Annotated in this window: 68 protein-coding genes and 3 tRNA genes (1 of these 71 cut by a window edge); 31 read left to right on the top strand and 40 right to left on the bottom strand. The window is 68.3% G+C overall.

Going from position 1 to position 51,460, the window contains the following annotated elements:
* Nucleotides 1-79: the end of an Htur_1727 family rSAM-partnered candidate RiPP gene (locus tag APQ99_RS08310; protein WP_010902855.1), read on the top strand. Its footprint begins 173 nt before the window's first position; the window shows 79 of its 252 coding nt (coding positions 174-252); its start codon lies beyond the left edge, outside the window; it ends in the stop codon at nucleotides 77-79.
* Entirely contained in the window at nucleotides 76-1,281 is a 1,206-nt protein-coding gene (locus APQ99_RS08305) for a TIGR04347 family pseudo-SAM/SPASM protein (protein WP_010902854.1), read from the top strand. Before APQ99_RS08310 ends, APQ99_RS08305 begins: the two co-directional genes overlap by 4 nt.
* 33 nt (nucleotides 1,282-1,314) lie before the next feature.
* Here the strand turns inward: APQ99_RS08305 and APQ99_RS08300 are convergent, their stop codons facing one another.
* From APQ99_RS08300 to msrA, 3 genes are all read right to left on the bottom strand, one after another.
* Entirely contained in the window at nucleotides 1,315-1,803 is a 489-nt protein-coding gene (locus APQ99_RS08300) for a pyridoxamine 5'-phosphate oxidase family protein (RefSeq protein WP_136361415.1), read from the bottom strand.
* Between the two features lie 76 nt (nucleotides 1,804-1,879).
* A complete protein-coding gene (locus APQ99_RS08295) occupies nucleotides 1,880-2,503 on the bottom strand; it encodes an archaellin/type IV pilin N-terminal domain-containing protein (RefSeq protein WP_136361414.1) in 624 nt (207 codons plus the stop codon).
* A gap of 43 nt (nucleotides 2,504-2,546) precedes the next feature.
* Nucleotides 2,547-3,080 carry a peptide-methionine (S)-S-oxide reductase MsrA gene (gene msrA, locus APQ99_RS08290; protein ID WP_136361413.1) on the bottom strand — a complete coding sequence of 178 codons (534 nt, stop codon included), beginning with the start codon at nucleotides 3,078-3,080 and terminating at the stop codon, nucleotides 2,547-2,549.
* Nucleotides 3,081-3,198: 118 nt separating this feature from the next.
* Between msrA and APQ99_RS08285 the strand changes: the two genes are divergently transcribed.
* Both APQ99_RS08285 and APQ99_RS08280 read left to right on the top strand, forming a co-directional pair.
* Nucleotides 3,199-3,789, top strand: coding sequence for an AsnC family transcriptional regulator (locus APQ99_RS08285; protein ID WP_136361412.1), 591 nt, complete (start codon nucleotides 3,199-3,201; stop codon nucleotides 3,787-3,789).
* Nucleotides 3,789-4,019: a hypothetical protein gene (locus APQ99_RS08280; protein WP_136361411.1), complete on the top strand. Its 231-nt coding sequence runs from the start codon at nucleotides 3,789-3,791 to the stop codon at nucleotides 4,017-4,019. The genes APQ99_RS08285 and APQ99_RS08280 overlap by 1 nt, the downstream gene beginning before the upstream one ends.
* A 13-nt stretch (nucleotides 4,020-4,032) precedes the next feature.
* Here the strand turns inward: APQ99_RS08280 and APQ99_RS08275 are convergent, their stop codons facing one another.
* Both APQ99_RS08275 and APQ99_RS08270 read right to left on the bottom strand, forming a co-directional pair.
* Nucleotides 4,033-4,665, bottom strand: a complete 633-nt coding sequence (locus tag APQ99_RS08275) for a fibrillarin-like rRNA/tRNA 2'-O-methyltransferase (protein WP_136361410.1) — start codon at nucleotides 4,663-4,665, stop codon at nucleotides 4,033-4,035.
* Nucleotides 4,662-5,495: an NOP5/NOP56 family protein gene (locus APQ99_RS08270; RefSeq protein ID WP_136361409.1), complete on the bottom strand. Its 834-nt coding sequence runs from the start codon at nucleotides 5,493-5,495 to the stop codon at nucleotides 4,662-4,664. The genes APQ99_RS08275 and APQ99_RS08270 overlap by 4 nt, the downstream gene beginning before the upstream one ends.
* 117 nt (nucleotides 5,496-5,612) lie before the next feature.
* Between APQ99_RS08270 and APQ99_RS08265 the strand changes: the two genes are divergently transcribed.
* From APQ99_RS08265 to APQ99_RS08255, 3 genes are all read left to right on the top strand, one after another.
* Nucleotides 5,613-7,439 (top strand): GAF domain-containing sensor histidine kinase, encoded by a 1,827-nt coding sequence (locus APQ99_RS08265; RefSeq protein ID WP_249040713.1) that lies wholly within the window; start codon nucleotides 5,613-5,615, stop codon nucleotides 7,437-7,439.
* A gap of 78 nt (nucleotides 7,440-7,517) precedes the next feature.
* Nucleotides 7,518-7,691, top strand: coding sequence for an HVO_2753 family zinc finger protein (locus tag APQ99_RS08260; RefSeq protein ID WP_010902845.1), 174 nt, complete (start codon nucleotides 7,518-7,520; stop codon nucleotides 7,689-7,691).
* 2 nt (nucleotides 7,692-7,693) lie between these two features.
* On the top strand, nucleotides 7,694-7,960 hold the full coding sequence (locus APQ99_RS08255) for an elongation factor 1-beta (protein WP_012289285.1): 267 nt from the start codon (nucleotides 7,694-7,696) through the stop codon (nucleotides 7,958-7,960).
* 69 nt (nucleotides 7,961-8,029) lie between these two features.
* Here the strand turns inward: APQ99_RS08255 and APQ99_RS08250 are convergent, their stop codons facing one another.
* The gene (locus APQ99_RS08250; RefSeq protein WP_136361408.1) at nucleotides 8,030-9,211 is read right to left on the bottom strand and encodes a cystathionine gamma-synthase; all 1,182 of its coding nucleotides are present in this window, start codon (nucleotides 9,209-9,211) and stop codon (nucleotides 8,030-8,032) included.
* 109 nt (nucleotides 9,212-9,320) lie between these two features.
* Here APQ99_RS08250 and APQ99_RS08245 point away from each other — a divergent pair, with 109 nt between their 5' ends.
* From APQ99_RS08245 to APQ99_RS08210, 8 genes are all read left to right on the top strand, one after another.
* Nucleotides 9,321-9,473, top strand: coding sequence for a hypothetical protein (locus tag APQ99_RS08245; protein WP_012289284.1), 153 nt, complete (start codon nucleotides 9,321-9,323; stop codon nucleotides 9,471-9,473).
* 130 nt (nucleotides 9,474-9,603) lie between these two features.
* The gene (locus tag APQ99_RS08240; protein ID WP_010902842.1) at nucleotides 9,604-9,903 is read left to right on the top strand and encodes a 50S ribosomal protein L21e; all 300 of its coding nucleotides are present in this window, start codon (nucleotides 9,604-9,606) and stop codon (nucleotides 9,901-9,903) included.
* Nucleotides 9,903-10,262 (top strand): RNA polymerase Rpb4 family protein, encoded by a 360-nt coding sequence (locus APQ99_RS08235; protein ID WP_010902841.1) that lies wholly within the window; start codon nucleotides 9,903-9,905, stop codon nucleotides 10,260-10,262. The genes APQ99_RS08240 and APQ99_RS08235 overlap by 1 nt, the downstream gene beginning before the upstream one ends.
* A gap of 41 nt (nucleotides 10,263-10,303) precedes the next feature.
* Nucleotides 10,304-10,897, top strand: coding sequence for a DUF655 domain-containing protein (locus APQ99_RS08230; RefSeq protein WP_136361407.1), 594 nt, complete (start codon nucleotides 10,304-10,306; stop codon nucleotides 10,895-10,897).
* Nucleotides 10,898-10,934: 37 nt separating this feature from the next.
* Entirely contained in the window at nucleotides 10,935-11,783 is an 849-nt protein-coding gene (locus APQ99_RS08225) for a 16S ribosomal RNA methyltransferase A (protein WP_136361406.1), read from the top strand.
* A complete protein-coding gene (locus APQ99_RS08220) occupies nucleotides 11,780-12,856 on the top strand; it encodes a mechanosensitive ion channel family protein (RefSeq protein WP_244288987.1) in 1,077 nt (358 codons plus the stop codon). The genes APQ99_RS08225 and APQ99_RS08220 overlap by 4 nt, the downstream gene beginning before the upstream one ends.
* Nucleotides 12,849-13,424, top strand: coding sequence for a HemK2/MTQ2 family protein methyltransferase (locus tag APQ99_RS08215; protein ID WP_010902837.1), 576 nt, complete (start codon nucleotides 12,849-12,851; stop codon nucleotides 13,422-13,424). Before APQ99_RS08220 ends, APQ99_RS08215 begins: the two co-directional genes overlap by 8 nt.
* A 56-nt stretch (nucleotides 13,425-13,480) precedes the next feature.
* Nucleotides 13,481-14,428, top strand: a complete 948-nt coding sequence (locus tag APQ99_RS08210; RefSeq protein WP_136361405.1) for a 5-methyltetrahydropteroyltriglutamate--homocysteine methyltransferase — start codon at nucleotides 13,481-13,483, stop codon at nucleotides 14,426-14,428.
* A gap of 48 nt (nucleotides 14,429-14,476) precedes the next feature.
* Here APQ99_RS08210 and ndk read toward each other — a convergent pair whose 3' ends face one another.
* From ndk to rpl7ae, 4 genes are read right to left on the bottom strand one after another with little or no spacing between them, the layout of a single operon-like run.
* On the bottom strand, nucleotides 14,477-14,962 hold the full coding sequence (ndk, locus tag APQ99_RS08205) for a nucleoside-diphosphate kinase (RefSeq protein WP_010902835.1): 486 nt from the start codon (nucleotides 14,960-14,962) through the stop codon (nucleotides 14,477-14,479).
* Nucleotides 14,959-15,147, bottom strand: a complete 189-nt coding sequence (locus APQ99_RS08200; RefSeq protein WP_010902834.1) for a 50S ribosomal protein L24e — start codon at nucleotides 15,145-15,147, stop codon at nucleotides 14,959-14,961. The genes ndk and APQ99_RS08200 overlap by 4 nt, the downstream gene beginning before the upstream one ends.
* Nucleotides 15,147-15,371, bottom strand: a complete 225-nt coding sequence (locus APQ99_RS08195; RefSeq protein ID WP_010902833.1) for a 30S ribosomal protein S28e — start codon at nucleotides 15,369-15,371, stop codon at nucleotides 15,147-15,149. Before APQ99_RS08195 ends, APQ99_RS08200 begins: the two co-directional genes overlap by 1 nt.
* A 6-nt stretch (nucleotides 15,372-15,377) precedes the next feature.
* On the bottom strand, nucleotides 15,378-15,740 hold the full coding sequence (gene rpl7ae, locus APQ99_RS08190; protein WP_010902832.1) for a 50S ribosomal protein L7Ae: 363 nt from the start codon (nucleotides 15,738-15,740) through the stop codon (nucleotides 15,378-15,380).
* 202 nt (nucleotides 15,741-15,942) lie between these two features.
* On the opposite strand from rpl7ae, the gene tmcA reads away from it, so the two are divergent.
* Entirely contained in the window at nucleotides 15,943-18,174 is a 2,232-nt protein-coding gene (gene tmcA, locus APQ99_RS08185) for a tRNA(Met) cytidine acetyltransferase TmcA (protein WP_148889170.1), read from the top strand.
* A 25-nt stretch (nucleotides 18,175-18,199) separates the two neighbouring features.
* Entirely contained in the window at nucleotides 18,200-18,673 is a 474-nt protein-coding gene (locus tag APQ99_RS08180) for a DUF456 domain-containing protein (protein WP_010902830.1), read from the top strand.
* A 13-nt stretch (nucleotides 18,674-18,686) separates the two neighbouring features.
* Here APQ99_RS08180 and APQ99_RS08175 read toward each other — a convergent pair whose 3' ends face one another.
* From APQ99_RS08175 to mvk, 6 genes are all read right to left on the bottom strand, one after another.
* Nucleotides 18,687-20,447, bottom strand: coding sequence for a glutamate--tRNA ligase (locus APQ99_RS08175; protein WP_136361404.1), 1,761 nt, complete (start codon nucleotides 20,445-20,447; stop codon nucleotides 18,687-18,689).
* Nucleotides 20,448-20,562: 115 nt separating this feature from the next.
* The gene (locus tag APQ99_RS08170; RefSeq protein ID WP_136361403.1) at nucleotides 20,563-20,784 is read right to left on the bottom strand and encodes a hypothetical protein; all 222 of its coding nucleotides are present in this window, start codon (nucleotides 20,782-20,784) and stop codon (nucleotides 20,563-20,565) included.
* A gap of 78 nt (nucleotides 20,785-20,862) precedes the next feature.
* A complete protein-coding gene (gene idsA3 / locus APQ99_RS08165) occupies nucleotides 20,863-21,906 on the bottom strand; it encodes a geranylfarnesyl diphosphate synthase (protein WP_010902827.1) in 1,044 nt (347 codons plus the stop codon).
* Nucleotides 21,906-23,252, bottom strand: coding sequence for a ribonuclease J (locus APQ99_RS08160; RefSeq protein ID WP_010902826.1), 1,347 nt, complete (start codon nucleotides 23,250-23,252; stop codon nucleotides 21,906-21,908). Before APQ99_RS08160 ends, idsA3 begins: the two co-directional genes overlap by 1 nt.
* Before the next feature lie 218 nt (nucleotides 23,253-23,470).
* The gene (locus APQ99_RS08155; protein WP_136361402.1) at nucleotides 23,471-24,208 is read right to left on the bottom strand and encodes an isopentenyl phosphate kinase; all 738 of its coding nucleotides are present in this window, start codon (nucleotides 24,206-24,208) and stop codon (nucleotides 23,471-23,473) included.
* Nucleotides 24,205-25,197 (bottom strand): mevalonate kinase, encoded by a 993-nt coding sequence (gene mvk, locus APQ99_RS08150; RefSeq protein ID WP_010902824.1) that lies wholly within the window; start codon nucleotides 25,195-25,197, stop codon nucleotides 24,205-24,207. The genes APQ99_RS08155 and mvk overlap by 4 nt, the downstream gene beginning before the upstream one ends.
* 112 nt (nucleotides 25,198-25,309) lie before the next feature.
* On the opposite strand from mvk, the gene APQ99_RS08145 reads away from it, so the two are divergent.
* The gene (locus APQ99_RS08145) at nucleotides 25,310-26,125 is read left to right on the top strand and encodes a VOC family protein (RefSeq protein WP_227970933.1); all 816 of its coding nucleotides are present in this window, start codon (nucleotides 25,310-25,312) and stop codon (nucleotides 26,123-26,125) included.
* Nucleotides 26,126-26,191: 66 nt separating this feature from the next.
* Here the strand turns inward: APQ99_RS08145 and rpsB are convergent, their stop codons facing one another.
* From rpsB to APQ99_RS08080, 13 genes are all read right to left on the bottom strand, one after another.
* Nucleotides 26,192-26,941 carry a 30S ribosomal protein S2 gene (rpsB, locus tag APQ99_RS08140; protein ID WP_010902822.1) on the bottom strand — a complete coding sequence of 250 codons (750 nt, stop codon included), beginning with the start codon at nucleotides 26,939-26,941 and terminating at the stop codon, nucleotides 26,192-26,194.
* Complete coding sequence (eno, locus tag APQ99_RS08135; RefSeq protein ID WP_010902821.1) at nucleotides 26,938-28,134, bottom strand: phosphopyruvate hydratase; 1,197 nt, start codon at nucleotides 28,132-28,134, stop codon at nucleotides 26,938-26,940. The genes rpsB and eno overlap by 4 nt, the downstream gene beginning before the upstream one ends.
* Nucleotide 28,135: 1 nt before the next feature.
* Nucleotides 28,136-28,318 carry a DNA-directed RNA polymerase subunit K gene (locus APQ99_RS08130; RefSeq protein ID WP_010902820.1) on the bottom strand — a complete coding sequence of 61 codons (183 nt, stop codon included), beginning with the start codon at nucleotides 28,316-28,318 and terminating at the stop codon, nucleotides 28,136-28,138.
* Between the two features lie 2 nt (nucleotides 28,319-28,320).
* Nucleotides 28,321-28,521, bottom strand: coding sequence for a DNA-directed RNA polymerase subunit N (locus APQ99_RS08125; protein ID WP_010902819.1), 201 nt, complete (start codon nucleotides 28,519-28,521; stop codon nucleotides 28,321-28,323).
* A 12-nt stretch (nucleotides 28,522-28,533) separates the two neighbouring features.
* Entirely contained in the window at nucleotides 28,534-28,932 is a 399-nt protein-coding gene (locus APQ99_RS08120; RefSeq protein ID WP_010902818.1) for a 30S ribosomal protein S9, read from the bottom strand.
* Nucleotides 28,926-29,363, bottom strand: coding sequence for a 50S ribosomal protein L13 (locus APQ99_RS08115; protein WP_010902817.1), 438 nt, complete (start codon nucleotides 29,361-29,363; stop codon nucleotides 28,926-28,928). Before APQ99_RS08115 ends, APQ99_RS08120 begins: the two co-directional genes overlap by 7 nt.
* Complete coding sequence (locus tag APQ99_RS08110) at nucleotides 29,360-29,713, bottom strand: 50S ribosomal protein L18e (protein ID WP_010902816.1); 354 nt, start codon at nucleotides 29,711-29,713, stop codon at nucleotides 29,360-29,362. The genes APQ99_RS08115 and APQ99_RS08110 overlap by 4 nt, the downstream gene beginning before the upstream one ends.
* A 36-nt stretch (nucleotides 29,714-29,749) precedes the next feature.
* Nucleotides 29,750-29,834, bottom strand: a tRNA-Leu gene (locus tag APQ99_RS08105).
* Between the two features lie 130 nt (nucleotides 29,835-29,964).
* Nucleotides 29,965-30,711, bottom strand: coding sequence for a DNA-directed RNA polymerase subunit D (locus APQ99_RS08100; protein ID WP_010902815.1), 747 nt, complete (start codon nucleotides 30,709-30,711; stop codon nucleotides 29,965-29,967).
* 3 nt (nucleotides 30,712-30,714) lie between these two features.
* Entirely contained in the window at nucleotides 30,715-31,098 is a 384-nt protein-coding gene (locus tag APQ99_RS08095; protein WP_010902814.1) for a 30S ribosomal protein S11, read from the bottom strand.
* 6 nt (nucleotides 31,099-31,104) lie between these two features.
* Nucleotides 31,105-31,617: a 30S ribosomal protein S4 gene (locus APQ99_RS08090; RefSeq protein WP_010902813.1), complete on the bottom strand. Its 513-nt coding sequence runs from the start codon at nucleotides 31,615-31,617 to the stop codon at nucleotides 31,105-31,107.
* Nucleotides 31,617-32,132 carry a 30S ribosomal protein S13 gene (locus tag APQ99_RS08085; protein ID WP_010902812.1) on the bottom strand — a complete coding sequence of 172 codons (516 nt, stop codon included), beginning with the start codon at nucleotides 32,130-32,132 and terminating at the stop codon, nucleotides 31,617-31,619. Before APQ99_RS08085 ends, APQ99_RS08090 begins: the two co-directional genes overlap by 1 nt.
* A 21-nt stretch (nucleotides 32,133-32,153) precedes the next feature.
* A tRNA-Ser gene (locus tag APQ99_RS08080) sits at nucleotides 32,154-32,236 on the bottom strand.
* A 231-nt stretch (nucleotides 32,237-32,467) separates the two neighbouring features.
* Here APQ99_RS08080 and APQ99_RS08075 point away from each other — a divergent pair.
* From APQ99_RS08075 to lrpA1, 5 genes are all read left to right on the top strand, one after another.
* The gene (locus APQ99_RS08075; protein ID WP_010902811.1) at nucleotides 32,468-33,499 is read left to right on the top strand and encodes an Mrp/NBP35 family ATP-binding protein; all 1,032 of its coding nucleotides are present in this window, start codon (nucleotides 32,468-32,470) and stop codon (nucleotides 33,497-33,499) included.
* Nucleotides 33,496-33,720, top strand: coding sequence for a hypothetical protein (locus APQ99_RS08070; protein ID WP_010902810.1), 225 nt, complete (start codon nucleotides 33,496-33,498; stop codon nucleotides 33,718-33,720). The genes APQ99_RS08075 and APQ99_RS08070 overlap by 4 nt, the downstream gene beginning before the upstream one ends.
* Before the next feature lie 140 nt (nucleotides 33,721-33,860).
* Nucleotides 33,861-35,747, top strand: coding sequence for a 2-oxoacid:acceptor oxidoreductase subunit alpha (locus APQ99_RS08065; RefSeq protein WP_012289282.1), 1,887 nt, complete (start codon nucleotides 33,861-33,863; stop codon nucleotides 35,745-35,747).
* 2 nt (nucleotides 35,748-35,749) lie between these two features.
* Complete coding sequence (locus tag APQ99_RS08060) at nucleotides 35,750-36,688, top strand: thiamine pyrophosphate-dependent enzyme (protein ID WP_010902808.1); 939 nt, start codon at nucleotides 35,750-35,752, stop codon at nucleotides 36,686-36,688.
* Nucleotides 36,689-36,824: 136 nt separating this feature from the next.
* Entirely contained in the window at nucleotides 36,825-37,253 is a 429-nt protein-coding gene (gene lrpA1 / locus APQ99_RS08055) for an HTH-type transcriptional regulator LrpA1 (protein WP_010902807.1), read from the top strand.
* Here lrpA1 and APQ99_RS08050 read toward each other — a convergent pair.
* Entirely contained in the window at nucleotides 37,246-38,394 is a 1,149-nt protein-coding gene (locus APQ99_RS08050) for a pyridoxal phosphate-dependent aminotransferase (protein ID WP_227970932.1), read from the bottom strand. The two genes, lrpA1 and APQ99_RS08050, sit on opposite strands and share 8 nt — an antisense overlap.
* 118 nt (nucleotides 38,395-38,512) lie before the next feature.
* Here APQ99_RS08050 and APQ99_RS08045 point away from each other — a divergent pair, with 118 nt between their 5' ends.
* Complete coding sequence (locus APQ99_RS08045) at nucleotides 38,513-38,989, top strand: SRPBCC family protein (protein WP_136361401.1); 477 nt, start codon at nucleotides 38,513-38,515, stop codon at nucleotides 38,987-38,989.
* A gap of 52 nt (nucleotides 38,990-39,041) precedes the next feature.
* On the opposite strand, the gene APQ99_RS08040 is transcribed toward APQ99_RS08045, so the two are convergent.
* The 3 genes from APQ99_RS08040 to APQ99_RS08030 form a co-directional block, all read right to left on the bottom strand.
* Nucleotides 39,042-39,266: a DUF7542 family protein gene (locus tag APQ99_RS08040; RefSeq protein ID WP_244288986.1), complete on the bottom strand. Its 225-nt coding sequence runs from the start codon at nucleotides 39,264-39,266 to the stop codon at nucleotides 39,042-39,044.
* 112 nt (nucleotides 39,267-39,378) lie between these two features.
* Nucleotides 39,379-39,450, bottom strand: a tRNA-Thr gene (locus APQ99_RS08035).
* Nucleotides 39,451-39,527: 77 nt separating this feature from the next.
* On the bottom strand, nucleotides 39,528-40,511 hold the full coding sequence (locus APQ99_RS08030) for a class I SAM-dependent methyltransferase (RefSeq protein ID WP_136361399.1): 984 nt from the start codon (nucleotides 40,509-40,511) through the stop codon (nucleotides 39,528-39,530).
* Nucleotides 40,512-40,598: 87 nt separating this feature from the next.
* Between APQ99_RS08030 and dph5 the strand changes: the two genes are divergently transcribed.
* Nucleotides 40,599-41,381 carry a diphthine synthase gene (gene dph5 / locus APQ99_RS08025; protein ID WP_136361398.1) on the top strand — a complete coding sequence of 261 codons (783 nt, stop codon included), beginning with the start codon at nucleotides 40,599-40,601 and terminating at the stop codon, nucleotides 41,379-41,381.
* A 1-nt stretch (nucleotide 41,382) separates the two neighbouring features.
* Here the strand turns inward: dph5 and APQ99_RS08020 are convergent, their stop codons facing one another.
* The 4 genes from APQ99_RS08020 to APQ99_RS08005 form a co-directional block, all read right to left on the bottom strand.
* Nucleotides 41,383-41,757 carry a TrmO family methyltransferase domain-containing protein gene (locus APQ99_RS08020; RefSeq protein WP_010902801.1) on the bottom strand — a complete coding sequence of 125 codons (375 nt, stop codon included), beginning with the start codon at nucleotides 41,755-41,757 and terminating at the stop codon, nucleotides 41,383-41,385.
* A gap of 115 nt (nucleotides 41,758-41,872) precedes the next feature.
* The gene (locus APQ99_RS08015; RefSeq protein WP_010902800.1) at nucleotides 41,873-42,658 is read right to left on the bottom strand and encodes a VOC family protein; all 786 of its coding nucleotides are present in this window, start codon (nucleotides 42,656-42,658) and stop codon (nucleotides 41,873-41,875) included.
* Between the two features lie 49 nt (nucleotides 42,659-42,707).
* Entirely contained in the window at nucleotides 42,708-42,860 is a 153-nt protein-coding gene (locus APQ99_RS12840; protein ID WP_249040712.1) for a hypothetical protein, read from the bottom strand.
* Nucleotides 42,861-43,092: 232 nt separating this feature from the next.
* Complete coding sequence (locus tag APQ99_RS08005; RefSeq protein WP_010902798.1) at nucleotides 43,093-44,205, bottom strand: OBG GTPase family GTP-binding protein; 1,113 nt, start codon at nucleotides 44,203-44,205, stop codon at nucleotides 43,093-43,095.
* Nucleotides 44,206-44,305: 100 nt separating this feature from the next.
* Between APQ99_RS08005 and APQ99_RS08000 the strand changes: the two genes are divergently transcribed.
* The 6 genes from APQ99_RS08000 to APQ99_RS07975 all read left to right on the top strand — a co-directional run bounded on the left by APQ99_RS08000 (nucleotide 44,306) and on the right by APQ99_RS07975 (nucleotide 48,685).
* On the top strand, nucleotides 44,306-44,512 hold the full coding sequence (locus tag APQ99_RS08000) for a VNG_1110C family protein (RefSeq protein WP_136361397.1): 207 nt from the start codon (nucleotides 44,306-44,308) through the stop codon (nucleotides 44,510-44,512).
* A gap of 70 nt (nucleotides 44,513-44,582) precedes the next feature.
* Nucleotides 44,583-45,074, top strand: a complete 492-nt coding sequence (locus tag APQ99_RS07995; RefSeq protein WP_010902796.1) for a 50S ribosomal protein L11 — start codon at nucleotides 44,583-44,585, stop codon at nucleotides 45,072-45,074.
* A gap of 200 nt (nucleotides 45,075-45,274) precedes the next feature.
* Nucleotides 45,275-45,913 carry a 50S ribosomal protein L1 gene (locus APQ99_RS07990; protein ID WP_010902795.1) on the top strand — a complete coding sequence of 213 codons (639 nt, stop codon included), beginning with the start codon at nucleotides 45,275-45,277 and terminating at the stop codon, nucleotides 45,911-45,913.
* Between the two features lies 1 nt (nucleotide 45,914).
* On the top strand, nucleotides 45,915-46,970 hold the full coding sequence (locus APQ99_RS07985) for a 50S ribosomal protein L10 (RefSeq protein ID WP_136361396.1): 1,056 nt from the start codon (nucleotides 45,915-45,917) through the stop codon (nucleotides 46,968-46,970).
* A gap of 5 nt (nucleotides 46,971-46,975) precedes the next feature.
* Nucleotides 46,976-47,320, top strand: a complete 345-nt coding sequence (gene rpl12p / locus APQ99_RS07980) for a 50S ribosomal protein P1 (RefSeq protein WP_010902793.1) — start codon at nucleotides 46,976-46,978, stop codon at nucleotides 47,318-47,320.
* Between the two features lie 120 nt (nucleotides 47,321-47,440).
* Nucleotides 47,441-48,685, top strand: coding sequence for a tripartite tricarboxylate transporter permease (locus tag APQ99_RS07975; RefSeq protein ID WP_136361395.1), 1,245 nt, complete (start codon nucleotides 47,441-47,443; stop codon nucleotides 48,683-48,685).
* A 9-nt stretch (nucleotides 48,686-48,694) separates the two neighbouring features.
* Here APQ99_RS07975 and APQ99_RS07970 read toward each other — a convergent pair whose 3' ends face one another.
* The 3 genes from APQ99_RS07970 to APQ99_RS07960 form a co-directional block, all read right to left on the bottom strand.
* On the bottom strand, nucleotides 48,695-49,249 hold the full coding sequence (locus tag APQ99_RS07970) for a cysteine hydrolase family protein (protein WP_136361394.1): 555 nt from the start codon (nucleotides 49,247-49,249) through the stop codon (nucleotides 48,695-48,697).
* Nucleotides 49,242-50,078, bottom strand: coding sequence for a YqcI/YcgG family protein (locus APQ99_RS07965; RefSeq protein ID WP_136361393.1), 837 nt, complete (start codon nucleotides 50,076-50,078; stop codon nucleotides 49,242-49,244). The genes APQ99_RS07970 and APQ99_RS07965 overlap by 8 nt, the downstream gene beginning before the upstream one ends.
* Nucleotides 50,079-50,125: 47 nt before the next feature.
* The coding region (locus tag APQ99_RS07960; RefSeq protein WP_148889168.1) for an IS66-like element ISH10B family transposase at nucleotides 50,126-51,460 on the bottom strand (1,335 nt) is incomplete at its 5' end.

Below are 51,460 nucleotides of genomic sequence, written 5' to 3'. Positions count from 1 at the left end.
GCGATCCATCTGGGTGTGTCCGGCCGACGAAACCCAGCGCTACACGACCGGCGGCGTCGATGGGGGGCGATCAGCGTGATCTCCGTCAGCAAGCTGCTCTGTGACCTGGACGCCGAAAGCGACGGGCTGCGGTACGACGCTGCCGCGGAGTCCTCCGAGGAACAGATCACCGAGGACAAACAGCAACGGCCGGTCGTCGTCTGGAACCTCACCAAGCAGTGCAACCTCTACTGCTCGCACTGCTACGCCGCCGCGGACACCGAGACAGCGCCGGGGGAACTCTCCACGGCCGAGGGCAAAGCGCTGTTGGACGACCTCGCTGACTTCGGTATCCCGGTCGTCCTGTTCTCCGGGGGCGAGCCGATGGTCCGCGACGACCTCGAAGAACTCATCGCGTACGCCGACGACAACGGCATTCGGCCCGTGCTCTCGACGAACGGCACGCTCATTACCGCGGAGCGGGCGGCGGCGATGAAAGACGCCGGCCTGAAATACGCCGGCATCTCCGTGGACGGCCTCCCCGAGCGCAACGACGAGTTCCGCGGCGAGGAGGGCGCGTTCGACGCCGCGGTTCGGGGCATCGAGAACAGCCTCGACGCCGGCCTGAAAACCGGGCTGCGCTACACGATCACCGAGGCCAACGCGCCCGACCTCCCGGAGGTCGTCGACCTCCTGCACGACGTGGGCCTGGACCGGTTCTGTTTCTACCATCTCGACTACGGCGGCCGCGGCGCGGACATCTCGAACCTGGATCTGTCCCCGGCGGACACCCGGACGGCGGTCCGGACGGTGTGTGACCTCACGCGCGAATACCACGCCCAGGGCAAGGAAATCGAGACGCTGCTGGTCGGGAACTACGCCGACGCGGGGTTCCTCGTGGAGTACGCCCGCGAGGAGCTCGGCGACCAGCAGGCCGACCACATCTACCGCTACCTCGAAGCCAACGGCGGCGACCCGACCGGCGAACGCATCGCCGACGTGGACTACCAGGGCAACGTCCACATGACGCAGTTCTGGCAGGGGTACAGCCTCGGGAACGTCCGCGATCGGTCGTTCGGCGACATCTGGAGCGACGACACCAACCCCCTGCTGGCCGGGTTGCGCGACCGCGACGACCGACTCACGGGGCGGTGTGCGTCCTGCCAGTACCGGTCGATCTGTCGGGGCGGCTCGCGGCTGCGCGCGCTCTCCGCCGGCGGCCCCTTCGACCCCGACCCGAAATGCTATCTCACCGAAGCCGAGCGCGAGCCGGAGCGCACCGGCGACGCCTCGGCGGACTGACCGCGGCGGCCGCCCACCGGTGTCGCTGCGGTGCTACCCGTTGCCGTCGGTGGTCGGGGGCGTCCAGTGGCCGCCGGCGCGTCCGCTCATTGAATCCGGCGTGAGTTCGTACCACTGCACGGACAGCTCGGCGGCGGCCTCCTCGAAGACGTTCATGCTGACCGTGTCGGCGTGCTCGGCGAACGCCGCCTGCCGTTCGGCGTCGTGCTCGACGGCTGCCATCTCCCCGGTCACCACGACGCTGGCCCAGTCGTCGGGGCTCGCCCGGTCGTAACACACCAGTGACGCACTGTCGGTCTCACTGAGCCGCGTGGCCTTCTCGCTGTCCGGACCGAACAGACACTGGAAGACGAGGCGCGGGCCGTCAGTGACGCCAAACGACATCGGCACCGACAGCGGTGGGGCACCCGCCAGCGAGAGCACGCCGTCCCCAGCCCGCCGGAGGTACGCCACCACCTGCGTGGTCGTCATTCTGACACCCGCGTCCGCGGGCGGCTGGTCGTCGGGCGCATCTGAGCTCATTGCGTGTGGTACTCACGGACCCCGGCACTCTTGAAGCGTGGGCGTCGTTCCAGCGTGCTGGGACGGCCACCCGGGGTTACACGCTGACCGCCGACGCCCCGGTCACCGACTCGGGAACCGAAACCCAGTACGTCGTCGAAGCGCCGTACTGGGTGGTGATGACGAGCTCCGCCCGTTCGCCCGCGTACAGCCCGTGGTTGTCGTTGCTGGTGCCCGAGAAGCTATCCTGGTTCTCCTCGACCGCGGTGGCGTTGATCACGATCTCGATGCGGTCCTCGGCGTCGGCAAGCACTGTGGCCGAGCTGCCGGTCGTCTTGCGGGTCGTGAACCGGCTGCTGTTGGCGGTCCCATCGGTCCACGACAGCGTGGTGGCCTGCCGCGGCCCGACCCAATCGACGGTCACGTCAGAGACGTTCACGTTGCCCGAGCCAGCCGACTGGCCCACGACGATCTCGATGTCCGACACTGTCCCGTCGGTGAATGGGTCGTCGGTAGCGTTGGTTATCGTCCCGAAGGCCCCCGTGACCGACACGCCGTTGGTGACCTGTCCGACCGCCTCCTCGCCGGTGGCGTCACCGCGAGACTGCAACATGCCGCCGATGTCGACCAGCGTGCTTGCAGCCATCGCAGCCACCAGGATCATCGCCATGAACACCACCAGGGTTCCGATCCCGACTTGTCCGCGACGCATCGACTCCATGTACTAGCGTTTGAGGTGTAACGGAATAAACCTGGGTCGATTCTTACTCGGTGCGAGCGCTGAACTGCTCGCGGACCTTCGAGACCTTCGGCGCGACGTTCACCGTGCAGTACGCCGCGTCCGGGTTCTTCTCGAAGTAGTTCTGGTGTTTCTCCGCGGCGGGATAGAACGTCTCCAGGGGCTCGATCTCGGTGACGATCGAGCCGTCGAAGGCGTCCGCGGCGGCGAGCTCATCGACGAACGCCGTGGCGCGCTCGTGTTGCTGGTCGTCGTGGGGGAGCACGATCGACCGATACTGGCTGCCAACGTCGGGCCCCTCGCGGTCCACCGTGGTCGGATCGTGGACCGTGAAAAAGACCTCCAGGACGTCCTCGTACGCGAGCTCCGCGGTGTCGTACTCCACCTGCACGACTTCCGCGTGGCCGGTCGTCCCCGAACACACGTCTCGATAGGACGGGTCGGCGGTGTCCCCGCCAGCGTACCCCGAGGTCACGTCCGTCACCCCGGCGAGTTCCTCCATCGCCGCTTCCGTGCACCAAAAGCATCCGCCGCCGAGTGTCGCCGTCTCAGTGCCCATGGCTGTGCTGTTGGCCTGTACGCGGTTAACACCAGCGGGGGCGGCGGATGTCGCCGCCCCACGCCGCCGGGCAGTCGGCTGCGGCACGGCTTTGGGGCTCCGGCCGCGACCCACACGCATGTCGGATCTCGACGACACCGACCGCCGCATCCTCGCGTTGCTCGCGGCGGACGCGCGACGACCGTACAGCGACATCGCGGACGCGGTCGGGCTGTCCGCGCCAGCCGTCTCCGACCGGATCACGAAGCTCCAGGACGCCGGTGTGTTGCGGCGGTTCACGATCGACCTCGACCGCAGCCGGCTTCGGGACGGCACCCACGTGCTCGTGTCGTTCGCCGTTCACCCCGGCCGCCAGGACGACGTGCGGGCGGCGGTCGCCGCCGCGGACGCCGTCGAACACGTCTTCGTCACCGCAGCCGGCGATGTCACGTGTTCGGCGCGGCTGCCGGTCGCGGACGTCTCGGACTGGGTGGCAGACACCGTCGATTTCGAGGCCATCACTGACTACGAGGTGACCGCGCTCGCGGCGGCGAGCTGGGAGCCCACCGCCGGCAGCGCGGACCTCGCGTTGGCCTGCGACGAGTGTGGAAACACCGTCACCAGCGAGGGCACGACCGCCACCATCGACGGGGACCGCCACCACTTCTGTTGTCAGTCCTGCGAGCGCCAGTTCCGCCAGCGATACGAGCGCCTGGACGCCGACGCCTGATGCAGCGCCACCGCTTCGTCACGCTGTCGCTGCTCGCGTTCGGGCTGGTGCTCGTGGGGTTCGTCACGCTGGGGTTCAGCCGCATCGTGTTGCCGTACCACGTCGCGCGGCTGCTGGCCGCGCCCGCGATCCTCGGGGCGGCCGCGCTCATCTGCTGGCTCGCCGTGCAGGCCGCGCTCATCGTGGCCGGCGTGCGCACCCTGGAGCCAGACGGCGAGCCCCGCGACTGATCCGGGCGGCGCGCTACCGTGGCGTCGCCACGACCGCCAAGTGGTCCTCGTGGAACGGCTCCATGCGCGCGGTCGCACGCACCTCGTACCCGTCACTGAGTCTCCCGAGGAGGTCCTCGAAGACAGCCGCCGGGTCGGCGGTCACGTCCTCGCTGCGGGCCTTCAGGGCCGCCACGAGTCGCCCATCGTCGGCGAGGAACTGCCGGTTCGACAGCGCCACATCCGCCTGCCCGCGGGTCGCCACGTCCTGCACGATGGCGTCCACGCCCGATTCGACCACGTGGGCGTACGTCTCGGGCGCTCGCGCGTCCTTCAACAGCGGGAACAGCCGCTCCCGGGAGTCGGCCACCGCCAGCAGATCCGTGACTGGTCGGGGCGCGAACTCCACGGCGTACGTCGGCCCCGCGAAATCCGCCACGTGGCTCACTGTGGTGCCGTTCGCCGCCCCCAAATACAGCACTGCGTCCCCGCCCGACAGCCCGGTGTCGAGACCGAGCTCGAACGTCGCGCCGAGCTTCGACCGGTGGGCGTCCCAGCGCCGCCACCCGTCGACGACCGGCTCGCCGTACGCGGGCTCGCCCCGAGTCGCCAGCACGCCGTCCTCGTCGCCGAACGACCGCCGCTGGACGCCTGCGGGGAGGCTCATTCGGTCTCACGAGCGCGAATGCGCTCCATGCGGGCGTCCAGTTCGGCTTCGAGATCCGGCCGGCGGTCCCCCGAGTAGTGGTCGACGCGCGCGGCGATGGTGAGCTTCCCGGCGAGCGCTCGGGCCGCCGACCCCCGCTGGTCGGGGTGGGTGCCGCGGACGTACTCGTGGGTGTAGATGACGCCGTGTTTCGGGGAGGGCGCGTGCCCCCGGAGGTGCGCGAACAGGGCGTCCTCGGCACCCAGCACCTGTACCGTGCCGGACGGCAGCTTCGCCAGGTCGTCGAGGCCGCCCGCGAGCGCGATGAGCCGCGCCGCCAGCACCGGCCCGGCCAGCATCGAGAGGTTCGGCGCGACTGTCGGGGCGTGGGTCTCGACGAACCCCTGCGCGCGGTCGCGCTCGTCGGCGAGACCGGTCGCGCGCTCGCACAGCGCGATCGCGCGCTCCTCGGTGGGACTGTTCGCGCTCCGGCCGGCGACGTCGCGCGCGCCAGCGATCCCGTCGTCGACGCCGTCGAACAGCGTGCGCGCCCACTCGACGGCGCGCTCGGCGACCTCGTTGGCGGCGTCCGAGAGGTCGGCGATCGTCCGCACTGCGTGGACGAGCTGCTGGTCGTCGGCGCGCTCGCGCTCCCTGACGGCCGCCCGCGTGGCGGCTCGGGTCGCGTCCCGCAAGCGGTCGTAATACTCGTCGGCGTCGTCCACAACGCCGTCTTCGACGGCGGCCGCCGGCCAGTTCTCGGGGGCGTCCGCGTGGCCGTTCCGAACGGCGTCGGCGGCCGCGTCGGCGTCCCGAACAGCCGTGTCCGCGAACCATCCGTGCGTGGTCATGGCGCGAGGTTCCGGCTGCGTGCGGTTAAACGTACGCTCACCAGCCACAACCGATCAACTCGACTACGTGTTTCGGCGGTGTTAAGCCCGCCACCATCATACGTGATAACACGGATCATGAACAGCGATCGCGCGCACACCACCACCAGCGATCCGCAGCCGGTGTCTCTCGTCTGCGACCGCGACGGCACGATCCACAACTGGAACGCCGCCGTGGCTGCCGCCGCACCCGGCGATCACCCCACTGACGGCACGCACCTCGCGGACGTGCTGTCCATCGACGACCCGCAGTCGCTGATCGAAGCCGCCCAAACGCACGGCACAGCGACCGCCGAGGGCGGGTTCGCGCACGCACCCACGACCCAGTACGACTTCCACGCCAGCCGCCTCGTCGACGGCACGATCACCATCCACGGCACCGCCACAACGCCCCCGGACATCCGCCAGGCCTCCTGGGTCGACCGCGTCACCGACGCCTTCGTCGCCGTCGACAACGACGCCCGGATCACGTACGTCAACGCCGAGGCCGAGTCGCTGCTCTCGGCGGCAGAGTCGGCCACGCCCGACACGCTGTTGGGCTGCCCCCTCTGGGAGGTGCTCCCCGCCTCCGTCGGCCCGCGCTTCCGGGACGCCTACCGAACGGCGGTCGACAGCCAGGACGCCGTCTCGTTCACCGGTCACTACGACCCTGCCGACGCCGTCATCGAAGCCCGGCTGTTCCCCTCCTCGTCGGGCGTGTCGGTCTACCTCCAGGACATCACGGAACGCCACACCCACCTCGAAACGATCGAGAAACGCGAGCGCGTCCTTCGGCGCCTCTACGAGGAGACCGCGGAGACCAACCGCCAGCCGGCCGCCCGCGCCGACACCATGCTGGCCATCGGCTGTGACTTCCTCGGGGTGGCCTACGGCACGCTCTCGGAGGTCTCGGACGACACCTACGAGTTCAAGCACGTGCGCGCGCCGCCCCACGCCGACGTGAGCGAGGGCACGGTCGTCCCGCTCTCGGAGACGTGTTGCGAGCGCGTCGTCACCACCGAGCAGACCGTCGTCTTCTCCGACGTCGAGGACGCCACCACCCCGCCGGAGTTCGTTGTGCCCGGCCCCCCGGAGGGCGTGTCTGTCGGCTCGTACATCGGCGCGCCGCTGTTCGCCGACGGCGACCTGTACGGGACGCTTTGCTTCTACGATCCGGAGCCACAGCCCGAACCGTTCAGCGACTGGGCGGTGACGATCGTGGATCTGATGGCGCAGTGGCTGACCGCCGAGCTCACCGACCGCCACATCCGAACCCAGCTTGAGGAGCGCAACGAACGCCTGGAGGACTTCGCGTCGATCGTCTCCCACGACATCCGCAACCCGCTGAACGTGGCCAGTGGCTCCCTCGAACTCGCCGCCGACTCCGGCGCGCCCGAGCACTTCGACCGGTGTCGCCGCGCCATCGAACGCATGAACGCGCTCGTCGACGACCTGCTGGTGTTGGCCCGCACCGGCTGCTCGGCGGCCGAACGGGAGTCGGTCGACCTGGCCGCGGTCGCCGACGACGCCTGGAGCACCGTCGACACCGACGCCGCCACACTGACCGTCACCGCCACCACCCGGGTGTCGGCCGACCGCAGCCGCCTCCAGGAACTCCTCGCGAACCTCTTCCGGAACGCCGTCGAGCACGGCAGCCAGCCCGCCGCCGACGAACCGGTGACGGTGACCGTCGGCGACGCCCCGGGCGGTTTCTACGTCGCCGACGACGGCCGGGGGATCCCCGAGTCGGACCGTGACACGGTCTTCGACCACGGGTTCACGACGAGCGCGGACGGCACCGGGTTCGGCCTGAGCATCGTCCGCGATGTCGCCGACGCCCACGACTGGACCGTCTCGGTCACCACAAGCGACGACGGCGGTGCACGGCTCACGATCACCGGCACCGACGCGCCCACCCACGAGTGAGTCGTGGTCACATGATCTCGCGCCGGCCCGCGGTGCCGAAAGACAATGGTTAAAACGCGTCCGGGCGATACCAGTTGTATGAGCGAAGCCTCGCAGGCGCGCAAGTGCGTCTCCTGTGGCATCAACATCTCCGGTACCACCGCTGCCTCGTTCAAGTGCCCGGACTGCGGCCAGCAGATTTACCGCTGTGCAAAGTGCCGCAAGCAGAGCAACCTCTACGAATGCCCCGACTGCGGGTTCCGGGGGCCATAACGATGAGCAAGGTCGCTGCCGTGCTCAAGGTCATGCCGGACAGCCCCGACATCGACCTCGACGGCCTCGAAGCCGATCTCTCGGAGTCACTGCCCGACGGCGCCGAGATCAACGGGACGGACACCGAGGAGGTCGCGTTCGGGCTGACCGCGCTGCTCACAACGGTCATCGTTCCGGACGACTCCGGCGGGACCGAAGCCGTCGAGGACGCCTTCGGCGCCGTCGACGACGTCGAATCCGTCAGCGTCGAGGAAGTCGGCCGCCTGTAATCACCACCCGTTTTCAGCCGTTCTCACCGCACACAGCGCCGCCAGAACCCACGCCGTGGGTCTACTACACTACTGCAGGGCGGCCTCGATGGCCTGCTGGAGGTCCGCCTTGAGGTCGTCGACGTGCTCGACGCCGATGCTCGCCCGGATCAGCCCGTCGGTGAGCCCCGCGGCCTCCCGTTCGGCCTTCGGGATGGCGGCGTGAGTCATCGCCGCGGGCTGCTCGATCAGTGACTCCACGCCGCCCAGTGACTCCGCGAGCGTGAACACGTCGGTCTCCTCGACGAACGCGCTGGCCGCTTCGAGGGTGGCGTCCAACTCGAAGGAGACCATGCCGCCGAAGCCGTCCATCTGCGCGGCGGCCAGCTCGTGGTCGGGGTGGCTCTCCAGGCCCGGGTAGTGGACCTGGCTGACGTGCTCGTGATCCGCAAGCCACGCCGCAAGCTCCATGGCCGTCTCACAGTGGCGGTCCATGCGCACGCCCAGGGTTTTCGTGCCGCGCAACACCAGGAAGCAGTCGAACGGACTGGGCGTCGCGCCGACGGAGTTCTGGTAGAACCCGAACTGCTCGTCGAGGTCGTCGTCGTCGGTGATCAGCGCGCCCGCAACGAGATCGCTGTGCCCGCCGAGGTACTTCGTGAGGCTGTGCGAGACGATGTCGGCACCGAACTCCAGGGGGCGCTGGAGGTACGGCGTCGCGAACGTGTTGTCCACCGCACACAGCGCGTCGTGCTCGTGGGCGATGTCCGCGAGCGCGCCGATGTCGTTGACGTTCAACAACGGGTTCGTCGGGGTCTCCACCCAGAGGAGTTCCGTCGCCTCCCCCATGGCCTCCCGGACGGCGTCGTGGTCGGTGGTGTCGACGAAGTCGAAGTCGAGGTCGTAGTCCTCGTAGACCTGCGTGAAGATGCGGTGGGTGCCGCCGTACACGTCGTCGCCCGCCACCACGTGGTCGCCGGCCTCCAGGAGGTTCAACACGGTGTTGATCGCGGCCATTCCGGAGGCGAACGCGCGCCCGTGCTCGCCGCCTTCCAGGCTCGCGAGGTTGGCTTCCAGATCCGTGCGCGTCGGGTTGCCCGTCCGGGAGTACTCGTAGCCGCGGTGATCGCCGGGGCCGTCCTGGACGTACGTCGAGTTCGCGAAGATCGGCGTCATCAGCGCGCCCGTCTCCGAGTCCGGCGCTTGGCCCGCGTGGATCGCGCGTGTCTGGAACCGGTCGGCTGCGTCATCGGCGTCGTCGTTGCCGCTCATACGAGCATGTTGCCGGCCCGCGAGTTAGGCTTGTTCGTTCCGGACGCCACCACCCACACGATTCGAAATCGAACCCATCATTAAGTAGCTGGTCGTGTAATCGACATCCGTGGTACTGAACCGTCTCCGAGCGCTCGTCGACACCCAGCCCGGACTCGTGCGCGAATGCCGGGACTGCGGGACAACCCTGGGTGAGGACAGCGACGACGCGACAGTGTGTCCGACCTGTGGCTCCAGCGAGATCGCGACCTACGACCTCTGACCCCGCGGTGTGGTGTCGCCGCTGTGGGGCGTGGCGCGTGCTCGCGTGGAAACGCCGCCGTAGCGTCGTGGCCGCTGCCTCGGAACGGTTCTTTTTTACCTGCGACGGAAATAGAGTGGAGCATACGACCATGCCGAACTCCAATGGACCTCTCAGCAACAGTGGTGGGAAGCTGCAAAACGACCCGCGAGATCGCGGCACGTCGCCGCCCCAGCGCGCCATCGCTGACTACGACGACGGCGAATCCGTCCACCTCACGCTCGACCCGAGCGTTCAGGACGGACGGTTCCACCCGCGATTCAGCGGCCTGACCGGCACTGTTGTCGGCACACAGGGCGACGCGTTCAAAGTCGAAGTCAACGACGGCGGCATGGACAAGACGCTCATCGTGGGGGCGGCCCACCTGCGAACGCAGCGCCAGGAGGAGTAATGACGATCTTCAAGGAGACAGTCGAGACGGAGCCGCTCACGGTCTCGGAAGCGAAAGCGCTGCTCTCCGAGGTCGAGACCGAGCGCGCCCTCGACGAGGACCGTGAGCTTCGCTTCGAGCTGTCCCGCGCCATCGAGCACGCCAATCGGTTCGCGTTGCTGGAGCCGGCGGAGTCCCGGGAGTTCGTCGACGAACTGCTCGCGCTCGACGTGCTTGACGACGAGGCCGTGGCGTACAAGATCGTGGACCTGCTTCCACGCACGCGAACGGAGCTGCGGTCGGTGTTCGCCAACGAACGCTACGCGATGTCCGGCGACGAGCTGGACGAGATTCTCGACGTCGTCGCGAAGTACGTCTGAGCGGCCAACCGTTTAAGTGTTGGCTGGGCGTACGTCTCCGTATGAGTGATACGTCTACGACGGACGCCAACAGTGACAGCGGTGCCGACGGCGACTCCGAGTCGGCTGTTGTCCTTGATTTCCTCGCACACGGGCGGTCCGACGGGCGGAGCTACGGCGACGGCGCAGTCGGGTATGCGGTCTCAACCATCGACTTCACGCTCTACGAGCTCAGTCTCTCTTCGGACGCCGACATCGGGATCCTCGACCGCGTGCAGGTGCGCCCGGAGTTCGAGACCGGCATCGAGCGCGGCCGCGAGGTCGAATACGACGACCTCTCGGACGGCGCGCGCTCGGAGCTCGACTACGTCGTCGAGGACGTCGTCGACGCCAACGAACGGCGCTTTGTCGACTTCTACAACGACGCCCAGCCGATCTCGCTGCGCCTGCACCAACTGAACCTCCTGCCGGGCATCGGGGAGAAGCTCCGCGACAACATCCTCGAGGAACGCAAGCGCCGCGGTCCCTTCGAGAGCTTCGCGGACGTCAGCGAGCGCGTCGACGGCCTCCACACGCCACAGGAAGTCATCGTCGAGCGCATCCTCGATGAGATCCGCGACCCCGACCTGAAGTACTACAACTTCGCCGCCTCGTAGCGGGGGGTTTAGGGAAGCGCACGCAGTAGCTCCGACAATGACTGCGCCACGCGACCCCGACGCGCTGATCCGGCGCGCGGGCCGCCCCGACCCCGACTTCGACCAGCATTTCCTCATCGACGACCGCGTGCTCGATCGCATCCCGACGTACGCCGACGGCTTCGACCGGGGGCACGTCCTCGAGATCGGCGCGGGCACGGGCGCGCTCACGGACCGACTGCTGTCGGTCGCGGACCGCGTGACCGCCGTCGAGCGCGACGAATCGTACGCCTCGTTCCTCCGCGAGGAGTTCGCCGACGCGATCGCGGCGGGCGACCTCGATGTGGTGGCCGGGGACGCCCTGGCTGTCGACCTCCCGGCGTTCACGTGCGCGGTCTCGAACCTCCCCTATGGGGTCGCAAGCGAGGTGACCTTCCGGCTGCTGCCGGCGGGCAAGCCGATGGTGTTGATGTACCAACTCGAGTTCGCCGAGCGGATGGCCGCCGATCCGGGCACGAGCGAGTACGGCCGGCTCTCGGTGGCGACACAGCATTACGCCGACGTTTCGATCGTTGAAACGGTCCCGGCGGCCGCGTTCGACCCGCAGCCCCGCGTCGAGAGCGCGGTCGTCCGCGTCACCCCACGCGACCCCGACTACGTGGTGGCCGACGAGGCGTTCTTCCTGTCGTTCGTGAAAGCGCTGTTCACCCAGCGCCGGAAGACAACGCGAAACGCCATCCGGAACACGGCCCACATCTCGGGGCTGGACGACCCCGACGCGGTGGTTGCAGCCGTCGACGACGACGTGCTGGGAACGCGGCCGGGGTCGCTTTCGCCGGCCACGTTCGCGGCGCTCGCGAACGTCGCGTGGGGTGTTGAAACCGCACCCGGACCCGATCCACAGTGAGCGTGCCGTGGGCGCTCGGTGGCGGCGCACGGCTCACCGCCACCGCGGCCATCGTCGCCGTGGTGGCCGCCACGGTGTGGCTCGGGTGTCGGCTGTGGCGGCGACAGTCGGCCCGCAGTCGCCACGTCCTGATCGGGGTCGGCGTCGCCGCCGTGGTCGGCCTCGGCGGAATGACTGTGGTTGTTCTCTGGGGCGTCGAGGACGCAGTGCTTCGGGAGCTGAGCCGCGCCCAGGTGCGCGCCAGAGTGCTCGTCCGGGTGGCAATCACGATGGGGTTCGTTGCCGTCGTGTACGTCGGCACGGGCGTCTTGGACGACGCCCTCGACCGCTTCACTGACGGCCACGACGGCATCACCGACCACCAGACGGAGGTCATGTTCCGCATCCTCCAGATCACGCTCTACGTCGGCGCGCTGATCGTGATCCTGGGGTTCTGGAACCTCGATCTCTCGGGGTTGCTGATCGGCGCGGGGTTCGCCGGGATCGTGCTCGGGATGGCCGCCCGCCAGACCCTGGGGTCGGTCATTGCCGGGCTGGTGTTGATGTTCTCGCGGCCGTTCGAGATCGGCGACTGGGTGCAGGTCGGCGACAAGCAAGGCATCGTCACCGACATCACGATCGTCAACACTCGCCTCCAGACGTTCGACGGCGAGTACGTGATGTTGCCCAACGACGTCGTCGGGTCGAGTGAGATCGTAAACCGCTCACGGAAGGGCCGCCTCCGGGTGCACGTGTCCGTTGGAGTCGACTACGAGACCGACGTTGAGCACGCGATGGACGTCGCCAAGGACGCGGTCAGCGACCTCGACGACGTGTTGTCGGTGCCCCGGCCCCAGGTCGTGTTGTCGTCGTTCGGCGACTCCGCGATCGTCATGGACGTTCGGGTGTGGATCGACAAGCCGAGTTCGCGGCGACACTGGCGCGCACAGACCGCCGTGATCCAGTCGGTGAAAACCGCCTTCGATGACGCCGGCATCAAGATCCCGTTCCCCCAGCGCGAGATCGCGGGGCGCGCCGAAACCGGGGGGTTCCGGGTTCACGAACCCGGGGCCGACGGTGAGACCGATGACTGACCTCGCCGACCGCCGCGGTGCCGGCGCGGACGTCTACCAGCCCGCCGAAGACACCCACTTGCTGGCGACAGCGGCCGTCGGGGAACTCGACGACCCGTACGCGCGCGTGCTGGACGTCGGCACCGGCTCGGGGTACGTCGCGGCGACGGTTCGGGACGAAACCGGCGCTGACGTGGTGGGGACTGATCTCAACCCGTTTGCGGTCCGGCAGGCCGCCGACCGTGGCGTGCCGGTGGTTCGCGGCGACCTGGTCGCGCCGTTTCGCGACGACGCCTTCGACGCGGTGGTGTTCAATCCGCCGTACCTGCCCCGCGAGGACGACACCCGCGACGACTGGATGGACGTCGCGCTGTCCGGCGGGGACACCGGGCGCCGCGTCATCGAATCGTTTTTCGACGCAGTGGGGCGCGTGCTGGCTCCTGACGGCGTGGTGATCATGCTCGTGAGCACGCTCACGGGCGTCGACGAGGTCGCCGCGTACGCCGGCGACCGCGGGTTCTCCGCGGCCGCGATCAGCGAGGAGTCGTTCCCCTTCGAGACGCTGACGGTGCTCAAGTTCCGGCGGTAGCCCGGCGGCGTCCCGATCCAGGAACGTATAACGGCGGCGGGCCACAACCGGAGCCCATGTCTCGGATCGCCACCACGCCAGGACTGCTCCCGAGTCCGGTCGCTCCAGACGACGGGGCTGGTGGACCTACGCCCGTTGTTGCCGCCGACAGCGCCGTCCGCGACGCGCACCTCGCGGCCCAACGCGACGCCGACCTGGACCGGGTCGTCGAGGGGCAGGCGGGCTGGTGGGACGGCATCGTGCACCCGCTCGTCGCCCACGACAACGTCGCTCGCGGGCCGCTGGCGCACTCGACGGCGGTTGCTCGCGGTGTCTATCGCCGCCCCGTGGTCGCCGGGCCGCTCACCTTCGACGGCGGCCTCGGGGCTGACCTGGCGGCTGTGGCCGACCGTACTGCCAGCCTCCAGGCCGTCGTGCCCGGCCCGTACACGCTGTCGACGCTCGCCACCGACGACCACTACGGCGACCCCGCCGAGTTCCAGGCGGCCATCGCTGCGTTCCTCGCGGACGAACTCGCTGCCCTCCCCGACGCCGTCGCGACCGTCTTCGTCCTGGAGCCGTCCCTGATTGCGGCCCCGCCCGGCGACGGCGCAGACGAGCGCGCCAGCGACGCCATCGACACCGTCGCGGCCGCCGTCACCGACGCCGACGTGGTGGTGCACACGTACGGCGGGGCGCTCGACGAGAAAGTCCACGCGCACCTGCTTGACGCCGCCATCGACGCGGTGGGCTACGACCTGATCGCCGACCACGAGGACGCCGCCTACCTCGTCGGCGAGTACGGCACCGCCGACAGCATCGCGCTCGGCGTCGCCAACCCCCGAACCCCGGCCGTCGATGCGCCGGCGACGCTGCGCGAGCGCGTCGACTGGTTCGACGACCGCACCCCCAACGACTTCGCGACCGTCTACACCACCACTGACTCGGTGTTGGCAACGCTCCCCCAGTCACGACTCGTGGCACAACTGCGCGCGCTCGGCGCGGCCACCACGCCACAGTCGTGACTGCGCGCGCCTGAGCACTCAGCAAGAAAACGCCGGACCAGCGCCGCGTCAGTCGTGGTCTGCGAGGTCCTCGTAGACCCACGCCGACGCATCGCGGTCCCAGTCCACGAGCTCGTCGTCGTCGAAGAACAACGCGATCTCGCGCTCGTTTGCGCCCTCGTCCTCGTGGTCGCTGCCGTGGATGAGGTTGTGCCCGAGGTCGTTGCCGTAGTCGCCGCGGATCGTGCCCGGCGCGGCGTCCTGGGCGTCCGTGGCTCCCATCAGCTGGCGGACCTGGCGGGTGGCGTCAGCGCCCTCCCACACCATCGCGAACACGGGCCCGGACGTGATGAACGACACCAGGCCGTCGAAGAACGGCTTGTCCTCGTGCTCGGCGTAATGCTCGTGGGCGAGCTCCTCGTCGATCCGCATGAACTTCCCGCCCACCATCTTCAGCCCCTTCGTTTCCAGTCGGGTGACGATGTCGCCGATGAGCCCGCGCTGGACGCCGTCGGGCTTGACCATCACGAACGTGCGCTCGTCGTGATCGGTCATTGCGTCTCCTCGACTTCCTCCTCGTCGGTCCACTCGACGTCGCGTGGCTCCCGGCCGAGGTCGGCGTTCTTCTCGCACTTCGCCGAACAGAAGTGCACGGTGCTACCGTCGTTGTGGACGAACATCGTTCCCGTCCCGGGTTCGATGTCGTCGCCACAGTAGTCACAGCTTCGAGTCTGGACCATTACTGACCACCGATGGAGTCCGCTTCGCGGGCCGTTTCCTTGAGCTGGATGACGTCACCAACTCGGACGGGGCCCAGGACGTTCCGCGTGATGATGCGGCCCTGGTTGCCACCCTCCTGGATGCGACACTTCACCTGCATCGCCTCGCCGTGCATCCCGGTCTTTCCGACGACCTCGATGACCTCGGCGGGCGTGGCGCCCTCTTCGGATTCCTCTGCGCTCATGGCTGGTTATTGGAGGTCCTCGACTTTCGTCGAGATGTCCTCGATTTCGTCTTCGGCGTCGCCGGCGGCGACGACGGCGGCGGCCGCGGAGCCAACTTCGAGGCCGGCGGCGTTCCCGAGTTCGTCCTGTGTCTCCACGAAGACGACCTCGATGCCTTTCTCTGCGGCGAGCTCCGGGAGGTGCATGACGATCTCCTCGGGGGAGACGTCCTCGGCGACGAACACGATGTCGGCGTTGCCGCGCTCGATCGCTTTCGTCGTCTCGTTGGTACCTTTCTTCACGCTGCCGGTGTCGCGAGCGACCTCAAGGGATTCGAGGGCTCGCTCCTGGAGGTCTGCTGGAACGTCGTAGTCTACGTATACTGGCATTTGTGTTCACCTATCCCGCGGACGGGCTTGCGCTCTTGGCCGAGTAAAGACCTTGCGGCCGCAAGCATCATCGACCCCCGCAGGCTGTATCCCAACAGTGGGTCGCCCGCCCGTAAAAGCGCTTTCAATGCCGGGCGGCCGTGCCACGGCTGCACAGCCGCGGACGAAACGCCCTTTGGCGTGGTCGCCCAACCGCCGGCGCATGCACCTCTCGTCCGCGCGCGCCCTGCTGGCGGAAGCCGAGCGTGCCAACGAACGCCGCATGCTCGTGCTCGCCGGCGACCGTGCCGCGGGCGTTCGGACCGCCGACACGCTCCTCGACGGCCTCCCCATCCCGCTGTCCGAAACCACGCTCGTCGCCACCCAGGACGCGCTCGCCTGCGAGCACGTGCCCACGCGGAACGCCGACCGCCTGCTTGGCACCACCCAGCGCGCCGTCGTCGTCGATCTCCACGAGGACTGCCGGCCGAACGCGCTCGGGCGCGTCGTCGGTGCTGTCGACGGCGGCGGCCTGCTGGTTGTGCTCGCGCCCCCGCTGGCCGAGTGGCCGACCCGCGACGGCGCGTTCGCCGCGGGATTGGCCGTCCCGCCGTTCGACGCCGCCGACGTCACCGGCCGGTTCCGCCGCCGGCTCGCCGACACGATGCGCGCACACCCCGGGATCGCGATCTACGACGTGGACACCGACACCCTCAGCGACGACGGCCGCACTCGGCCCGCCCCCCGGCTCCCGGACCCCGACCCGGACCCACAACCGACGGCGGACGTTCCGGCGGCCGCCATCGACGCCTGCGTGACCCCCGACCAGGCCGCCGCACTCGCGTCGTTCGCCGCGCTCCGCGACCCCGGCCACGCCGTCGTCGCGGACGCCGACCGCGGCCGCGGCAAATCGAGCGTGGCCGGCCTCGCTGCGGCGTGTCTCGCCGCCGAGGGCCACGACGTGCTCGTGACAGCGCCCCGCCGCCGGAACACCACCGAGCTGTTCGCTCGCGCCGGCGCGCTGCTTGCCGACCTCGGCGCGCTCGCCAGCGACGGCGACACCGTCGAAACCGCCGCCGGCGGCCGCATCCGGTTCTCGAAGCCGCCGGCGGCCGCCGACCTCCCGGGCGACCCGGACGCCGTCTTCGCCGACGAGGCCGCCGCCATCCCCGTGCGCCTGCTGGAATCGCTGCTGGACTGCCAGCGGCTGGCGTTCACCACCACCGTCCACGGCTACGAGGGTGCGGGCCGCGGCTTCGACGTGCGGTTCCGGGACCGCCTCGCGGACGCCACGCAGACGGTCCACGAAACGTCGCTGACCGACCCCATCCGGTACGCCGGCACTGACCCCATCGAACCGTGGGCGTTCCGCGCGCTCCTGCTCGGCGCGCGGCCCGCTGTCGAGCCACTGGTCGCGGACGCCACGCCCGACACCGCCGCGTACGTCGCGCTCTCGGGGGCCGACCTCGCTGCCGACGAGCACCTGCTCCGGGAGGCCTTCGGGCTGCTCGTCTCCGCGCACTACCGGACCGAACCCAACGACCTGGCGCGCCTGCTGGACGCCCCGAACCTCACGATGCGCGCGCTGGTCGCGGACGGGCACGTCGCGTCGGTGGCGCTGCTCGCCCGCGAGGGCGGCCTCGCCGACGACCGCCGGGCCGCCATGTACGACGGGCAGCGCGTGAAGGGAAACATGATCCCGGACGTGCTCACCAGCCAACTCCGCGACGAAGCGGCCGCCACCACGGTCGGCTACCGCGTGCTGCGCATCGCAACCCACCCCGCAGTGCGCTCCCGGGGTCTCGGATCGCGGCTGCTTGGCGAACTCCGGGCGGAGTTCGACGGCCACGCCGACTGGCTCGGCGTCGGCTACGGCGCGACGCCGGCGTTGCTGTCGTTCTGGGCGGCCAACGGCTACAGCACGGTCCACCTCTCCACGACGCGCAACGACACCAGCGGCGAGTACTCCGCGATCATGCTCGACGCGCTCTCCGACGCCGGCCGCGCGCTCCACGACCGCCACGCCGGCTGGTTCGCCGACCGCATCGGCGGCGTGCTCTCGGACGCGCTTCGCGACCTCGACGCGGACGTTGCCCGCGGCGCGCTGCGGGCCTGTGCCACCACCCCTAGCCTCGCCCTCAGCGAGCGCGACTGGCGCACCGTCGCCGGTGCCGCCCACGGTCCCGGGATGTACAGCGTCGACCCCCGGCCGTTCCGCCGGCTCGCAGTCCACCACCTCGTCGCCGGCGACGCCGACCTGCTTTCGCCCGACGAGCAGCGCCTCCTCGTCGGCGCGCTCCTGCAAGCCCGGCCGTGGGACGGCCTCGCCGACGACCTCGGCTATCACTCCGCGAGCCAGGCGATGCGCGCGCTGGGCGACGCGCTCCAAGCGCTCGTGGCGGCCCACGGCACCGCGGCCGCCCGCGCGGAAGTCGCGCGGTTCACCGAAGACTGAAGCCGACAGCCGCCCCCACGGGCGTATGGACGCGCTCGTCGCCGCAGCGTTCGCCGCGCTCGTGCTCGGAGTCGCCGGCAGCCTGGTGCCGCTGCTCCCCAGCGGGCTGCTGTCGCTCGTCGGGGTGGGACTGTACTGGACGCAGACCGGGCGACCGAGTGTGCTCGTGGTGGGTGCCCTCGCCGGCCTGGCGACGCTTGCGATGCTCGTTGACTGGCTGGCGGGCGTCATCGGCGCGCGCGCCAGCGGCGTCGACACCCGGACCGCGGTGTTGGCGGGCGGCGTCGGATTCGCCGCGATGCTCGTCTCCGGGCCGGTGGGGCTGCTAGCCGGCGTGGCCGGCGTCGTGTTCGTCGTCGACGTCCGGGACAGCATGGACATCGCGGCGAGCGCGCGGCGCGCCGGCTACGCGACCGTCGGTGTCATCGGGTCGGCCGCCATGCAGGTGGTGTTGACGGTGGTCGTGCTGGTCGCCGTCGCGTGGGTGCAGTTCGCCTGACAGCCGCGGACGGTCAGGGATGCGTGAAGTACGCGACCGACGCCCCGCCGTCGCGGTGGGCGTCGACGCGCGCGAACCCGACGCGCACGAACTGCACGATCTCGTCGGCGTCTCGATCCGCGAACCCGGGCTCGGCGTACCCCGTCACGTCGCCGTCCATGGTCCGCAGCCGGACGTCGACGTTGTGCTCGGCGGGCACCCACTGCACCACGTCGACGCCCTCCTCGCGCACGATGTCGATGTCGGCGTCGAGGAACGCGAAGCGCTCGCCGTCGTATCGCACCGGCCCGTAGCCCTTCAGCCAGACGCGGTCGCCGGCCGCGGGCAGATCGGTGGCCTCCACGAGCACGCGCTCCCCGACGGGGATCTCGCGGTCACCCCGGTCGGGGTGCTCGGGGTGGACCTGTGGTGTCGCCTCGTCCGGGCCGTCGTCGACCGAGACCTCGACAGCCTCGTGTGACTCCTCGGGTCCCTCGCCACGCGCCTCGAAGCCGTCACGAACCAGGAACTGCCGGGGGGCCGTGTCGTCCACGAGGTCACGGTTGTTCGCGTACACCGCCGACATCGCCAACTCGACGTCCGACGACGACGTGCCCAACTCCACCATCGCGTCCACGACGGCCGCCCCGCGGATGCCCCGGCGGCGGATGCTCTGCATGGTCGGCGCGCGCGGGTCATCCCACCCCTCAAGCTCGCCCGCGGCGATGCGCTCTTTGATCGTCGATGTGGACATCGCCACGTCGTAGGCGTCCAACTGCACGTGCCCCCAGTGCACGACCTCGGGGTACTCCCAGCCGAAATACTCGTAGAGGAACCGCTGGCGCTTCGCGGAGTCCTGGAGGTCGATGCCGCGAATGATGTGCGTGACGCCCGTGCGGTGGTCGTCAACGCCCGACTGGAAGTCCAGCATCGGCCAGCAGCGGTACCCGCTGGCCGCGTCCCGGGGATGGGGGGTGTCGACCATGCGGAACGCAACCCAGTCCCGGAGCGCGGGGTTCTTGTGCGTGATGTCGGTTTTCACGCGCAACACCATCTCCCCGGAGTTGTACTCGCCGTCGACCATCGCCTCGAACTCGTCGGCGACGGTTTCGGGGTCTTTGTCCCGGTGGGGACACGCCTCACCGCTGTTTTTCAGATCGGAGAACTCCGCGCCCGGGCAGCTACACGTGTACGCGCCGCCCATGCCGATGAGCCGGCGGGCGTGCTCGTAGTACGTCTCCACGCGGTCGCTGGCCGTCAGCACCTCGTCGGCCTCGAACCCGAGATACGAAAGGTCCTCGAGGATCTGGTCGTACGCGTCGAGGTCCGGGCGCTTCGTCTCGGGGTCCGTGTCGTCGAACCGAACGACGAACGAGCCGTCGTATCGCTGCTTGTACGTCCCGATGACCGACGGCATCCGGGCGTGGCCGACGTGCCACGGGCCGTTGGGGTTCGGCGCACACCGCATCCGCACCTCGTCGTACGCCTCGGCGTTCGGCAGGGCCGGCAGTGCGTGGTCGTCGCCCTCGTCTTCGCTGTCCAACTCCTCGACGTCCTCGGGGGCAAGTTCCGCGAGGCGCGCGCGCTGCTCGTCGTCGCTCATCCCGTTGACGTCCTCGATGACGGGCGCGATGACGCCGGGAATCTCGTCGCCGTGCGCTCTGAAATCGGGGTGCTCGCCCATCATCGGTCCCATGATGGCTCCGACCTGTGCGTCGCTGCCGTGTTTCAGCGCGTTGAACAGCGCGGCCCGCTCTGCCGCCCGGCGGACCCGCTCGCGGAGTTCGTCGTCCATACCACCGACTCCACGCTGCGGGGTGAAAATCCCGCTGGATTCGCCTGCATCGAAACCGCGGTGTCGACACGAGGCGGTGTTTCCCGGCGGTACCGCCCACACTTACCGGTGCCGGCTACTGGTTCTGTCTCGCCGTCGCGACGTACGCCACGTACAGTAGCGGCGCGAGCACCGGAAGTACGACCCAGAGACCGGGGTCACTGACGGCGTCCAGCACTGACTCGGCCGGCTGCTGGAGCACCGCCCACGCTAGCGCCGCGCCCAGAACCATGCCGACGAAGACGACCCCACCGAAGTAGGGCCGTTGCTTCAGGAATTCATTGAAGTCGTTCATCATGTGCGCCGCTGCTCTCGATAGCGTAATAACTGCTGCGGGTCGGCCACCGCTGCCCGCGGCGACCCTGCGACGGATGGTCTAGTACCCGCGCTCGATGAGGTAGTCCGCGATCTGCTCCAGCCGGTGGCGGGCCTCGTTCTCGGGGAGCACCTCGAGGTGGGCTTTCCCCTCTTCGACGAGGTCCTCGGCCAGATCGCTCGCGTACTGGATGCTCCCGGCGTCCTGGAGCGCTTGGACGGCCGCTTGCACCGCCGCCTCGGTGACATCCGCCGGGTCCTCGGCGTCGAGCAGCCCATCGACGTCGACGCCGTGCTCGGCGGCGTGCAGCGTGATGATCGTCGTCTTGTCCTCAACCAGGTCGGACCCGCGTTGCTTGCCGAGTTCCGCCGACGGCACCGTGAGGTCCAACACGTCGTCCTGAATCTGGAAGGCCTGCCCGACGCGCAGCCCGTAGTTGTACAGCGCCTCAACCGTCTCCTCGTCGGCGGAGAGCAACAACCCCGGCAGGGTCGCGGCGGCCGCGTACAGGACGGCGGTCTTCAGCTCCACCATTTCCAAGTACTCATCGGTGACCACGTCACCCCGAGTCTCGAAGTCGATGTCCATCGCCTGCCCCTCACAGATGTGGGTGCACGTCTCCGCCAGCGTCCGCATCGCGCGAAGCCCACGCTCGGGCGGTGCGCCGGTCTCCAGCATGATCTCGAACGCCTTCGAGTACAGCGTGTCCCCGGCGAGAATCGCGGTCTCGGTGTCGTACTCACGGTGGACAGCCGGCGACCCTCGGCGCAGGTCGTCGTCGTCCATGATGTCGTCGTGGATGAGCGTGAACGACTGGATCACCTCGATCGAGACCGCCGCCGACATCACGTCGACGTGGCCGCCGATGCAGTCCGGGAACTCCCGGTAGGGGGGCGTGTCGCTCGTGTCGGCGAGCGCCTCCGCGGTCAACAACAGGACCGCCGGCCGCAGCCGCTTCCCGCCGGCTTCGAGGATATACCGGGACGCCTCGTAGAGGCGCTCGGGCTCCGCAACCGGGAGGTCGTCGTCGATCGCGTCGTTGACCTGCTGGCGGCGCTCACGGACCGCCGCGAGCACTGCCCGTTCGCGCGCTTCCTGGGACATTACTCGACGAGCTGGATGGTGTTGCCGTTCTCTGTCATGTGCAGGTCGCGGCCGATCTTGTACCCCTGACTCTTCGCGAGCTTCGCGTACGGTGCCATCCCCTTCATGTCCTGGTGGGCCGGGATCAGGTGCTGGGGCTGCAACGCGTCCAGCATCTGGTAGTGCCCCTCCTCGCGGAGGTGGCCCGAGACGTGGATGTCGTCGTAGATGCGCGCGCCCTGCATGCGCAGCAGCTGCTCGCTTTGGTAGCGCTGGCCCTTGTTCGTCGGCTCGGGGATGACGCTCGCCGAGAAGATGATCTTGTCACCGTCCTCAATGTCGTACGGCGTCTCGCCGCGCCCCATGCGAGTCAGCATCGCCTGTGGCTCGCCCTGGTGGCCGGTGACGATCGGGAGGAAGTTCTCCTTGCCCTCGTTCATGACGCGCTTGAACGCGCGATCAACGGACTTCCGGTGGCCGAACATCCCGAGGTCGTCGGGGAAGTTCACGCGGCCCATGCGCTCGGCGGTGCCCGAGTACCGCTCCATCGAGCGCCCCAGCAGGATCGGCTCGCGGCCGATCTCCTTCGCGAACTCCACCAGCGAGGACACCCGCGAGATGTGACTGGAGAACGTCGTGGCGACGATCCCGCCGTCGTAGTCCGCGACGCTTGTCAGTACGTCTTTGAGGTGGCGACGGGCCGTGCTCTCGGATGGCGTCCGCCCCTTCTTGCCGGCGTTCGTGCAGTCCTCGATGTAACAGAGGACGCCCTCGCCCTCGCGGCCGATCTCGCGGAACCGCTCCATGTCGATCGGGTCCTCCAGGACCGGATCGTGGTCCATGCGCTTGTCCAGGCCGTAGACGACTGCACCTTCCGGCGTGTGGAGCACGGGGTTGATCGCGTCGATGATGGAGTGTGTGACGTGCACGAACTCGAGCTCGCAGCGGTCGCCGATCTCCATCGTGCCGCCGGCCTCCATCTTCACGAGGTCGTTCTCGACGCCGAACTTCTGCTCGCTCTCGATCTCGCCTTTCACGAGCTCGATCGTGAACGGGCTGCCCACGATGGGCGCGTCGTAGCGGTGTGCGAGCTTCGAGATCGCCCCGATGTGGTCGAGGTGGCCGTGTGTCGGCACGATCGCTTTCACGTCGCCTTCGAGGTCGGACATGACGCGGTCGTCCGGGATCGCGCCCATGTCGATCAGGTCGAGGCTGTGCATCTTCTCTGTCTCGACGTTGTCGTGAACCAGGACCTTCGAGAGGTTGAGGCCCATGTCGAAGATCACGATGTCGTCGCCCGCGCGCACGGCAGTCATCTGCCGCCCGACTTCCTCGTAGCCGCCGATTGTTGCAATTTCGATTTCCATGGTTCTGAAGCACTGAAACCCGCGTTTCGCGTGTCTCGAAACAGTCGCGCACTGGCTGCGTCCACCCGCGGCGTCTTGCAGCCGTCGGCTGCCACAGCATGCCCGCCCGCGACGTCTTGCTTGTGGCGGGTTACGCTCCACGCTGTTAAAAACAACGGGGATTGTCCGCCGACCCCAGGAGACGGCGTTACCGCCCGTGGAACGCTTGTGTCTGCCGCCTAGCCGTTGATCCGCGTTCCCACGTCGTCGCCGGCAACGAACGCCTCCATGCCCGCCGGCCCGAAGACGTACGCCGGCGACCCCAACGCGAGCAGCGCCCGCACCTTCCCCGCCATGCCGCCCGTCACGTCGGTGGCGTCGCTGCCTCCGAGCGCGCCGGCCGCATCGCTGAACGCCGTGATCGACGGGATAACCGTGCCGTCGTCGTCGAGGACGCCGGGCACCGTCGAGCACAGTCCGACGCGGTCGGCGTCGACCGCCCGCGCGAGATGGGTCACGATCTCGTCCCCGCTGAGGATGGTCGCGCCCGCGCCGGCGTGCGGGATGATGTCCCCGTGCAACACCGGCACGAACCCGTCGTCCAGGAGCGTCTCGATCGCCCCCGTCGGAAACTCCAGCGCGCCGTCAGCGGTCCGGTGCGCGACTGACGCCGGGTGCACGGGAACGGCTGCCACGCCGGCGTCCGCCAGCGCCCCGACGACCGCCGTGTTCAGCGCCTCCATCGTCCCCGCAATGTCGCGGATCGCGGCCGCATCCTGGACGCCATCGGTGGCCGACACGTCGTGTGCGGCCGCGCGCGGATGCCCGAAGCTGCCCGCACCGTGCACCACCACGAGGTCGTCGATGTCGCCGTCCGCGAGCGCGCCCGCAAGCCCCGCAAGCCGGTCGTCGGCGACCGTCTCGGGCTGGTCTTTCTCCGTGATCACGCTCCCACCGAGCTTGACAACGACGGTCATTCGACGCGCACGCCCTCCCGCGCGAGGTCCGCGCGAAACGCCGCCTCGCAGTCCGGCGTCAGCGACAGCGCCGTTTCAGCACCGCTGCCCGCGTCGAGGGCAACGATCGACCCGCCGCCGCCGGCGCCCGTGAGCTTCGCCCCGTCGGCGCCGCCGTCCCTGGCCGCCCACACCATCGCATCCAGTGTGCGACCGGAGACGCCGAGTCCGGACAGCAGCCCGTGGTTGATGTCCATCAACCGCCCCAGTGTCGCCACGTCGCCGTCCGCCAGCGCCGCCTCCCCACGGCGCACGAGGTCGCCGATCGCGGTGACCGTGTCCGCGACGAACCCGAACTCCTCGCGGAGCGCGCGCACCCCCGCCACGAGTTCGCCCGTGTCGTGGCTGGTGCCGTCGTAGCCGATCACGAACGGCAACGCCGGCGCGTCAAGCGTGGTGCAGTCGTCGCCGGACACGCGCACTACCCCGCCCATCGCCGAACAGAAGGTGTCCGCGCGCGACGCCTCGCCGTCCTGGACGGTGTGCTCGACCTGGTACGCCCGGTCGGCGACCTCGCGGGCGTCCAGTTCCACGCCGAGCTCTCGGGTTGCCGCGTCGATCCCGGCCACGACCACTGCGGCCGACGACCCGAGCCCCGCCCCCAGGGGGATCTCGCTGTCGATGGTCACGTCGAAGCCGGCCGTCGGCGCGTCCGCGGCCGCCCGCGCCTGCTCGACGGCGGCGTCGACGTACCCCATCGCCGCGTCAACGATCGGCGCGGGCACGTCCACGTCCGGCGTGCCGCCGGCGTCGCGGTCGCCGCTGTACTCCACGGTGAACCCGTCGATGGACAGATCGCCCGAACACACCCGAAGGCGGCTGTCCTCGCGCTCGGAGACCGTCACGTGTGCGCGGCGCTCGATCGCGCACGGAACCGCCGGCTCCCCGTACACGACGGCGTGCTCGCCGAACAGGTAGACCTTCCCCGGCGCACTCGAAGTCGTGGTCATACCCTGCGTGTGCACCGGGTGATTACAGGGCTTCCGGAACGCCGCCGAGCGACCACCCCGACGTGGGGCGGTTAGCCGCAGGCTTATGACTGCTTACCGTCTACGCGGGGACATGCGTCCGGTCATCGACCACGTCCCGTTCGCGGGTGCGTCGCTGGATGTGCTCGTCGAGCGGTTCGAAACTGCGGGCTTCGATCCCGAATACGGCGGCGAACACCCCGGCGTGGGCACGGAGATGTCGATGCTGGTCTTCCCGGACGGCTCGTATCTCCAACTCGTCGCCCCGGCCCGCGAGGACCCCGGCTGGTGGCGCGAGTTCTTCGCCAACGCCGACCCGATCGCCGGCCCCAGCGGCTGGTGTGTCGAAACCGGCAGCGTCCACGGCGAATGTCAGCGCGCCATCGACCACGACGTCGAGGTTCACGGGCCGCGCCGCGGGTTCCGCGACCGCCCCGACGGCGTCACCGTCGAATGGGACGCCGCCGCCCTGGGGCCCCGCGACCACCACCTGCTCCCGTTCCTCATCACCGACCGCACCCCACGCGAGTACCGCGTTCCCGACGCCACGAACTTCGGCGCGCCCATCTCCGGCGTCGACTGCATCGTGCTCGCAGTCCCGGATCTCAGCGACGCCATCGACTGTTTCACGCAACTCTATCGCCTCCCCACGCCGGACCACGACTACGACGACGACTTCGGCGAACTCGTGTCGTTCCCCGGCCAGGACGTCATCCTCGCCGAACCAACCACGGGCTGGGCTGCCGACCGCGTTGACACCTACGGACCGGTTCCAGCCGCTGTCTTCCTCACCGCCGACGTCGACGACGCCCGCCACCGCCATCCCCTCGACGGCGGCCGCGAGTGGTTCGGTCGCCGCGTCCGCATGATCGAGGGGTTCGACGGCTACCTCGGCGTCATCTCCCGATAACCAGCGCTTGCGCTACTGACAGCTCCACCGCGGCTCGCAGAAAAGTCACCCCGTGGGTGAGCGCGCTTACAGGCCGTCCTCGAAGTCGTCGAGGCCGTAGGTCGGCTCCGCACCGCGCCGATCGAGCGTCTCGTTGGCGAGCAGCCAGTACACCACGGACAGCGCGCGGCGGCCCTTGTTGTTCGTCGGCACGACCAGGTCCACGTTCCCGGTCTGGTTGTTGGAGTCGCACATCGCGATCACGGGAATGCCGACCGTGATCGCTTCTTTGACGGCCTGCGAGTCACCGATCGGGTCGGTGACCACGAGGACGTCCGGCTCGATGTAGCCGTCGTAGTCGGGGTTCGTCAGCGTCCCCGGGATGAAGCGCCCGGTGCGGGCGCGCGCACCGACGGCCTCCGCGAACTTCTCCGCGGGGAACCGCCCGTACTGGCGACTCGACGTCACCAGGATCTGCTCGGGGTCGTAGTTCGCCAGGAAGTCCGCCGCCGTCCGAACGCGGTCGTCGGTCCGCGACACGTCAAGGACGTACAGGCCGTCGGTTCGGACCCGGTGGATGAACCGGTCCATGTCGTTGGTCTTCTGCTGGGTCCCGATGTGAACGCCAGCGCCCAGGTAGTCCTCGACGGGGATCAGGAGGTCGGCCTCCTCATCGGACATCACGTCCTCGGTCGCCGTGGACTCCGGCGCGGGCTCGTCGGCCTCGGTATCGGGGGTCTGTTCGTCTGTCTGGGCCGTGCTCTCGGCGTCTGCCGCCGCTTCGTCGGGGGCGTTCTCCTCGAGTTCGGCCTCGGTGTCGGATTCGTTCTCGCTCATGCTTCGTCCGCGATGCGGATGAGTTCGTTTAGCTTGGCGGTTCGCTCGCCGCCGACCGCGCCGGTCTTGATGAACGGCGCGTCGGTTGCAACGGCGAGGTGTGCGATGGTCGTGTCCTCGGTCTCGCCGCTGCGGTGGGATACGACCGCGTCGTACCCGTTGCGCGTGGCGAGCTCGATTGCGTCGACGGCGTCGGTCAGCGTCCCGATCTGATTGGGCTTCACGAGGATGCTGTTGGCAGCCCCCGCGTCGATGCCGCGCTGCAGGCGCTCGGTGTTCGTCACGAACAGGTCGTCACCACACACGAGCGTCTCGTCGCCCACGCGATCGGTGAGCTCCGCGAACGCCTCGAAGTCGTTCTCGTCGAGGGGGTCCTCGACGTACGCGAGGTCGTACTCGGAAACCAGTCCTGCGACGTATTCGATCTGTGCCGCCGTCGACCGGCGGTCGTCACCGAACACGTACTCGTCTCCGTCGTATCGCTCGGCGGCCGCGAGATCAAGGCCCAACCGGACATCGAACCCGAACTCATCGGCGACCTCCGCGGCGGCACCTGCCACCACGTCGAAGGCGGTGGCGTCGTCGATCGACGGCGCCCACGCGCCCTCGTCGCCTTTCGCCGCCGGCACACCGTCGTCGTCCAGGCGGTCTTTGACGCGCTGATGGACGGCCGCGTTCGCGAACACGGCCTGCCGAACGCTCGGCGCGCCGGTCGCCGCGACCAGGAACTCCTGGATCGCGGTCGCGTCCGCGGCATGCGCGCCGCCGCCGAGGACGTTCCCCAACGGAACCGGGAAGTTCCGGCCGCGAAGCGCCCCACCCAAATGCTGGTAGGTGTGCACACCGAGGACGTCCGCCGCTGCCTTCGCAGCAGCCATGCTGGTCGCAACGGCGACGTTCGCGCCGACCGCCGAGAAGTCAGTGGTGTCGTCGGCGGCGTGCAGCGCCGCGTCGACGCCGCGCTGATCGCCCGCGAACTCACGCCCCTCCAATCGGGGCGCGATACGCTCGCGGCCGGCCGCGATCGCCTCCCCGACGGGAAGCTCGACGGCCTCGTGCTCGCCGGTGCTTGCGCCCGACGGCGCGGCCGCACGACCGAACCCACCGTCGTCGGTGGTCACCTCCGCCTCGACGGTCTTGTTCCCGCGTGAATCCAGGATCGGACGGTATCGGACAGCCTCGATGCGCGTCATCTCAGGTCCCCTCCCGCCGAACAGTGAACGGAAGCGCGTCCGCGTCGTACTCCTCGGCCGCGATGAGGATCGGCTCCGTCTGATCGGTGTCAACCAGCACGGGCGCGCCGTACGCCACCTGCAGGGCTCGCGCCCCGATGATGCGGGCTTTCTCGTACCGGCTGAAATGCTGTGAGTCGCTCATTATTACTGGTATGGGGAGACCACGTCGACGAGGTCCTGGTGGGCGATCAGCATCCGGCGACAGCAGTGCCGGTCGACGCCGAGGTCATCCAGCACGTCCGCCGGGTCCTCGTCGCCGTCGTGGGTTTCGGCACGCGCCTTGAACGCTTCCCAGTGTTCGCCGACGACAGTACCGCAACTGAAACACCGGACTGGTACCATCATGCTCTGGTCACCTCAGCGGTAGGACTTCTGGTAGCGCGCCCGAGCCCCGGGACCGCCCCACTTCTTGGACTCGCGCTGGCGCACGTCGTTCACCAGGAGGCTGCGGTCGAACTCGCGGAACGCGTCACGGAGTTCGGCGTCGCCGTAATGCTCGACGAGCCCGCGCGCGATGGCGGTCCGCACCGCGTCCGCCTGCCCCGCGAACCCGCCACCGGCGACGTCGATGTCGATGTCGACGTCCCCGCGGAGGTCGCTGCCCGAGATGCGGAACGGCTCCAGCATCTTCAGGCGCGCCATCTCCGGCTCGACGAGTTCGACGGGCTGGGAGTTGATTCGCACGCGACCCTCTCCGTCGCTCACGGTTGCGCGAGCGACAGCCGTCTTCTTCTTGCCTGACGTATTGGTTACCATGTGACGTTCGCCCCCAGTTCCTCGGACACTTCGCTGAGGGTGACGAAGCGGATTGTTGACAGTCGGTCCAGCGACGTGCCGTCAAGCACGTCGCCGTCCTCGTCCATCGGGTTCCCGACGTACACGCGGACGCTGTCGAGCGCCTCCCGACCGTCGTCCTGCTTGTACGGCAGCATGCCGCGGATGGCACGCTTGAAGATGCCGTCGGGGCGCTTCGGGTAGTACGGTCCGCGGTCGGACCCCAGGTTGGCGCGCGTGCGGTACGTGGAGAACACGTCGTCCTCCGTTCCCGTGATGACCGCCTGCTCGGCGTTCACGACGGCAACCCGGTCGCCGGCGAGCGCGCGCTCGGCGACGTTGCTCGCGACGCGACCCATGATGCAGTCGCGCGCGTCCACGACGACGTCGGCGTCGAATTCTGCGAGACTCATCGAATCACCCGCACATCGGTTCCGTCTGGGTTCTGTTCAACTGCCTGTTCCAAGTGGACGGCCTCACCGTCGGCGTGCTCGATCTTCGTCGCCGCGCTGCTGGAGAAATCCACGGCAGCGACGGTGACGGATTTTCGGAGCGCGCCGGACCCCAGGACCTTCCCGGGGACGATGACCGTCTCGTCTTCACTTGCGTACCGTTCGATACGACTCAGGTTCACCTCGGCGTGCGTGGATCGCGGCTTCTCCAGCCGGTCGGCCACGTCATGCCAGACATCCGCACCCGAATCGCGGGCGACGGATTTCAGTTCGGCGATGAGACTGCTGAGTCTCGGGCTTGTCTTGCTCATGCTCCTAACTCTCGGAAATTCTGGTGAGAAGTCGAATGCAGGGAGCAGGATTTGAACCTGCGAACCCCTACGGGACAGCGCCCTGAACGCTGCGCCTTTGGCCAAACTTGGCTATCCCTGCTCGGTCGCGTCGACCTTACACTTCTCTGTAGCCCCCGCCCCTTCTTACCGATTACGATTGCCGGACCCGTCGCTCCCGGGGCAGGAACGGACGCCGGCACGGTGTTGAGGGGGGAGACACGCATTATTGATTACAGTTGAACTGCCTGTTCGAGTTCGTCCGCGCGATCAACCAGGGTGTCGACCGCACGCAGCACCAGCTCTTCAACGGGCATCGAGCCGTCCGATTCGACGTGGAACACGAACGCACCGTCGACGTCCTCGATTTCGACCTCCTTGCCGGGATACCGGGTGGTCAGGTCGTTGTCGAAGTCGTCAGTCGGCACTAGTTCGTCGTCCTCCTCGATGACGCCTCGAAGCATCTGGGGGTCGTCGTCCGCGTACTCTGGGCTGTCACCGACCACGTGTACGCGCTGCAGGTGTCGGTAGCCCACCGCCACCCCGCCCTGGTGTTTGGCGTGGTCGCGGCCATGCCCCATCACGGCATCCGCCTCGAGCTCGAGGCGCTGGTCGTCTTTCAGCTCGATGATCGGGATGTTTTCGTCGGCCGCCTCGACCTCGGGGTCGTTGCTCACGAGGTCGCCGGAGTACGCGGTGCCCGGACCCTCGACGTCGAGGGCGAGCGTAACCGCTTCGCCCGCCGCGTAATCCTCGGGTGTCGTCAGTGGCACGAGCCCGAGCCGCAGGCCGAGTTGCTCGTCGAACATCACACTGGAGTTCTCCACGAACCGCACCGTGTCGATGGACAACGTCGGCACGTCCACGAGGATGGCGCGACGAATGCCGTTCGCGAACGCGGGCGTGATGTTCCGAACGACAAACCGGGCTTCCCGGTCGTCGCGGTCGACGAATTCGACGTCGAAGTCCTGGCTACTCATGATCTAGTACCCGCTGTTCTTCGGCGGTCGCGTCCCGTCGTGGGGGATGGGCGTGACGTCCTCGATGCGACCGATTTCGAGGCCGGCGCGGGCGAGCGCGCGGATCGCTGCCTGCGCGCCCGGACCCGGGCTTCGCTGGAGGTTCCCGCCCGGACCGCGGACCCGGACGTGGACCTTCTCGATGCCCTGATCGAGTACTTCCTCGGCGAGCTGTTCTGCCATCTGCATCGCGGCGTACGGCGACGCCTCGTCCCGGTTCTGCTTGACCACCGAGCCGCCACTGGACTTCGCGAGCGTTTCGGCGCCCGTCTGGTCCGTGACGGTCATGATGGTGTTGTTGAACGAGGCGTGAACGTGCGCGATGCCCCATTTGGTGTCGTCAGCCATACGTTATCACTCCTGAGCACCGGCGCGAGCCGGGTGCAGTTCGTCGGTGAGGTCGCTCGTTTCGTCGAACGCGAGGGTGTTCTCCTCGCTGACCGGGACCGTGTACGACGGCTCCGTGACGCGGCTGCCGTCGACGGTCACGTGGCCGTGGGAGACGAACTGACGGGCCTGCCCCATCGTGTTCGCCAGTCCCTCGCGGTAGACGACCGTCTGGAGGCGGCGCTCGAGGACGTCCGTCACTTCGAGCGACAGCACGTCGTCCAAGCGCTCCTCCTCGGAGAGGATGCCGATGCGCTGCAGGCGGGCGACGAACTCCTCGCCGGAGACCGTTCCGGTCTGTCCGAGGAGTCGCCGCGCCTCGCGGCGGTAGTCGCGCAGCTCGGACTGTGCCCGCCACAGCTCTTCTTTGTTCTTCAGACCGTAGCGCGAGAGGAGATCGGATTCCTCGGCGATGCGCTCGCCCTGATAAGGGTGATTCGGTGTCTCGTAGAACTTGGTGTTCTCGCCGGGCAGCGCCATTACTCCTCACCTCCGTCGGCTGCGTCGTCTTCTGCCTGTTCTTCCTTGATCGCCTCGACGTTGACGCCGATGGTGCCCTCGGTACGACCGGTGGACTTCGTGCGCTGACCGCGGACTTTCTGTCCGCGCTCGTGACGGATGCCCTTATACGAGCGGATCATCCGCATGCGGTTGATGTCCTGATCGCGGGTGAGCTCCACGTCGGTACCCGTGATGTGCTGGTTCTCGCCAGTGTAGAAGTCGTTCTGGCGGTTCGCCAGCCACGCCGGGGCGTGCTCGGTGAAGCTATCGACGGCGTCGGTGACGCTCTCGATGGCGTCGTCTTCGAGGCCGCCCATGGTCGCGGTTCGATCGACGCCGGCTTCGTCGGCGACGATTCGCGCGACTCGGCGACCAACGCCGCCGAGCTCCGCGAGAGCACGCTCGACGGTCTTCGTCCCGTCGAGGTCTGTCTGGCCAATGCGGACGAAGTACTGAATGTCTTCGTCCACGTCTTCTTGTTCTTCCGAACTCATGATTGGGTTGTCTGTGAAAGGCGTCGTGGCGGGGATTTGAACCCCGGAGGCTTACGCCACAGAGTTAGCAACCCTGCGCCTTGACCAGGCTAGGCTACCACGACAGGCTTTCGAGTGTATCTTCGCCCTCTCGGACTCGGGGCCTGGGCCCCTACAGTGACTGCACTCGTGGACAATCGGCCACACCACTTAAACACTACGAAGCGCCGATCCGCGATCGTGGGTGCGTGTCTCCCACTCATGCGGGTCGTGTGTGCCGACAGCACGCCACCGGTGATCGTCCGGGATCGTCGCTGACACAACCCTTATCGGACGCCCCACCCCTACGCCGATGCATGAACGACGACGACGTCATGGAGCTGCTTGCGTCTGTCACGGACCCGGCGCTCGGCGACGACATCGTCTCCCTGGGGCTGGTCAACGATCTCTCGGTCGACGACGGCACCGTCACCATCTCGCTGGCGCTCGGGGCCCCGTACTCCCCCGCCGAGACCGAGATCGCCGCACACGTGCGAGAAACACTTGAGGCCGAGGGGCTGGAAACGGATCTCACCGCGGCGATCCCCGACCGCTCCGAGACCGAGGTGCTGCCCGGCGTCAAGAACGTCGTTGCGGTCGCCTCCGGCAAAGGTGGCGTCGGCAAGTCCACGGTCGCGGTCAACCTCGCCGCGGCGCTGTCCGACCGCGGTGCCCGCGTCGGCCTCTTCGACGCTGACATCTACGGCCCCAACGTGCCCCGCATGGTCGACGCCGACGACCACCCACAGGCCACCGAAACCGAGACCATCGTGCCCCCGGAGAAACACGGCATGAAGCTCATGAGCATGGCGTTCATGGTGGGCGAGGACGACCCCGTGATCTGGCGCGGCCCCATGGTCCATAAGGTTCTCACGCAGCTCATCGAGGACGTCGAGTGGGGGTATCTGGACTACCTCGTCGTCGATCTCCCGCCGGGAACCGGGGACACCCAGCTCACGCTGTTACAGACGCTGCCGCTGACCGGCTCGGTCGTCGTCACCACGCCCGAGGACGTGGCCGTCGACGACGCCCGGAAGGGACTGCGCATGTTCGGCCGCCACGACACCACCGTGTTGGGCGTCGTCGAGAACATGTCGTCGTTCGTCTGCCCGGACTGCGGCGGGACCCACGACATCTTCGGCGCGGGCGGCGGCGAGGAGTTCGCCACCGCCAACGAACTCCCGTTCTTGGGGTCGATCCCGCTCGACCCCAGCGTGCGCGCTGGCGGCGACAACGGCCAACCCGTTGCACTCGACCCCGACAACGAGACGGGAGCGTCGTTCCGCACGTTCGCCGCGGAGACCGCGGACATGCTCGGGCTCGTGCAGCGACGGGGGGTTGGCGAATGACCGATCCCGACGACGCCGAGAAGCGCGCCGTGCTCCGCAGCGTCGCCGACGACCTGCGCGACGAGGACGGCGACCAGTCGACGGAGGCCGAGCGCATCGCCGCGCTCGTCCATCGAGTCAGTGACATCTACGATGACGACGCCGACGTGGACGCCCAACACGTATATCTCAACATGCGAAACATCCTCCAGATCTCCGAGCAGGGCGGCATCGACCGATAACGCCGCGGGGGTGTGGTCGCGTCCCTGCGGTCGCCCTCGGGCGGTCTTTCATCATTTTTCTGTGATAATGGATGGCAAACGATTTAGTGGCGACCACGCGTACGATGCCATATTGGTCCACGGCTGGGCCAGACCAGATTATGACTGACGACGAACTCATCTGGCGAATCGCAGGGGGTTCCGGAGACGGGATCGACTCGACAAGCCAGAATTTCGCCAAAGCGCTGATGCGCTCGGGCCTCGACGTCTTCACGCACCGCCACTACCCGTCGCGGATCCGCGGCGGCCACACGTACGTGGAGATCCGGGCGCGGGACGGTACCGTAACCTCCCGCGGTGACGGCTACAACTTCCTGCTCGCGCTCGGCGACTCGTTCGCCCGCAACCCGAGCGAGGAGGCCGTCTACGGCGACGAGGAAGTGAAGCCGCTCACTGAGAACCTCGACGACCTGCGCGCGGGCGGCGTCATCATCTACGACGAGGGGCTGCTCGACGACGAGGACGTCGGCGACCTCGAACAGCAGGCCGACGCCAACGACTGGCATCTCTACCCGCTTGACCTGCGCGGGCTCGCCAAGGAACACGGCCGCGAGGTCATGCGCAACACCGCGGGCGTCGGCGCCACCGCGGCGCTCATCGACATGGACCTCGACCACATCGAGGACCTGATGAGCGACGCCATGGGCGGCGACATCCTCGAACAGAACCTCACGGTGCTCCGCGACGCCTACGAGCAGGTGTCGGAAATGGAGCACACCCACGACCTATCGGTGCCGACCGGGAGCCACGACGAGCCACAAGTGCTCATGTCCGGGAGCCACGCGATCGCGTACGGCGCGATCGACGCCGGCTGCCGGTTCATCTCCGGGTATCCGATGACGCCGTGGACGGACGCGTTCACGATCATGACCCAGCTGTTGCCCGACATGGGCGGGGTCTCCGAGCAGGTCGAAGACGAGATCGCGGCGGCGGCGATGGCGGTGGGTGCAAGCCACGCCGGCGCGAAGGCGATGTCCGGCTCCTCCGGCGGCGGGTTCGCGTTGATGAGCGAGCCCCTGGGCCTCGCGGAGATGACCGAGACGCCCCTGGTGTTGCTGGAAGCCCAGCGCGCCGGGCCGTCCACGGGCATGCCGACGAAGCCCGAGCAGGCCGACCTGGAGCACGTGCTGTACACCAGCCAGGGGGACAGCCACCGCGTTGCGTTCGGCCCCAAAGACCCCAAGGAGTGTTACGAGCAGACCCGCACGGCGTTCGAGATCGCGTACGACTACCAGATCCCCGTGATCCTGCTGTACGATCAGAAGCTCTCCGGGGAGTACCGGAACGTCGACGCGTCGTTCTTCGACCGCGAGCCGGCGGCGGACCTCGGGACGACGCTCTCCGAGGACCAGATCCCCGACGCGCCACACGACCCGACGGGGAAGTACCACCGCTACCAGCACGACGTCGAGGACGGCGTCAGCCCCCGGACGATCCCGGGGCAGTCCGGCGGTCGGTATCTCGCCTCCGGCAACGAGCACTGGCCGAACGGCCACATCAGCGAGGACACCGACAACCGCGTGGCGCAGGTCGAGCGCCGCCTCCAGAAGCTGGCGGCGATCCGCGACGACCTCGACGAGCGCGACCAGCAGACCCACTACGGCGACGAGGACGCCGACATCGGCCTCATCGCGTGGGGCAGCCAGGAGGGCACCGTCGAGGAAGCGGTCCACCGGCTGAACGACGACGGCAACAGCGTGAAGGCGTTGGGGATCAGCGACCTCGCGCCGTTCCCCGTCGCGGAGACGCGGGCGTTCGTCGACAGCGTCGACGAAGCCATCGTCGTGGAGATGTCCTCCACCAAGCAGTTCCGTGGCCTCATCCAGAAGGAGGTCGGAGACATCGGCGGGAAGCTGTCGAGTCTCCTGAAATACAACGGCAACCCGTTCGAGCCCGCGGAGATCGTCGAGGCCGTTGAGATCGAACAGGCCGGCGACGGCGCGGAGCCGGCCGCCCAGACCACACTCGAACCCGCAGCAGGTGACTGATAATGAGTAAGGCATTCAGCGCGATTGATGAGGACCGCGAGGTCGACCGGGACGCGTTCACGCCCGGCGTCGAACCGCAGCCGACGTGGTGTCCTGGCTGTGGTGACTTCGGTGTCCTGAAGGCCCTGAAAGGGGCGATGGCGGAGCTCGGCAAGGACCCCGAGGAGATACTGCTTGCGACCGGGATCGGCTGTTCCGGGAAGCTCAACAGCTACTTCGACAGCTACGGCTTCCACACGATCCACGGGCGCTCCCTGCCCGTGGCCCGCGCCGCGAAGCTGGCCAACCACGACCTGGAGGTCGTGGCCGCCGGCGGTGACGGCGACGGCTACGGGATCGGCGGCAACCACTTCATGCACACCGCCCGGGAGAACCACGACATCACGTACATCGTGTTCAACAACGAAGTGTTCGGCCTGACGAAGGGCCAGACATCGCCGACGAGCCCGAAGGGCCACAAGTCCAAGACCCAGCCCCACGGCTCCGCGAAGTCCCCGATCCGACCGCTCTCGCTGAGCATGACCTCGGGGGCGTCGTACGTGGCGCGAACCGCGGCCGTGAACCCCAACCAGGCAAAGGACATCCTCGTGGAAGCCATCCAGCACGACGGCTTCGCGCACGTGGACTTCCTGACGCAGTGTCCGACCTGGAACAAGGACGCCAAGCAGTACGTCCCGTACGTGGACGTCCAGGAGTCCGACGAGTACGACTTCGACGTCACGGACCGGCGGGAGGCACAGGAGCTGATGACCGAGACCGAGGAAGCCCTCTACGACGGGACCGTGCTGACCGGCCGGTACTACCAGGACGAGCAGCGGCCGTCGTATCAGGCCGAAAAGCAGTCCCGCGGGGACATGCCCGAGGAACCGGTTGCAAAGCGGTACTTCGACGACGACTACGAGTGGGAGCGCTCGTTCGACGTCATCGACCGCCACAAGTAACGACACCGGGTCGTTTTGATTGTCGGCTACGTGTCGCAGTGTTGGCGGTAGCGCCGCTCCAACGGTGGTTCCGTGTCGTTCCGCTGTCGGTTGACGATTCGGAAGATATTTTTTCACACGAACCAAATATCCTGACGTGAGCACTGAATCGACAGAAGAGCGAATCCTCGCCGCGCTCGAAGAGGACGCGCAAGCGTCGTATGCGGCCATCGCGGAGCGTGCGGACGTCTCCAAGCCGACCGTCCGCAAATACATCGACCAACTCGAATCGGACGGCGTCATCGTCGGCTACTCCGCCGACGTCGACCCCAAGAAGCTGTCCGGGCAAAGCATCGCGATGGTCGGGATCGACGTGGCCTCCGAGCAGTACGTGGAGGCGACCCGCACACTCCAGGAACTCGACTCCGTGCAGGCGTTGTACTCTTCGAGTGGCGATCACATGCTGATGGCGGAGGTACGGGCCGCCGACGGGGATGCGCTCGGTGACGTGATCAGCGACGAGGTTTTGGCTATCGACGGCGTCACGGCCGCCCACCCCTCGTTCCTCCAGGAACGCCTCAAGTGAGCGTCGTGGCGCTGGCGAGCACAGCATCGATGCGAGCGACGGCTTCGCGCACAGCGTCGGTACTCACTGCAAACGACGCCCGCACGTACTCGGTTGCGTTCGCACCGAAATCCGGGCCGGGCGTCACCGCGACGCCCGCGGTTTCGAGGAGCGCGTCGGCAACAGCGGGCGCAGCACCCAGCCGCGACACATCCAACAGCATGTAGTACGCGCCCGCCGGCGTGTATCCGGGGTCGAACCCCCAGCGCTCGGCGGCAGCACACAGGATGTCGCGGCGCGTCCGGTAGTCGGCCCGCACGCCGTCGAGCCAGTCGGTCCCGTGTCGGATGGCCGCCTCAGCGCCGGCCTGAACGAACGACGGCGCGCAGATGAGTGTGTTTTGGGCGATCGCGTTGATCGTATCGACGTACCGGCGCGGGCACACCACCCAGCCCAGCCGCCACCCCGTCATGCCGTAGCGCTTGGAGACGCCGTCGATCACGAACGCGTCGTCGGTGTACTCCAGCACCGAGTGCGCGGCGGCGTCGAACGCCAGCCCGTGGTAGATCTCGTCGGAGACGACGGCGGTGTCGGTGCGGTCGGCGAGGGCCACGAGCGCCGACAGGCTCTCCCCGTCGATCACGGCTCCGGTGGGGTTGCCGGGGGAGTTCAGGAGCATGGCGGCGGTGTCATCGCCGATCGCCGCGTCGTAGTCACTGACGGCGGGCTGGAAGCCGGCGTCGGGCGCGAGACCAACGGTGCGCACGACCCCGTCGGCGAGCCGCACGAAGTTCGGGTAGCAGGCGTAATGTGGGTCACTGAGAACGACCGCCGAGCCGGGGTCGACAGTGGCCAACAGCACGGTCAGGAGCGCCGGCGAGGAGCCTGGCGTGACGACGATGCGCTCGGCCGGGACCGAAACGCCGTATTCGGCGGCGTAGTAGCCGCTGATCGCGTCACGAAGCGACCGCCTGCCGCGCGAGGTCGTGTAATCGTCGTCGCCGGCGCGCAGCGCGTCGACTGCTGCCTCGGTGGCCGCGGCTGGGGGTGCGAAGTCGGGTTCGCCCACTTCCATGTGGATCACGTCCGCACGGTCGGCGGCGCGTTCGAGGACATCCATCGCGGCGAACGGCGTGACCGCAGCCGCGCGCTCCGAAGGCATGCCAGCAGGATCGCGGCCATCCCTCATAATCGTTCCTGCGGGACGCGTGTGCTATCACGGCACAACCTGCGGGTCCCGAACCCCCTGAAGTTTTGCGCGCCTGGTGCGTAGCGGACGTATGCAGACGTTCAAGCGCGATCTGCGAGTGGACGCGCCCCTGGAGTCCGTGTGGGCGTTTCACTCCACCGTCGACGGGTTGCTGGCGCTGACGCCCGAGTGGGCGAACCTCACTGTCGAGGACGTGGTGTGGCCACAGGGACAGCGCGACGGCGACGAACTCGTGGCGGGGACGCGCATAAACATGGCCGTCGAGCCGTTCGGCGTCGGCCCCAGGCAGACCTGGACGTCCGTCATCACCGAGCGCGCGACCGAAGACGACCACGCGTACTTCGTCGACACCATGGAGAACGGTCCGTTTCCCGAGTGGGAGCACACCCACTCGTTTTACGCCGACGGCGACCAGACGGTGCTCCGGGATCGCGTCGCATACGAGCCGCCGCTTGGCGGCTTAGGCGCTGTCGGTGCACCCCCCGTGCTCTGGGGCATGTTTCGCTTCCGGCACCGCCAGACCCGCGCCGCCTTCGGCGAGGCGTAGTCGGCGCGCAGTCGCCGCCAGCCCCCTCGCACCGCTCCGTACGCCGACACGGTCACAGGTCACTGCGGTACAGCGGTGACGCCGGCGGCGTGGGATCACCACACACGCCGGCGTCCGCACCGGCCTCCTCGACCCCGCTTGCGAGCCGTTGGATCTCCCACTCGGCGTCGTGGCCGGCGTCCTCGTTGGCTGCGAGCACTCCCCGGGCGTCCCGGAGCCGATCGAACGCCGCTTCGAACCCACACGAACACGACACCAGTATCTCCCCCGTTGGCATACCCACCGGTTCGCGTTCGGACGGCATAACCGTCTCGGAGCCGGCACAGCCCAGCCCCGACGCATCGCTGTCGTTTCAGTGATGCAGAAGGATCCGACCGCGGACTTCCTGAAGCCGGTGGAGGGATTTGAACCCTCGGCCTATTCCTTACGAAGGAATCGCTCTACCGCTGAGCTACACCGGCGCGCTGCGACACACCGTCGCGTGACGACCACTCGTCGCACTCGTTGGTAGCCGCATCCGAGAAATAAGGCTTGCGAATCACCGCCGCGACAGCGACACGTCAAGCACCACGTTGAACTCGTGGGGGGCGTACGACCGCACCGTGTGGCGGGTCGCCACAGTCACGTCGTACGCCGGCTGGGCTGCCGCGCGGATCGCGGCCTCCCCGGCGTCGAACCGGCCGTCCTCGTGTTGGATGTCGTAGAAATGCAGCGTGCACTCGTCGCCGGCCAGCGCCACCGCCGTCTCGAGGAACTCGTCGGCAGTGTGTGGCAGGTTCATCACGATGCGGTCCGCCCAGCCGGTGTACTCGCCGGCGACCTCGCGCACGTCGCCGGCAACCCCCGTGACGCGGTCGTCGACGCCGTTGCGCGCGGCGTTCGCTTGGAGGTAGTCGATGGCGGTCTCGTTGACGTCCGTCGCAACCACCCTCGCGCCCGCCGACGCCATCGGCACCGCGTACGGGCCGACGCCGGCGAACATGTCGAAGACGTGCTCGCCGGCGGTGACCTGCTCGACGACGCGGTGGCGTTCGGTCGCCAGCCGCGGCGAGAAGTACACCGCCGCCACGTCCAGTGCGAAGGCGTGGCCGTACTCGCGGTGGACCGTCTCCGTGGAGTCCCCCGCGATCACGTCCCACTCCCGGACGCGCTGCTCGCCTTTGATCTTCGAGGCGCGGTTCAACACCGCCTCGACGGGGATGTCGGACTCCACGACCGCGTCCGCGATGGCGTGCGCGCGGTCGCTGTCGTCCTCGTCGACGATGACGATGTCGCCGAGGCGCGCGTACGACGGGTCGAACCCCAGGATGTCCGCGGGCGTCGTCTGCGTCCGCCGGGGCGGCGCGTCGAACGACACCACCGACAGCGCGTCCGGCACGGCGGCGGCGTCCGTGACGGGGATGTGCAGCGCGCCATCCGCGGCCGCGATGGCGTGCGTGTCGTCGATCAGGTCGGCGTCCGCGAGCCGCTGTCGGGTTGCTTCACCGTCGTCGACGGGCACGCGAACGCAGGGCACTGCCATGGTGCCACGTCGGCAAGCGCGATGCTTACCGGTGTCGTTCTCGCGGCGACTCGAAACCCATACGACGCCGCCCGCCCAACTCGGGGCATGCTCACGTTCGTCGGGCTCGGCCTCTACGACGAGGCGTCGGTCACCGTCGCCGGCCGCGACGCCATCGCGGCGGCCGACCGCGTGTTCGCCGAGTTCTACACCAGCCGGCTGATCGGCACCGATGTCGCCGCCCTCGAAGCCCACCACGACACCACCATCGAGCGCCGGGACCGCGCGGGCGTCGAACAACACCCCGAGCCGATCCTGGACGCCGCCGCCGACGGCGACGCCGTGTTCCTCACGGCCGGCGACACGATGATCTCGACGACACACGTCGACCTCCGGATGCGCGCCGCGGACCGCGGCATCGACACGCGAGTGATCCACGCGCCGACCGCCGCGTCCGCCGCGGCAGGCCTCACCGGCCTCCAGAACTACCGCTTCGGCAAGGCCACGACGCTGCCGTTCCCGTGGGCGCACGGGGCCGACGGCGTTCCCGGATCGGTCACCGACACCATCGAGGCCAACCGCGAGCGCGGCCTGCACACGCTGGTCTACCTCGACATCAAGGTCGATCACCTCCGTGTCGACGGGGACGCCTACATGACCGCCAGCCAGGCGGCCGACCTGCTCGCGACCAACTGGGACGCGGACGCCCTCGGGGTCGTGGTCGCGCGCGCCGGGGCGCCGGACGCGACGGTGCGGGCCGACCGCCTGGGTGCGCTCGCGGACGCGGACTTCGGCAGCCCCCTGCATCTGCTCGTCGTTCCGGGGTCGCTGCACCACGTCGAGCGCGACGCGCTCCGCGAGCTCGCGGGCGCGCCGGCGGACGCGCTGTAGGTCAGTCCAGCGCCGGCTTCAGATCCAGGACCGGCGAGCCGTGCGCCATATCCACCCCCCGGATTGCGAGTGTTCCGTCCGCGGCGTCGACGGCCAGCAACTCACACGGCGTGATACACACCGGGTTGGGGCGGGCCGGCGACCGCGTGGTGAACACGCCCCGATCGCCGTCCCGGACCGCCAACACGTCCCGGTCGGCGTCGTCGGCCCACCACACAACCACCACCCGGTCGTCGGGTTCCAAACCCACAAGCCCCCCGCGAAACGACTCGTACACCTGTACGTTCGCCGCGTACGGCGTCTCGACGCCCTGTCGCGGGGCGTCCGCGGCTGTCTCGAAGCGGGTGTCGGCGTACCCGATGGGTGTCGCGTACATCACACCCACCCCTGGCGGCGTGTCCTCAGCCGGCGGCTCACAGTCCGCGGTGCGCCCATATTTGTGCGTGGAGCAGCCAGCCAACAAAAATACCCGGGGTCGCCGCGCCGGCCCGTTACGCCGACCGATCCATCGGCGACGACTCGGGGTTCAACACTTCGATCTCGTGGCCGTCGGGCGTCTTCGTGAACGCGTAGTTCATGTCGCAGGACGCCGGGTCCCGGTAGTCAGCCGTCTCCCGCTCCAGCAGCGTCGCCCAGTCGTCCTGGAGGGAGTCGGCGCGCACCGCGAGGTGCCCCCACCCGTCGCCGAACGTGTACGTGCGGTCGTCGTAGTTGTACGTCAACTCCACCGCCATCGCGGCGTCGCTGGCCGCCGGCGGCTTCATGAAGTAGTTCGCGAAGCTGTCGGCCTCCCAGCGGCCCGTGTGCTCGTACCCGAAGACGCGCGTCCAGAACCCGAGGTGCTGGGTGGCGTCGGCGACCCGCACCATCGTGTGGTCGATGCTCCAGCGCTGACCGGCGTCGCCCGCCACGAGTTCGATCTCGTGGCCGTCGGGGTCTTTCACGAACGCGTAGCTGCCACCACAGGACTCGGGATCGCGGTAGTCCGCGACGCCACCAGCCAGCAGCTCCTCGTAGGCGTCGCTGACGTCGTCGACGCGCACCGCGATGTGTCCGAACGCGTCGCCGTTGTCGTAGTCGGCCGTGTCGTGGTTGTACGTCAGCTCCAGCAGCGCCGCGTCGTCGGCGGGGTCTTCGGGGCCGATGTAGACGTTGGTGAACGTGTCGGCCTCCCAGCGTGCGTGCTCGACGTAGCCCATGTGGTCGCCGTACCAGTCCAGGGACGCATCGAGGTCACCGACACGCATCATCACGTGATCGAGCGTGAACGCGGTCATGTCAGTGGGCAGGCGTGGCGCGACAAAAAACGCGTCGAACCCGACACGGTCACCGGCCGCGGCCGACCACCACCACGTAGCCCGCGGCCAGCCAGAGCGCGCCCGCGCCCACCGGAACCCCGGTCAACGACGGCTGTGCCGTGACCGCCGCTGCAAGCGACACGACGCTGCCACCGGCGAACGCGAGCACGCCGGCGGTCACACGCCAGTCCACCCCACAGCGCGACCGCGGTCGGCCACGCCCGGAGCGCCGGCGGGACCGTTCCGACCGACCGCAGGTACGTCGGCAGCCCGACGACCGTCATCGATTCCGGATACACGAACCCCACGGAAAACAGCGGATAGGCGCCGTTCGACCAGTCGACGATGACCCACGGCACCACTCCCGCGGCCAGCGCCACCGCCACCACCCGGCGGCGCGCCGTCGGCATCGGCTAGCGCCGCGCAACCACGCGCAGGACGTCCTCGTCTTCGAGGACGTGATCGCGGCCCACCTGCTGGTCGTCGTGTTGGGCCGACGGCCCGGTGACCCGCGCGAATCGGAACCGCTCGTCGAGGGTGCCGCCCAGCTTCTGCACGGCGTCGTCCACGGTCTCGCCGCGCCGGATGATGAGCGGCTCCTCGCGGTCGACGCCCCGCCCCGGCTTGTCCATGTAGATCCGGATGAGCCCGAGCGCCCGCCACATCCGCTCTTTCAGCACGTCCAATCCCTTCTCCTCGGCGGCCGAAATGAAGATCGCGTCGTCGGGGCTGACGCCGTGATCGCGGAGGGCGTCCTTCATTGTCCCCGCGTACGACGGCTCGATGAGGTCGACCTTGTTGACGGTGACCAGCGACGGCATGTAGACGCGGTTGTCCATCACCCCGTCGATCAGCCGGTCGACAGACGGGTTGCCACGGATCGTCACGTTGGCGTTGATGAACCCGCGCTCGCGCAGGATTCCCTTGACCGTGTCGCTGTCCAACTCCAGCTCCCCGGACGTGTTCACGTCGATGCCATCCTTGCCTTTCCGGCGCACGGTCACCGACGGTGGCTCGGCGTCGACCCGGATGTTGACGTTGTACAGCTCCTCGGCGAGGCGGTCGTACTGCTCGATCTCGAACGCCGACAGCACGAAGATCACCAGATCCGCCCCACGGATCACCGAGAGGATCTCTTTCCCGCCGCCGCGTCCCCCCGCCGCACCCTCGATGAGCCCCGGCACGTCCAGGAGTTGGATGTTCGCGCCGCGGTACTCCAACATCCCCGGGTTCACGTTGAGGGTGGTGAACTCGTAGGCGCCGACCTCGCTGTCGGCGTTGGTCATCGCGTTGATCAGCGACGACTTCCCCACGCTGGGGAATCCAACCAGGGCCACGGTCGCGTCGCCGTGCTGTTCGACTGCGTACCCGCCGCCACCGCCGCTGCCGGACTGCTGGGCTTCGAGCTTCTCCTTTTGCTCCGCGAGCTTCGCCTTCAAGCGGCCGATGTGGGCTTCTGTCGACTTGTTGTACGGCGTGTTCGCGATTTCTTCTTCGAGCGATTCGATGTCCTCCTCGAGCCCCATCACGTGCCCGTAGACAGCAAGCGCCGAAAAGCGCTTTCCTCCGCAGTCCGGTGGGATCGTTTCGACACGTTAATACGCCGAGTGAAGCCATCGCATAGTGATGGGTGACCCTGCTGCGTACCGCGACAGCACGCAGATCGTGCTCCCAGTGGGGACGCTGGAGGACATCGAGGCGGACCTCGAAGCCGAGTTCATGGTCTCAGTGTTCCGGCCGACCGACGCGGAGATCGTCCGCATCATCGGGAGTCCGGTCGTGATCAAAGAGGTCACCGAGTTCCTCACGCGCCACGGCGTCCACATGCCGTGAGCGATTCGATCCGCGGCGGCGCCCCGCTCGAAAGACAAGGGTTAAACCCGCGGCGGCGGTTTCTCGGAGTATGGCTGAGACGATCGAAGTGCTCGTTGCCGGTGGGCAGGCCGACCCTGGCCCGCCCCTCGGTCCCGAGCTCGGTCCCACGCCGGTCGACGTACAGGCGGTCGTCCAGGAGATCAACGACCAGACCGAAGCGTTCGACGGGACGGAGGTCCCGGTCACCATCGAATACGAGGACGACGGCTCGTTCTCCATCGAAGTCGGTGTTCCGCCGACGGCCGCGCTGGTGAAAGACGAAGCTGGCTTCGACACGGGCTCCGGAGAGCCCCAGGAGAACTTCGTCGCGGACCTCTCCATCGAACAGCTCAAAACCATCGCCGAGCAGAAGAAACCCGACCTCCTGGCGTACGACGCGCGGAACGCCGCCAAAGAGGTCGCGGGGACGTGTGCGTCCCTCGGCGTCACCATCGAAGGCGAGGACGCCCGCACGTTCAACGAGCGCGTCGACGACGGCGACTACGACGACGTGCTCGGCGACGAACTCGCGGCCGCGTAACGCCGCCCGAGGAGTTTCTGCGCCGTTCGGTTCGCGTACTCGATAGCGGCGTGTGTCCGCGGGTCGCGCTCCCACGCTTGCTTCGCTTCGACGCTTTTAAGCCCGGGATCACCGTCTGTAGAACCGAGACAGGCTTCGCCTGTTTCACTGACCCGTAGGAGATCCGACCTTCAGAGGGTCACCCACTACGGAGGTGAAAGATGGCAGACAACGATATAGAAGAGGCCGTAGCTCGCGCACTTGAGGATGCCCCACAGCGGAACTTCCGTGAGACGGTAGACCTCGCAGTCAACCTGCGCGACCTCGACCTCAACGACCCGTCGCAACGAGTCGACGAGGGCGTCGTGCTGCCGTCGGGCACCGGACAGGAGACGCAGATCGTGGTTTTCGCAGACGGCGAAACCGCGGTTCGCGCGGACGACGTCGCTGACGACGTCCTCGACGAGGACGACCTCAGCGACCTCGCAGACGACACCGACGCCGCGAAGGATCTCGCAGACGAGACGGACTTCTTCGTGGCGGAAGCACCCATGATGCAGGACATCGCGGGTGCGCTCGGTCAAGTGCTTGGTCCGCGCGGGAAAATGCCGACCCCGCTCCAGCCCGACGACGACGTCGTCGACACAGTCAACCGCATGAAAAACACCGTGCAGATCCGCAGCCGCGACCGCCGCACGTTCCACACGCGCGTCGGCGCGGAGGACATGTCCGCCGAGGACATCGCCAGCAACATCGACGTCATCATGCGTCGGCTGCACGCGAACCTCGAAAAAGGCCCGCTGAACGTGGACTCCGTCTACGTGAAGACAACGATGGGGCCTGCCGTGGAGGTTGCCTAGGATGTCCGCCGAAGAACAACGCACCACCGAGGAGGTTCCCGAGTGGAAGCGACAAGAGGTCGCCGAACTCGTCGACCTCCTGGAGACGTACGACAGCGTCGGCGTGGTGAACGTCACGGGCATCCCGAGCAAGCAGCTCCAGGACATGCGCCGCGGCCTGCACGGGCAGGCGGCGCTGCGCATGAGCCGGAACACCCTGTTGGTTCGCGCGCTCGAAGAAGCCGGAGACGGCCTCGACACGCTCACCGAGTACGTCGAGGGCGAAGTCGGCCTGGTCGCGACCAACGACAACCCCTTCGGGCTCTACCAGCAGCTTGAGAACTCGAAGACGCCGGCCCCGATCAACGCCGGCGAGGTCGCGCCCAACGACATCGTCGTGCCGGAAGGCGACACGGGCATCGACCCGGGGCCGTTCGTCGGCGAACTGCAGACCATCGGCGCGAACGCGCGCATCCAGGAGGGCTCCATCCAGGTGCTCGATGACTCCGTCGTCACCGAGGAAGGTGAGACGGTCTCCGACGACGTCTCCAACGTCCTCTCGGAGCTCGGCATCGAGCCCAAGGAGGTCGGCCTGGACCTGCGCGGCGTGTTCTCCGAGGGCGTGCTGTTCACGCCCGAGGAGCTGGAGATCGACGTCGACGAGTACCGCGCGGACATCCAGTCCGCGGCGGCGTCGGCGCGCAACCTCTCGGTCAACGCGGCGTACCCGACCGAGCGGACCGCACCGGACCTCATCGCGAAGGGCCGCGGCGAGGCGAAGAGCCTCGGCCTGCAGGCCAGCGTCGAGAGTCCGGACCTCGCGGACGATCTCGTGAGCAAGGCCGACGCCCAGGTGCGGGCGCTCGCCGCGCAGATCGACGACGAGGACGCCCTCCCGGAGGAACTGCAGGACGTCGACGCGCCTGCGGCGCCTGCCGGCGGCGAAGCGGACACCACTGCGGACGAACAGAGCGACGAAACACAAGCGTCCGAGGCTGACGACGCCGACGATTCCGACGACGATGACGACGACGACGGGAACGCTGGCGCCGAGGGCCTCGGGGAGATGTTCGGATAATAACAATGGAATACGTCTACGCAGCACTCATCCTGAACGAGGCTGACGAAGAGCTGACCGAAGACAACATCACCGGCGTCCTGGAGGCCGCCGGCGTCGACGTCGAGGAATCCCGCGCGAAGGCCCTCGTGGCCGCGCTGGAGGACGTCGACATCGAGGAAGCCGTCGAAGAGGCCGCCGCCGCGCCTGCCGCCGCACCTGCGGCGTCCGGCAGCGACGACGAGGCAGCCGCCGACGACGGCGACGACGACGAGGAAGCTGACGCTGACGAGGCCGCCGAGGCCGAGGACGCTGGCGACGACGACGACGAGGAGCCCAGCGGCGAAGGCCTGGGCGACCTCTTCGGGTAACCCGGTCGCGTCGCGCGCCGACAGCCACGATCACATCGTTTTTTAGCCGCGTGCCACTCGGGAAGCCACGGCGCTGCGCACGCGTAGATTGAAGACGGGGAGCGCGGGCAGCTGGGCGTGATGGATGTCGCTGGTGTGCGCGTGTTGGTGACGCCGATGGGCGCGCTTGCAGTGCTCGCTGCGGTCGCGGCCGGCGTGGCGCTGGGGACGTGTTCGGGGCTGGTGCCCGGCGTGCACGTGAACACGCTGGCGTTGCTGCTGGCTGCGGCCGCGCCGCTGGCCCCGGGACCGCCACACCTCGTCGGTGCGGCGCTGCTGGCGGCGGGTGTCACGCATTCCATCCTGGACGTGGTCCCGATGCTCGCGCTCGGGGTGCCGGACGCGGCGCTGGCGGTGAGCGCGCTGCCCGGCCATCGGCTGGTGCTTGGCGGTCGCGGCCGGGAGGCGCTGCGGGTGTCTGCCCTCGGGAGCGCGACCGCCGTCGTGGTCGCCGTCGCATTCGGGGTGCCGGCGACGTGGCTGGCGGTTCGGGCGGCACCAGTGGTGTACGCTCACCTCCCGGTCGTGCTCGCCGTGCTCGTCGTGGTGCTCGTCGCACGCGAGCAGTCCCGACGCGCGCGGTTCGGCGCGGTGCTCGCGGTGGCTGCCAGCGGCACACTGGGCAGCGTTGCGCTGCCGATGCAGCCCGACGCTGTCGTACCGACCGGTGACGTGTTGTCGCCGCTGTTCGCGGGGTTGTTCGGTGCGCCCGTGTTGCTGGCGGCGTTCCGGGGGGATGGGATCCCCGAGCAGGCCGACGCGCGGATCGCGGTGCCGCCACGCGAGGTGGTGCGTCCGGGCGTGGCGGGCAGCCTCGCGGGCGCGGCGGTCGCCTACGTGCCAGGGGTGTCGGGTGCCATCGCCGCAGTGTTCGCGCTGGATCTGACGGGCGACGACAGCGGTGACCGTGCGTTCGTCGCGGCGCTCTCGGGGGTGAACACGGCCAACACCGTGTTCGCGTTGTTCGCGCTGTTCGCGATCGGTGACCCCCACACTGGCGTGCTCGTGGCCTTCGAGCGCGCACGCCTCCCGCGGACGCTGCCGGTGTTGGTGGCGAGCGTCGTGCTCGCGGCCGCCGTCACGGCGGCGATGGTTCCGGCTGTCGGGGACCGGTACTTCCGGGCGGTGCGTGCCGTCGACCACCGCCGACTGACGGCCGGCGTGTGCCTGTTGTTGGTGGTGTTAGCGTGGTTGTTCGGCGGCGGAACGGGCGTAGGATTGCTCGGCGCGGCGACCGCCGTGGGGGCGATCCCACCCGTGTTCGGCGCGCGGCGCGTCCACCTGATGGGCGTGCTGTTGGTGCCGATCGCGCTCGGAACGGCGTAGGCGGATCGCCTATGGGCCCGCGAGGACGGTGGCGGTCGTCGCCAGCGTGGCGAACTCGCCGCGGAGGTGGGCGAGCGCGGTCCGGTGCACTACGCTGGGGGGCAGTCGCTCGCCGTCCAGGGTGCGGTCGTGGGTCGCCGTCGCGTCCCGCACGAGCGTCACGTCGAACCCGCGGTTGTCGGCCATCCGAACGGTGGTCGAGACGCAGTGGTCAGTGGTCAGGCCACACACCACCAGCGAGCCGATGTCGCGGTCGCGCAGCCATCCTTCGAGGGCGGTGTCGACGAACGCGCCGTTGACGGACTTCACGAACTCGGGCTCGTCGGCCGCGGGCGCAAGCCCGTCGGTGTACGCGAACCCTGGCTCGCCCTGCCGGAGCGGCGACGTCGCCTCCGTCGAGTTGTGACGCACGTGCGCGATCGGGGCGGCGGCGGCGTCGCGCCACGCCGCCAGCAGCTCCTCTGCGTGTGCCTCCGCGTCGGGGTTGTTGCGGTCGCCCCACGCCGAATCGGCGAACCCCTGCTGGAAGTCCACGAGCACGAGCGCGGCGCGCCGCTCAGTCATCCCCGGACGCCGGCGGCTGGCTGCCCACAACCGGGTCGATGCCAGCGGTCGCTTTCGGGTGTTCGCGCGTGAACGTCGCGGGGCACTCCGTGGGGGCCTGGGCGTCGTCCTCGCGGAACAGGTACTGCACCCACTCGCGGTCGCCGTCGACGCCGAGATCCCCGAGGTCGGCGTGCGGGCACTGACCGTCGTACTCCTCGATGCGGTTCTGGATGGCGGCGCGGGCGCGCTGGCCGGCGTCGGTGTCGGCGGTGATCCCCTCGAACAGTCCGGCCGGCTGGAACGTGATTTCGAGGCCGACCGGACAGTACCGCGAGTAGCGGTCGTGGGCGGCGTAGAACGGCGCCCGGCACGTCGGGAACAGCGGCTCCCCCCCGAAGCAGAACTCCCACTCGGGGCTGTCGGTGTCGGTCGGCACGTCGGCGGGCCACGGCTCGGGATCGTGGACGTGCAGCACGCTCAGGATGTGCCACAACGCCTCGTGGTAGTCGGCTTCGCTGAACTCGTCTTCGGGGGGCTTCCAGAACGTCACGAACGAGACGCGGGCGTCCCGACTGCCGTACTCGCCGAGATACTCAAGCAGCGCGTCCCGGAACCCGAGCAGTGCGTCGGGATCCGTCAGCGACGGCACGACCGTGTACAGCGGCTCGCCGTTGGCGACCGATTCGGCCCCGAAGTGACACGGGAACGGCGTGCCGTCGCGGTCCCCGGTCACGCTCTCCGAGAACGTCTCCCAGTGGCTGCGCACCCAGTCGGGGTAGTCGCCGGCGGCGACACGGTCGGCAAGCGTCTGCTGATCGACGACCGCCTGGAGTTCCGGCTCGTTCATGTCTCCAGGTGGGGATGCTGTCCGATTAGGTGTTGTGATGTACGTGTTTACCCCGAGGTCTCAACAACCGGCACAGTCTGCTCTCGTGAGATCATTTCGTTGTCGTGGACAACCCGCGTAAGTTCCTCGTATGGGTTGCGTCCCTGCTGGCGCCACGTCGCCAGCAGGGACAAGATCGTCTCGTGAACGAACATGCCACGGTCGTTCCGGAGTGTTCCGATGATTTTCCGGAGAACAACAGGTTCACGAAGGGCGTTTTCTGCGGCATTGTTCGTCGGGGAGACCGCTGGCTCACCGACGAAGGTGAGCCAGTGGTCGAGTCCACCTTCGATCTTCCCGAGGAGTGTTGCCACTGGTTCGTCGGTCACTGACCGCTCAACGAGCGATCTGAGGCCGTCCTGACACGCTCGATGCATCTGTGCTCTCGCACGAGGATCTGGGTCGGTCTCCAGCCACGACTGGAGACCGACGAACATCTGCTTGAGATACCGGTACACCGGTTCTGCCTCCTCGTGGTCACTAGCAACGTCTTCAGCCTCCCGGAGAAGATGTGCCCAGCACCGCTGAAGCGTACTGCTGAACGCTGGATACGCCGTCCACCCATCACAGATGACCGTTCCCGCGAAGTCCTCGCCAAGGACTTCCGCGGGAACATCACTCCCACGACTCTCTCTGACCGCGTACAGCGTATGCTCGTCCGTCCGAAACGTCCAGATCCACGCTTGGTCACCGTCACGCTTGATGCCGGTTTCGTCAACGTGGACGATTTCAGCCTCCTGAATCTCTCGACGGATCTGCTCGTACTCACAGCGACCGGCGCGCGCAGCGCGCTCGGTCGCGTGCCACGCGGATGCACCTGAGAGTTCGAGTCCGTGAAGTTGCTCGAAGCGGTCCGTGATTTTCCGGTAGGGAAGGCGGTGATCGTACCGTGACAGGGCAGATTGCGCGATGACGTTCACCCCGAACTGCCCCTCATCGGGGCAGTCGGGGTGAGTCGCAACCGTCTCAGTTCCACAGGAGTCGCATTGGTAGCGGTGTCGGTTGTACTGGGTGACTTCTGGTGGCTGTGGATCCGGGACTTCCTCGACGAGTCGGGGGCTGACGCCCACCGACTCGTCGAAGTGGTCGCCACACTCGGGACAACAGTCAGAGGTGACCTCGATTTCTTCATCAGGATCGGGCGGAGAGCGCCACTCCGGGTTGTGACCGTCCTTTCGACCGGGAGTACCACCATCAGTTCGGACATCGTCGTCTTCGTCGTCCTGCGAGGTCGGGGACTCGTCGGTCCCCGACCGTCGCTTACTGGGTGGAGTGTGTGGATTCTCGTACTTCCGGAGACGTGTTTCGAGTTCTTCGATCCGCTCTTGCTGCTCTTCGATCCG

The sequence above is a fragment of the Halobacterium salinarum DSM 3754 genome, from assembly GCF_008124605.1.
GTDB lineage: Archaea > Halobacteriota > Halobacteria > Halobacteriales > Halobacteriaceae > Halobacterium > Halobacterium salinarum.
The sequence above is the reverse complement of the archived record's forward strand: the minus strand, read 5'-3'. Positions and strand labels throughout refer to the sequence as shown.

Bases quoted from the DNA above. Each gene is read 5' to 3' on its own strand.
- APQ99_RS08300 (WP_136361415.1), bottom strand. From the start codon at position 1,803: ATGAGCTCAGATGCGCCCGACGACCAGCCGCCCGCGGACGCGGGTGTC.
- APQ99_RS08295 (WP_136361414.1), bottom strand. From the start codon at position 2,503: ATGGAGTCGATGCGTCGCGGACAAGTCGGGATCGGAACCCTGGTGGTG.
- msrA (WP_136361413.1), bottom strand. From the start codon at position 3,080: ATGGGCACTGAGACGGCGACACTCGGCGGCGGATGCTTTTGGTGCACG.
- APQ99_RS08285 (WP_136361412.1), top strand. From the start codon at position 3,199: ATGTCGGATCTCGACGACACCGACCGCCGCATCCTCGCGTTGCTCGCG.
- APQ99_RS08280 (WP_136361411.1), top strand. From the start codon at position 3,789: ATGCAGCGCCACCGCTTCGTCACGCTGTCGCTGCTCGCGTTCGGGCTG.
- APQ99_RS08275 (WP_136361410.1), bottom strand. From the start codon at position 4,665: ATGAGCCTCCCCGCAGGCGTCCAGCGGCGGTCGTTCGGCGACGAGGAC.
- APQ99_RS08270 (WP_136361409.1), bottom strand. From the start codon at position 5,495: ATGACCACGCACGGATGGTTCGCGGACACGGCTGTTCGGGACGCCGAC.
- APQ99_RS08265 (WP_249040713.1), top strand. From the start codon at position 5,613: ATGAACAGCGATCGCGCGCACACCACCACCAGCGATCCGCAGCCGGTG.
- APQ99_RS08260 (WP_010902845.1), top strand. From the start codon at position 7,518: ATGAGCGAAGCCTCGCAGGCGCGCAAGTGCGTCTCCTGTGGCATCAAC.
- APQ99_RS08255 (WP_012289285.1), top strand. From the start codon at position 7,694: ATGAGCAAGGTCGCTGCCGTGCTCAAGGTCATGCCGGACAGCCCCGAC.
- APQ99_RS08250 (WP_136361408.1), bottom strand. From the start codon at position 9,211: ATGAGCGGCAACGACGACGCCGATGACGCAGCCGACCGGTTCCAGACA.
- APQ99_RS08240 (WP_010902842.1), top strand. From the start codon at position 9,604: ATGCCGAACTCCAATGGACCTCTCAGCAACAGTGGTGGGAAGCTGCAA.
- APQ99_RS08235 (WP_010902841.1), top strand. From the start codon at position 9,903: ATGACGATCTTCAAGGAGACAGTCGAGACGGAGCCGCTCACGGTCTCG.
- APQ99_RS08230 (WP_136361407.1), top strand. From the start codon at position 10,304: ATGAGTGATACGTCTACGACGGACGCCAACAGTGACAGCGGTGCCGAC.
- APQ99_RS08225 (WP_136361406.1), top strand. From the start codon at position 10,935: ATGACTGCGCCACGCGACCCCGACGCGCTGATCCGGCGCGCGGGCCGC.
- APQ99_RS08215 (WP_010902837.1), top strand. From the start codon at position 12,849: ATGACTGACCTCGCCGACCGCCGCGGTGCCGGCGCGGACGTCTACCAG.
- APQ99_RS08210 (WP_136361405.1), top strand. From the start codon at position 13,481: ATGTCTCGGATCGCCACCACGCCAGGACTGCTCCCGAGTCCGGTCGCT.
- ndk (WP_010902835.1), bottom strand. From the start codon at position 14,962: ATGACCGATCACGACGAGCGCACGTTCGTGATGGTCAAGCCCGACGGC.
- APQ99_RS08200 (WP_010902834.1), bottom strand. From the start codon at position 15,147: ATGGTCCAGACTCGAAGCTGTGACTACTGTGGCGACGACATCGAACCC.
- APQ99_RS08195 (WP_010902833.1), bottom strand. From the start codon at position 15,371: ATGAGCGCAGAGGAATCCGAAGAGGGCGCCACGCCCGCCGAGGTCATC.
- rpl7ae (WP_010902832.1), bottom strand. From the start codon at position 15,740: ATGCCAGTATACGTAGACTACGACGTTCCAGCAGACCTCCAGGAGCGA.
- tmcA (WP_148889170.1), top strand. From the start codon at position 15,943: ATGCACCTCTCGTCCGCGCGCGCCCTGCTGGCGGAAGCCGAGCGTGCC.
- APQ99_RS08180 (WP_010902830.1), top strand. From the start codon at position 18,200: ATGGACGCGCTCGTCGCCGCAGCGTTCGCCGCGCTCGTGCTCGGAGTC.
- APQ99_RS08175 (WP_136361404.1), bottom strand. From the start codon at position 20,447: ATGGACGACGAACTCCGCGAGCGGGTCCGCCGGGCGGCAGAGCGGGCC.
- APQ99_RS08170 (WP_136361403.1), bottom strand. From the start codon at position 20,784: ATGATGAACGACTTCAATGAATTCCTGAAGCAACGGCCCTACTTCGGT.
- idsA3 (WP_010902827.1), bottom strand. From the start codon at position 21,906: ATGTCCCAGGAAGCGCGCGAACGGGCAGTGCTCGCGGCGGTCCGTGAG.
- APQ99_RS08160 (WP_010902826.1), bottom strand. From the start codon at position 23,252: ATGGAAATCGAAATTGCAACAATCGGCGGCTACGAGGAAGTCGGGCGG.
- APQ99_RS08155 (WP_136361402.1), bottom strand. From the start codon at position 24,208: ATGACCGTCGTTGTCAAGCTCGGTGGGAGCGTGATCACGGAGAAAGAC.
- mvk (WP_010902824.1), bottom strand. From the start codon at position 25,197: ATGACCACGACTTCGAGTGCGCCGGGGAAGGTCTACCTGTTCGGCGAG.
- APQ99_RS08145 (WP_227970933.1), top strand. From the start codon at position 25,310: ATGCGTCCGGTCATCGACCACGTCCCGTTCGCGGGTGCGTCGCTGGAT.
- rpsB (WP_010902822.1), bottom strand. From the start codon at position 26,941: ATGAGCGAGAACGAATCCGACACCGAGGCCGAACTCGAGGAGAACGCC.
- eno (WP_010902821.1), bottom strand. From the start codon at position 28,134: ATGACGCGCATCGAGGCTGTCCGATACCGTCCGATCCTGGATTCACGC.
- APQ99_RS08130 (WP_010902820.1), bottom strand. From the start codon at position 28,318: ATGAGCGACTCACAGCATTTCAGCCGGTACGAGAAAGCCCGCATCATC.
- APQ99_RS08125 (WP_010902819.1), bottom strand. From the start codon at position 28,521: ATGATGGTACCAGTCCGGTGTTTCAGTTGCGGTACTGTCGTCGGCGAA.
- APQ99_RS08120 (WP_010902818.1), bottom strand. From the start codon at position 28,932: ATGGTAACCAATACGTCAGGCAAGAAGAAGACGGCTGTCGCTCGCGCA.
- APQ99_RS08115 (WP_010902817.1), bottom strand. From the start codon at position 29,363: ATGAGTCTCGCAGAATTCGACGCCGACGTCGTCGTGGACGCGCGCGAC.
- APQ99_RS08110 (WP_010902816.1), bottom strand. From the start codon at position 29,713: ATGAGCAAGACAAGCCCGAGACTCAGCAGTCTCATCGCCGAACTGAAA.
- APQ99_RS08100 (WP_010902815.1), bottom strand. From the start codon at position 30,711: ATGAGTAGCCAGGACTTCGACGTCGAATTCGTCGACCGCGACGACCGG.
- APQ99_RS08095 (WP_010902814.1), bottom strand. From the start codon at position 31,098: ATGGCTGACGACACCAAATGGGGCATCGCGCACGTTCACGCCTCGTTC.
- APQ99_RS08090 (WP_010902813.1), bottom strand. From the start codon at position 31,617: ATGGCGCTGCCCGGCGAGAACACCAAGTTCTACGAGACACCGAATCAC.
- APQ99_RS08085 (WP_010902812.1), bottom strand. From the start codon at position 32,132: ATGAGTTCGGAAGAACAAGAAGACGTGGACGAAGACATTCAGTACTTC.
- APQ99_RS08075 (WP_010902811.1), top strand. From the start codon at position 32,468: ATGAACGACGACGACGTCATGGAGCTGCTTGCGTCTGTCACGGACCCG.
- APQ99_RS08070 (WP_010902810.1), top strand. From the start codon at position 33,496: ATGACCGATCCCGACGACGCCGAGAAGCGCGCCGTGCTCCGCAGCGTC.
- APQ99_RS08065 (WP_012289282.1), top strand. From the start codon at position 33,861: ATGACTGACGACGAACTCATCTGGCGAATCGCAGGGGGTTCCGGAGAC.
- APQ99_RS08060 (WP_010902808.1), top strand. From the start codon at position 35,750: ATGAGTAAGGCATTCAGCGCGATTGATGAGGACCGCGAGGTCGACCGG.
- APQ99_RS08050 (WP_227970932.1), bottom strand. From the start codon at position 38,394: ATGCCTTCGGAGCGCGCGGCTGCGGTCACGCCGTTCGCCGCGATGGAT.
- APQ99_RS08045 (WP_136361401.1), top strand. From the start codon at position 38,513: ATGCAGACGTTCAAGCGCGATCTGCGAGTGGACGCGCCCCTGGAGTCC.
- APQ99_RS08040 (WP_244288986.1), bottom strand. From the start codon at position 39,266: ATGCCAACGGGGGAGATACTGGTGTCGTGTTCGTGTGGGTTCGAAGCG.
- APQ99_RS08030 (WP_136361399.1), bottom strand. From the start codon at position 40,511: ATGGCAGTGCCCTGCGTTCGCGTGCCCGTCGACGACGGTGAAGCAACC.
- dph5 (WP_136361398.1), top strand. From the start codon at position 40,599: ATGCTCACGTTCGTCGGGCTCGGCCTCTACGACGAGGCGTCGGTCACC.
- APQ99_RS08020 (WP_010902801.1), bottom strand. From the start codon at position 41,757: ATGTACGCGACACCCATCGGGTACGCCGACACCCGCTTCGAGACAGCC.
- APQ99_RS08015 (WP_010902800.1), bottom strand. From the start codon at position 42,658: ATGACCGCGTTCACGCTCGATCACGTGATGATGCGTGTCGGTGACCTC.
- APQ99_RS08005 (WP_010902798.1), bottom strand. From the start codon at position 44,205: ATGGGGCTCGAGGAGGACATCGAATCGCTCGAAGAAGAAATCGCGAAC.
- APQ99_RS08000 (WP_136361397.1), top strand. From the start codon at position 44,306: ATGGGTGACCCTGCTGCGTACCGCGACAGCACGCAGATCGTGCTCCCA.
- APQ99_RS07995 (WP_010902796.1), top strand. From the start codon at position 44,583: ATGGCTGAGACGATCGAAGTGCTCGTTGCCGGTGGGCAGGCCGACCCT.
- APQ99_RS07990 (WP_010902795.1), top strand. From the start codon at position 45,275: ATGGCAGACAACGATATAGAAGAGGCCGTAGCTCGCGCACTTGAGGAT.
- APQ99_RS07985 (WP_136361396.1), top strand. From the start codon at position 45,915: ATGTCCGCCGAAGAACAACGCACCACCGAGGAGGTTCCCGAGTGGAAG.
- rpl12p (WP_010902793.1), top strand. From the start codon at position 46,976: ATGGAATACGTCTACGCAGCACTCATCCTGAACGAGGCTGACGAAGAG.
- APQ99_RS07975 (WP_136361395.1), top strand. From the start codon at position 47,441: ATGGATGTCGCTGGTGTGCGCGTGTTGGTGACGCCGATGGGCGCGCTT.
- APQ99_RS07970 (WP_136361394.1), bottom strand. From the start codon at position 49,249: ATGACTGAGCGGCGCGCCGCGCTCGTGCTCGTGGACTTCCAGCAGGGG.
- APQ99_RS07965 (WP_136361393.1), bottom strand. From the start codon at position 50,078: ATGAACGAGCCGGAACTCCAGGCGGTCGTCGATCAGCAGACGCTTGCC.